Genomic DNA, 57,671 nt, shown 5'->3' with positions numbered 1-57,671 from the left:
CGCATGATGCTCGGCCTCGATCGCATCGAGCGCCCGCCAGTTCGGGTGGTTCGGCGGCAATGAACGGAAGGCGGCGGCCGAGCGCAGCTCGAACATGCCGCGGATCTCCGCCAGCTCGAGGGCGAATTGCCGCGTAAATCCCTTCAGCACCCAGCTTGAATTGCGCCGTTTCTCGATCAGGCCGAAACGGCTGAAGCGGATGAGAAACTCCCGCACGCTCGAGGTGCCGACGCCGAGTTCGCGGGCAAGCTCCAACTCGTTGATCACCCCGCCCGGCGTGCCCTCGGCAGAAAGCAGGCGCCGCATGAAGGCCCTCTCGATAATGGCGGAGACCGGATCGGTTTCTTCCTCGGGAAAATAGTCGTCCGCGGCCGGCCGGCGCAGGGCACGCTTGCTGCGCTTGTTCCATTCGATCAGCCCGTGCTCGTCCATGCGCGACAGGATGGAGCGCACCGTGGTCCGGCTGACGCCGAGGGACGCGCCGAGTTCCGGCTCCGACGGCAGCGCGCCGCCATCGGCGAGCAGCCCGAGACAGCGATTGTAGGCCTGCTTGTAGACATTGCGCGACTTGGCCATGGCAGGCAGATTCCACTGATTGACGCATTTATGTTTTTTGACGATAAAGGACAAAATCGAGGACGCAAGTCCTCACGCAAGCCGCACGCACGCCAACATGCCCGCACCTACCGGGCAGGAGCCAGCCCCAAGCCATGTCGCACTGCATTCTCCTTTCCGACGCCGACAACGTAGCCGTGGCCAACGGCCCGGTGGAGCCGGGAACGCCGCTGCCTGGCGGTGCGGTCGCCGCCGAGCGTGTCGATCAGGGACACAAGGTCGCCGTCAGGTCCATCGCGGAAGGCGCGTCGGTTGTAAAATACGGCCAGGCGATCGGGCGTGCCACGCAGGCCATCGGGCCGGGCGAATGGGTGCACGCGCACAATCTGGTGTTCGACGAGGGTCGGCTCGGGATCGACGCGCCGGCGCCGGCCGTCGCCGCCTCCGATGCCGACCTGACGCGCACATTCATGGGCTATCGCCGCGCCGACGGGCGCGCCGGCACGCGCAACTATATCGGTGTCGTCGCCAGCGTGAACTGCTCGACGACGGTCTGCCGCGCCATTGCAGACGCCGCCAACCGGACCCTTCTACCGCGCTATCCGGGCATCGACGGCTTCGTGCCCATCGTGCATGGCCAGGGTTGCGGCTTGAGCGCCACGGGCGAAGGCATGCGCGTCCTCCACCGCACGCTGGCCGGCTATGTGCGCCATCCGAATTTCGGCGGCGTCTTGATGGTCGGGCTCGGCTGCGAGGTCAATCAGCTTGCGCTCTACGGCCAGCGGGGAATCATCGCCGGAAAGCGCCATTTCAACATCCAGGAGGCGGGTGGATCGCGCAAGTCGGTCGAACGGGCGCTCGGCGTGCTGGAGGAAATCGCCGAGGAGATCGGCGGCCTGGCGCGGGAGCCGATTCCGGTCAGCGAGATCGTGGTCGCCCTGCAATGCGGCGGGTCCGACGGCATGTCGGGCATCACCGCCAATCCGGCCCTGGGGGCGGCTGTCGACATTCTCGCTGCCGCCGGCGGCACCGGCATCCTGGCCGAGACCTCCGAGATCTACGGCGCCGAGCATCTGCTTGCCGCGCGCGCCGAGACGCCGGAGATCGCCGACAAGCTCAACGGCTTCGTCGACTGGTGGAAGGATTATGTCGCCAAACACGGCGCTTCCCTCGACAACAATCCCTCGCCTGGCAACAAGCGCGGCGGCCTGACCACCATTTTGGAGAAATCGCTGGGGGCGGTCGCCAAGGGCGGGCGCACGCCGTTGCGCGGCGTCTATGGTTACGCCGAGCCGGTCACGGGCCGCGGCTTCGTCTTCATGGACACGCCCGGCTACGATCCCGTCTCGGCCACCGGCCAGGTGGCCGGAGGGGCCAATGTCGTCGCCTTCACGACCGGTCGCGGCTCATGTTTCGGCTGCAGGCCGGCGCCCTCGATCAAGCTCGCCAGCAATTCCGCCCTCTACCGGACGATGGAGGAGGACATGGACATCGATTGCGGGCGGATCGCCACGGGCGAGGCGACCATCGAAGAGATGGGCCACCAGATCTTCGACCTGATCGTCGAGACGGCGTCGGGACGCCAGACGAAGAGCGAGGAATTCGGCTACGGCGACAACGAGTTCGTGCCCTGGCATCTCGGCGCCACACTCTGAGGCCATCAAATCCCGGAACGTGCGCGATGCACTGGCAGGGCGAAGGGTTCCGGCGCGGCCCGCGGCGCAAAAAATGGCGGCCGGGCGCCTGCATTAACAGCTGATAAACGAATGATTGCCAAGGTGCGCCTAGCTGGGCTTGGCACGACTTCGCGCCAAAGGCATGACGCCGCGCCCGGTGTCCGGAACATGCCGGATGCACTTCCACCCATTGCCATTGTTACTCGACGTCAGCCCTTGGTGCCGGCAGCGGTCTGCCTGTGCCGTTGCGGATCAGCGTTTCGTGCCGTTCCGCGCGTTTGACAGGGCCGACGAGACGGTCCGGTCGCGACGATGGATGCGTCGGGCCTGATGGCAGGGGAATGGCGAGACATTGCGGATGAACGCTGCCGTAACGGCGCGTTCGGCGGCCGGCTGCGCGGGCGGGGGGCAAGCGCGCCGGCCGTCCCTCCGGGCGCAAGAAGGGGATATTGAGGAGCAAAGGAATGACGTCTGAATTGTCCTGCCCCGTGACCTTGCCGCCCGTCCTCGACATCACGCAGACCACGCCCCTGGCCGCGCAGCTCAACGCTTGCCGCGGAAAGGACGTTGTCGTGGACGCCTCGAATGTCGAGCGCGTGGGCGCACAATGCATCCAGGTTCTTCTGTCGGCGGCAGCGACATGGGCCCAAGACGGTGCCGAACTGATCGTTTCCGAGCCTTCGGCCGCGTTTGCCGAAGGCCTGCAATCCATGGGCCTGGAGATTGCCGACATGACCGTGAGGAGCGCCTGAGATGACCAAGCTGGTCCTGACCGTCGACGATTCGCGCACCATCCGCGAAATGCTGCGCGCCACGCTCGTCGAAGCGGGAATGGAAGTCCTGCAGGCCGAGGATGGCGTGCAGGGGCTCGAAGTGCTCGAAGGTGCGGTGCCCGACGTGATCGTCACCGACATCAACATGCCGCGCATGGACGGGTTCGGCTTTATCGAGGCGGTGCGCGACAGCGCCAGGCATCGCGCAATCCCGATCCTGGTGCTGACCACGGAAAGCGTCGGCGACAAGAAGGACCGCGCACGCCGCCTCGGCGCGACAGGCTGGATTGTCAAACCCTTCGATCCGGCCAAGCTGGTCAACGCCATTCACCGCGTCGCAGCCTGAAGACGGAGTATTGACCGTGGATAGCATGGCCGCAATCAGGCAGACTTTTTTCCAGGAATGCGAAGAACAGCTTGCGGAGCTGGAGACGGGCCTGCTTTCCATCGAAAGCGGAGACAGCGACCACGATACGGTCAATGCCGTCTTCCGCGCCGTGCACTCGATCAAGGGCGGTGCCGGCGCCTTCGGGCTCGACGAACTGGTGCGTTTCGCCCATACGTTCGAGACCGCACTCGACCTCGTGCGAAGCGGCCGGATCGAAGCGGATGCCGCGCTTGTCAGGCTGATGCTGCGATCCTCCGACACGCTGGCCGATCTCGTGCGCGTCTCGCGCGACGGCGGCGCGATGGACGATCAGCGCGTGGCGCACCTGCATGATGAATTGACCAGGATTGCCGATCCGGATGCCGCGACGGCGGCGCCCGCCGTCTCTGCGCCGGAAGCGTCTGTCGATCAGACCGCAAATGCCGGGGAAGCGGGCGATGACGACGGCTTCGTGCCGTTGCAGGTTTCCTTCGACGGGCTGCTGGGCGGCGATGCCGATGCCGAGCCAGTGGCGGCCGACAGCATTTTTCGCATCTGGTTCCGGCCCAAGCCCGAACTCTATGCCAAGGCGAACGACGCGGCCAAGATCCTGCGCGAGATCTGCTCGCTCGGCGAGGCCGATATCGCCTGCGACGTTTCCGCGGTGCCTGTGCTTGCGGAACTGGACCCGGAGGGCGCCTATCTCTCCTGGACGATCCGGCTCGTCACCGGCCTCGGCGAGGACGCCGTGCGTGAGGTGTTCGAATTCGTCGAATTCGACTGCGAATTCACGGTGGAGCAGGAAATGCCGGCCGACCCGGTTTTCGACTTCGAGCCCGAGCCCGTCGCGGCCGTGCTGGATCAGGCGGCGAGCCTGGCCGAAGGCGAGGCGGAGGCTCCGGCCATCCCGCAAAAGGTCATGGACAGGATCGCCGAGGTCGCAGTCAAGGATGCTGCCCCTGCCAAGCCTGCCGCCGGCGGCCAGTCCGCCCAGGCGCAAGCAAGCCAGACCATACGCGTCGACCTCGACCGGGTCGATCGTCTGATCGACCTCGTGGGCGAATTGGTGATCAACCAGTCGATGCTCACCCAGCGCGTCACCGAAGCGGGCATCGCGCGACTGTCGGAGGTTGCTGTCGGTCTCGACGATCTCGAGCAATTGACCCGCGAGATCCAGGACTCGGTCATGGCCATCCGGGCCCAGCCTGTGCGGCCGATCTTCCAGCGTATGTCGCGCGTCGTGCGCGAGGTCGCCGAGATGACCGGCAAGTCGGTGCGCCTTGTCACCGAGGGCGAGGCCTGCGAGGTGGACAAGACGGTGATCGAGCGCCTGGCCGATCCGCTGACGCACATGATCCGCAACGCCATCGACCATGGGCTCGAAACCCCAGAGGAGCGGGTCGAGACCGGCAAGCCGGAACAGGGCTCGGTGCGGCTGACGGCGGCGCATCGCTCGGGCCGCGTCGTTATCGAGGTGGCCGACGACGGCGCCGGCATCAACCGGCAACGCGTGCTCGAAAAGGCGGTCGCCAACGGGCTGGTCGATCCGAATGCCCAGCTCTCCGACGGCGAGATCGACGATCTGATCTTTCACCCTGGTTTTTCCACCGCAGGTTCGGTCTCGGACGTTTCGGGGCGCGGGGTCGGCATGGATGTGGTGAAAAGCTCCATCCAGGCGTTGGGCGGACGCATCTCGATCGCCTCGCAGCCGGGCGCCGGGTCGACATTCACGATGAGCCTGCCGCTGACGCTGGCGGTGCTCGACGGAATGGTGGTCAACGTGGCCGGGCAGACGCTGGTCGTGCCATTGACGGCGATCGTGGAGACCTTGCAGCCCAAGGAGGCGGATGTCCACGGTCTCGGTGAGACGTCGCGCGTGGTCTCCATGCGCGGTGCCTTCCTGCCGCTGATCGACGTCGGCCACGAGCTCGGCTATCGCGAGGCCGAGACCGACCCGCTCGACGGCGTCGCCATCATGGTCGAGACGGAAAATCGCGCCCAGAGCGTCTTGCTGGTCGACAGCATCGTCGGCCAGCAGCAGGTCGTCATCAAGAGTCTCGAGGCCAATTACGGCCATGTCTTCGGCGTCGCCGCGGCAACCATTCTCGGCGACGGCCAGGTCGCCGTCATCGTCGATGTCGATGCGGTCGTCGCCGGCCGGCGTGCCGAACCCGATCTCGCCAATCGCAAGAGGACTGCAGCATGACGCATGTCAACGAACACGATACCGCCTCCAGCAACGAGCTGATCGCCTTCAGGCTCGGCGGACAGGAGTTCTGCGTCGACATCATGTCCGTGCGCGACATTCGCGGCTGGACGCCGACAACGCCGCTGCCGCATTCGCCGGACTATGTGAAGGGGGTGATCAATCTGCGCGGCTCGGTGCTGCCGGTGATCGATCTGGCCGCCCGTCTGGGCTTTAGCTCCACCGAGCCCACGGCGCGCCACGTGATCATCGTCACCCAGGTCGGTACGCAAAGCGTCGGCCTTCTGGTCGATGCCGTCTCCGACATCCTGACTATCACCGACGACAAGATCCAGCCGACGCCGGACGTCGCCTCCGCGCTTGCGCGCTGCTTCATGAAAGGCGTGCTGGCCGTCGAGGGCCGCATGATCAGCCTGATCGGCCTCGACAGCGTGCTGCACACCCATCCCAATCCGGGATCGGTCAATTGATGAGCCAGGCCGCGCATGGGAGGGAAGGAATCGTCGCCGGCGAGTATCTGCTCACGGCCGATGATTTCACGCGCATCGCGGCGCTTCTCCACGACCATGCGGGCATTCATCTCGCCGAGACCAAGGCGGCGCTCGTCTATGCTCGGTTGGCCAAGCGCATTCGTGCCCTGGGTCTGGAAAACTTCCGCGACTATTGCAGCTATGTCGCACGCTCCGACAGTGCCGACGAGCGCCAGCAGATGGTTGCGGCCCTGACCACCAATGTGACGCGTTTTTTTCGCGAAGGGCATCATTTCGAGCATCTGAAGACCAGGGTGCTGCCGCGGCTGCTCGACCATGCGCGCGCCGGCGGCGAGGTGCGCATCTGGTCGGCGGGCTGCTCCAATGGCCAGGAGCCCTACACGATCGCGCTCGTCATCCTGTCCCTGATGCCGGACGTGGCGCGCCACGACGTCAAGATCCTGGCGACCGACATCGATCCCAACATGATCGAGGAGGCGAGAGCCGGCCAATATGGCGAAAGCGCCCTGACGGACCTGCCGAAGGACATGCGCAATCGCTGGTTCCGCAAGATCCCCGGCGCCGGCGCGCCGAACTGGCGGATCGCCGACGAGGCGCGCGAGATCGTCGCCTTTCGCGAGCTGAACCTCTTTGCCCGCTGGCCGATGCGCCGCAGGTTCGACATCGTCTTCTGCCGCAACGTCGTCATCTATTTCGAAAAGGCCAGGCAGGCGGAGCTCTGGCAGCGCTTTTCCGACATCTTGAAACCGCAAGGCCATCTCTATATCGGCCATTCCGAGCGGGTGTCCGGCCAGGCCGCGCAGCATTTCGCGGCCGACGGCATCACAACGTGGCGCCACACCGGGCGGGCCGGCCAATGAAGCCGGTCAGAGTTCTCATCATCGACGACAGTCCGACGATGCGCAAGATCATCGGCTTTGCGCTCAACTGCCATCCCGACATCGAGGTCGTCGGCGAGGCGCCCGACCCGACGGCGGCCTTCCGCATGGTCGACACGCTGGACCCGGACGTCATCACGCTCGACATCGAAATGCCGAGGATGAACGGGCTCGACTTTCTCAAACGGGTGATGAAGCATCGTCCGCGGCCGGTGATCATGGTCTCCAGCCTCACGATCGCCGGTGCGGCAGCGACAATCGATGCGCTGGCAAACGGGGCTTTCGAGTGCATCGGCAAGCCGTCGCTGAAAGACGACAGGTCCTTTGAGGAACTGACCGAGCTGGTGCGTGCCGCCGGAGCGGCCCGCGCCAGCGAGCGGGGTCGTACGCCCGGCCGCAACGAGGCCGCGCTTCACCAGCAGATGACGCGGGCCAGCGAACGCATCATCGCGATCGGCGCATCGACCGGTGGGGTGGAAGCCCTGATCGCGGTGCTGGGCGACTTTCCCGCCGACTGCCCGCCGACGGTGATCGTCCAGCATATGCCGGCCAACTTCACCCGTTCCTTCGCCGAGCGGCTCGACCGGATATGCAAGCCGAAGGTTCAGGAGGCCGTCGACCGCGAACCTGCCCGGCCAGGCACGATCTATATCGCGCCGGGTGGCGACGCCCATCTCGAGGTCGTGCGCCAGGGCGAGGGGCTCGCCTGCCGGCTGCGTGCCCGCGCGCCCGTATCCGGCCATCGCCCGTCGGTCGATGTTCTCATGTCCTCGGTGGCTGCAGCGGCGGGTTGCGACGCCGTCGGCGTGATCCTGACAGGGATGGGCCGCGATGGGGCCGAGGGGATGGCGCAGCTCGCCCGGGCAGGCGCCCGCACCATCGGCCAGGACGAGAACACGTCGCTGATCTACGGCATGCCCCGCGTGGCGTTCGAGATGGGGGGCGTGGCCAGGCAGGTCCCGTTGAACTGGATAGCGCGGGAGATTTTTTCCGTTGGTGTGATAACCAGAGAAGGGGCAATTCCATGTCACTCCTAGCGCAACTCAAGATACTGGTGGTCGACGACACGACCACGAGCCGGCTGTTGTTGCGCGACGCGCTGGAGACGATCGGTTTTCGCAACATCTCGGTGGCGGCCAATGGCGAGGAGGCGATGAAAATGATGACGACCTCGCCGTGTCATTTCATCATCTCCGACATGAACATGCCGAAGATGGACGGGTTGCAACTATTGAAGGCCGTGCGGACCCACAAGGTGTTTGCCCGCACGCCCTTCATGATTTTGACCGGCAATGCCGACCGCAACGTGCTCGAAGAGGGCCGCAAGCTCGGCCTCAACAATTATCTCAACAAGCCGTTCACGCCGGAGGATCTGAAGAAGGCGCTGGAAGCGGTGGTCGGGAGGCTTCAGTGATCCTCAAGGGTCGCCCCGACCGCATACACGTCATTCAGGGCGATTGCATCGTGACCGACGATGCATCCGTCACGCTGACGACCGTGCTCGGATCCTGCGTCGCGGCCTGCATGCGCGATCCCGTGCTCGGCATCGGCGGGATGAACCATTTCCTGCTGCCGGGCGATGGCGAAAATTCCGAGCGAAACGAGGCCGAGCGCTTCGGCGTCTATCTGATGGAACTGCTGGTCAACGGCCTCCTGAAGCGCGGCGCGCGGCGTGACAAGCTCGAAGCCAAGCTGTTCGGCGGCGCGCGCACCATGCAGGGCGTGACCGATGTCGGGGCCAAGAACATCGAGTTTGCGCGCCGCTTTCTCGATACGGAAGCGATTGCTTGTCTCGGCGGCAGCGTCGGCGGCGATCAGGGACGGCGCCTGGAATATCAGCCTTCGACCGGCCGGGCGCGCCAGTTCCTTTTGCCGAGCACCGCCGTTGCGCAAGTCTCCACGCCGCGGCCGGTCCCGGCCCGCGCCGAGAGCGGCACGCTCGAACTGTTTTGACGGACCATCCAATGACGAAGATCGCCGCCGCCATGAAACACCACGACACACAGCGCGAGCCGGCGCGCGACGTCCTGGCGCGCATCGAAGCCGAGCTCTGCGACATTGCGCGGGCGATCGACCGCAACCAGGCTGTGATCGCATCGGCTGCCGCAGGCTTGCCGAACGTGGCGCCGTCGGTCTTGTGCGCGGTCCAGGAGGCCGACCTGCTGTCGCAGAAGGTTGCCGGCATCGCCGATTTCATTGCCGCTTGCCGCGATGGTCTGCCGCGCGATCTCGACATCGATGCCGGCGCCGCACTCGCCGGCGTGAAGCTGGCTGGCCTCCGCCGCCGGCTTGCTTCCACAGACGGTTCGGCCCTGGCCGACGCGGATACCGACTTCGGAGATTGCGATCTCTTTTGAGGCAGGGCGCAGAGTCGGCCGGGACTATCGCTTTGCCGCAAGACGGGCTATTCGGGACGCGTCCAACCGTCCGTAGGTAGATCGTGGTTAGATCGGTGTTTGCCAATCGTCTTGTGGCGCTGCTCGGCGTGGCCGCCGTCACAATCGCGGCGGCGATCACGGCCTGGCTCATCGCTGTCGAAGCAGGCAAGCGGCGCCTCGAAGCCTCGCTCGAGCAGGAACTGGGCGTGCTGGAGCGCTCTGTCGAAAGCGAGATCGAGCGCTTCCGCTACCTGCCCGCCGTCATCGGGCGCGACGGCCGGATCGTCGCGGCCTTGAAGGCGGGAGACCCGGCGGCCATCGCCACGGCCAATCGCTATCTCACCGAGATCCGCGCCCTGTCTCAGGCCGACGAACTCTATGTCATGACGCGCGAGGGGCTGACCGTTGCAGCGAGCAATCACGGTGAGCCTGGCAGCTTCGTCGGCCAGAACTACCGCTTCCGCCCCTATTTCAGCGATGCGCTGGCCCAAGGCGAGGGCCGTTACTATGCGGTGGGCGTGACGACCGGCATTCCCGGCTATTTCCTCTCCTCCGTCATTCGCGATGGCAACCGCGTCATCGGCGTTGCCGTGGCCAAGGTCGATATGGCTGAGCTCGAGGCGGCCTGGCATCAGCCCGATGCGCCGACGGCGCTTGCCGACGAGGACGGCGTGGTCTTCCTCTCCGGCTACCGGCCATGGAAGTACCGACCGCTGACCGGCCTCGGCGAGGAGGTGCTGGCAGAGATCGAACGCACGCGCAAATATGACGGCATTGACCTGGCGGCGGTGCGGCCGATCTTCGCCGGTATCGAAATCATGCCGGCGCAGGCGGTGCTGGAGGACCGGGACGAGGAATTTCTGCTGCGAAGCGCCAGGCTGGGACCCGATGAATGGCGCCTGATCAGGGCGGCAAGCCTCGGGCCGATCTATGGCGGCGCTCATCTTGTCGCGCTCACCGCCTTGCTCGCCGGCCTCCTCGTCTACGGCACCGGCGTCTATGTCAGTCAGCGCCGGCAACTCATCCGCGCCAAGCTCGACGCGCATGACCGGCTGGAAAAGCGGGTGGAGGAACGCACCTCCGAGCTCAATCGCGAAATCGAGGAGCGCCGGCGTGCCGAGGCGGAGCTGCGCGAGGCGCAGGAAACGCTGATCCAGACGGCCAAGCTCGCCGCGCTCGGGCGCATGTCGACGGCGATCGTGCACGAGGTGAGCCAACCGCTTTCGGCCCTGGAGAACACGCTTGCGACCGCCGGTGTGCTGGCCGAGCGGGGCGACGCGGGCGCGGTCGGCGGCAAGATGAAATCGGCGCGCGAACTGGTGCGCCGCATCCAGCGTACGGTCAGGCATCTGAGGTCCTTTGCCCGCAAGGACAAGGGAGCGACCGAGGTGGTCTCCGTCGCGCAGAGCATCGCTGCCGCTGTCGAGATCGTGCAGCACCGGGCCGACCAGCTTGGCGCGGCGATTGCCATCGACGTGCCGTCCTCGATGAAGGTCGCCGCAGGCGCGGTGCGGCTGGAGCAGGTCATCCTCAATCTGCTGGTCAATGCGCTGGATGCCGTTTCGGACGTGGATGCGCCGGCGATCGAAATTGCCGCGGCGGCGCGCGACGACATGATCGAGATCGCCGTTCGTGACAACGGACGCGGCATTCCCGCCGATCTGGCCGGACGCGTGTCGGAACCGTTCTTCACGACAAAGCAAACAGGAGAGGGCCTGGGGCTCGGCCTGTCGATCTCGCGCGCCATCGTCGGCGAATTCGGCGGCGCACTGAGCTTCCGCTCGAGTGAGGGCGAGGGGACGACCTTCCTTGTCGCACTGCCGGCGGCACAATCGGCGAGGGAGGCGGCGGAATGAAAGTTCATCCCGCCGCCCTTGGGTCGTCAGGCAGCTGCGTCGAGAACAGATACGACAACGCGCTTGCCAAGAACGGCAAGCGCCGCCTCGAGGGCACTTGCCTTCGTATGATGGTCGGGATCGAGGATGCGTCGCGCCTCGGTCTCGGCCTTGCCCAGACGTCGGGCCAGCTCGGCTTTCGGCATGCCCGAGGCCGTGAAGGCCTCGATAACGGCGAGCTTCAGTGCATCGGTCACATCAACCGATATTTCGGAGCGGTCCTCGCCGGGTTCCGCTACCGGGCGCGGAAGCGCAAGCCCCTTTGCCAGGTAACCGCGAAGCGCCATGCCAAGCGCATCGGCCGCATTGTCCTTGGCTTCAGTAAGGTCGTTACCGCTGGTCAGCGCCTCCGGAACGTCCGGGAAGCTGACCAGATACCCGCCATCAGGATCGGGTTCGACAACGGCCAGGAAAGTATAATCCATTCACGTGTTGCTCCTTTCCAGTGTTGCGATGTCTGTGAGGCCCGCAGAAGGGGGGCATTCGACTCCCAACTGCTTCTTAATGCGCCTCACAATGGACGGGCTAAGTTCGCCAGATTGGACCGTTGTCCACTTCTCTCCGAACTCAACCCGATAGTGAGACCCTTTCCCCCTTCCGGAGATCACCTGGAACTTCACATCCGCCTTTCTGGCTGTCTTGCGCAGTTCCCGGATCAGGTCTTCTCGGTTCATCGAGCTGCCTCCGAAGCCAAAAGAGTCGCACAAAATTGTTCGAGATACAATACAAAAATGTGCGGAAATAAGCATAAAATTGTGCGCCGTGCGGGGCATTTACCGGAGGCGGCGGAATGAATGCCTATCCTGCGGCCAGTCCAAGGGACTTGGCAAGCTTCCGAGGCTCCCGGATCAGGGCTTCCCGCTTCATTTCCTATATCCGAAGCGCGGAACAGAAACCGCACATGATTGTGCGGTATGCAAACGCAATCGCATATATATGTACGAGAAATTGAGGGTCGAATGAGCCGTGGAGCGATCCTGTTCGTCGACGACGAACCCGAACTGCGCGAATCCGCCGGCGAATGGCTCACCGTCTCGGATTTCGACGTGTGCCTGGCCGCGGATGCAGGCGAAGCGCTTGGCCTGCTTTCGGCGGAACGCTTCGATGCGCTGGTCACCGATGTGCGCATGCCCGGCATGGACGGGCTCGCCCTGCTCGATGCCATAAGGCGCACCGACATTCGCCTGCCGGTTATCCTATTGACGGGGCATGGCGATGTGCCGCTGGCTGTCGACGCCATGCGGCGCGGCGCGCATGATTTTCTCGAAAAGCCCTATGATGCCGACCATCTGGTGGCGGTCCTGGACCGGGCCGTTGCCGAGCGGCGCCTGCATGGCGAGTTGGAACGTTTGCGCAAGACATCGGATACGACGTCCGATCTCGAGACACGGCTCGTCGGCTCCGCCGCCTCCATCGCGCTCATCCGCGAGCGCATTCGCCAACTGGCCGACGTCAATGTCGACGTCCTGATCATGGGCGAAACCGGCACCGGCAAGGAGGTCGTCGCACGCGCCCTGCACGACACCGGCCGTCGCCGCGCCCGCCCGTTCGTGGCGCTCAACTGCGCCGCCATTCCCGAATCCGTGTTCGAGGCGGAACTGTTCGGCCATGAACGCGGCGCGTTCACCGGCGCGGTCCAGGCACGCACCGGCCGCATCGCCCATGCCGATGGCGGCACGGTGTTTCTCGACGAGATCGAATCCATGCCGCCGGCATTGCAGGCCAAGCTTCTGCGCGTCATCCAGGAACGCATCGTCGAGCCGATCGGCTCCAACCGGCAGATGCCGGTCGATGTGCGCTTCATTGCCGCCACCAAGGTTGACCTGAAGGCCGAAAGCGAGGCCGGCGGCTTCCGCTCCGATCTCTATTTCCGCTTGTCTACGGTGACGCTGGCCATTCCGCCGCTGCGCGAACGGCGCGAGGACATCGCGCTCCTCTTCGTTCATCTGTGCAACGAGGCCGCAAAGCGGCATTCGCTTGAGCCGCCGGCCGTTCCGGCCAACCTTCTGGCGGCCCTGGGCACTGCGGCGTGGACCGGCAATGTCCGCGAGCTGAAAGCCGCCGCCGAACGCTGCGTTCTCGGCCTGCCGCTCGATATCGGCCCGCAGGACGGTACCGGTGCGGCCGAGTTAAACGGTCAGGCATCGCTGCCGCAGCAGGTCGCGGCGTTCGAAGCCGCCGTCATCCGGCAGGCGCTCGACGCCCATGCCGACAATGTCCAGGCGGCCAGCGCGGCGCTGGGCATCCCGCGACGCACATTGAGCGAGAAGATCGCGCGCCTGGGCCTGCGCAACGGCGATCGTGACGGCACGCCGTGACATGCACATTTCGGCGGAATTTTGCCCTGCTTGCGTGCCTATTTGGCAGGATATTGCCACGACATCGCGTGACGCAGGACCCAAAAAGGCGCAACAAACCGCCGATTGGCCTGTTTCTGCCCCGTGCCGGCACTTGGCACGCGATCTGCATTGACGCACATTGACTGCACGTCCGCTCAGGGCGGCAGGAGGAACCAAGGGAGGATTCTGCATGAAACTGGTATCCACGAAACTCGTCGTCGCCGGCATGGTCGCCGCGTCGCTCGGCCTCGGCACGATGGCCGCCAAGGCGGACGAATTCATCAATGTGCTGACCGGCGGCACCTCGGGCGTCTATTATCCGCTCGGCGCCGCGCTGGCGAAGATCTACGGCGAGAAGATCGACGGTGCGCGCACCCAGGTGCAGTCGACGAAAGCTTCGGTCGAAAACCTCAACTTGTTGCAGCAGGGCAAGGGCGAGATCGCCTTCGCGCTCGGCGACTCGGTCAAGTCGGCCTGGGAAGGCGACGAGGAAGCCGGCTTCTCGAAGAAGCTGGACAAGCTGCGCGGCATCGCCGCCATCTATCCCAATTACATCCAGATCGTCGCCTCGAAGGAATCCGGCATCACTGATTTCGCCGGCCTGAAGGGCAAGAGCCTGTCCGTTGGCGCGCCGAAATCGGGCACCGAGCTCAACGCGCGGCGCATCTTCGAGGCGCTCGGCATGAGCTATGACGACCTCGCCAAGACCGAATACCTGCCCTTCGGCGAATCCGTCGAACTGATCAAGAACCGCCAGCTCGACGCCACGCTGCAGTCGGCCGGACTGGGCGTTTCCTCGATCAAGGATCTGGCCACCTCGCTGCCGATCCAGGTCGTGTCCGTACCGGCCGAAGTGGCCGAGACGCTCGGCGCGCCCTTCCAGTCGGCGACGATCCCGGCTGGCACCTATGACGGCCAGGATGCCGACGTGCCCACGCTTGCGATCACCAACATCCTTGTCACCCATTCGGACGTTTCCGAAGAGACCGCTTACGAGATGACCAAGCAGCTCTTCGAGAACCTGCCCGACATGGTCGCCGCGCATGCCGCCGCCAAGGCGATCAGCGCCGACAAGGGCGCCAAGGGCGTGCCGATCCCGCTGCATCCGGGCGCGGAACGCTACTACAAGGAACAGGGCCTCCTGTAGGACGCGCTGCTTCGTCGGCGTCATCCCAGCCGTCCGGACGTGGCGAGGGAGAGCCGGGACCCTTTCTGGAACGTCATGTTCACGAAATGGATCCCGGCCTGCTTTCACGTCATGGCGGCTTGTGGGATGGCGCGGCGAACGCGAGCCGCCTCTCCCACGGGAGGGCGTGAACCGGGCGAGCCGCAGCGATGGGCCTGCCGTGCAGGACCGAGAATGATCCGATGACAACGACAAGCACACAAGAAACCTCAGACGCATTCCACGATCCGACCGGCGGACGCTTTCCGCTCGGCCTGGAAGGCCGGATCCTGTTCTGGATCGCCGTCGCCTTCTCGCTGTTCCAGATCGCGACAGCCGCCCATGTGCTCAACCTGCCGAGCCAGGTTGTGCGCGCCATCCATGTCGGCTTTCTGCTGTTGCTCGGCTTTCCACTTGTTGCCGCCGCCGCAAATCGCGCCGCCGTCTGGAAGGCCGTGGCCTGGGGGCTCGCCGTCGCCGGCACGGGCGTGGCGCTCTATCAGTGGGTCGAGTACCAGCCGCTCATCCTGCGCGCCGGCGATCCGCTGCCACGCGACATCGTCGTTGGCGTCGTCGCCCTGGCGACCGTCTTCATCGGCGCCTGGCTGATCATGGGACCGGCCCTGCCGATCATCTCCGGCGCCTTCCTGGCCTACTGCCTGTTCGGCGAATATCTGCCGTCGCCGCTCAACCACCGCGGCTATGATCTCGGCCAGGTCATCGATCATATGGCCTACGGGACGGAAGGCATCTACGGCATTCCGACCTATGTGTCGTCCACCTATATCTTCCTGTTCATTCTCTTCGGCTCCTTTCTCGAGCGCGCCGGCATGATCAAGCTGTTCACCGATGTCTCTCTCGGCCTTGTCGGCCATGCGCGCGGCGGGGCGGCGAAGGTGTCGGTGATCTCGTCCGGTCTGATGGGCACCATCTCGGGGTCGGGCGTGGCCAATGTGGTGACCACCGGGCAGTTCACCATCCCGCTGATGAAGCGCTTCGGCTACCGCGCGGCCTTTGCCGGCGGGGTCGAATCGACATCCTCCATGGGCGGCCAGATCATGCCGCCGGTCATGGGTGCAGTCGCCTTCATCATGGCCGAGACGCTGGGCATCGAATATTACGAGGTTGTCAAGGCGGCGATCGTGCCGGCCATCCTCTATTTTGCCTCCGCCTTCTGGATGGTGCATCTGGAGGCCGGAAAATTTGGCCTGCACGGCCTGCCGAAGTCCGACCTTCCCTCCCCCATCGGCGCGTTGAAGAAGAGCTGGTATCTTATCCTGCCGCTCGCCGCGCTGGTCTATCTCCTGTTTTCCGGCTACACGCCGCTGTTTGCCGGCACGGTCGGCCTGTCGATGACGGTGCTGCTGATCCTCGGCGCGAGCGTTGCGATCGGCCTGCCGAACCAGGTATTGCGCTATGTGTTCTGGATCGGCCTCGGCCTGATCGCGGCCAGTTTCTTCCGTTTCGGCATCAATGTCGTGCTGGCGGCCGCCGCGATCCTCATCCTGGTCAACATCTTCGTCAGCGGCGGGCGCGAGACGCTCGCCAACTGCCGTGACTCGCTGGCCGACGGCGCCAGGACCGCGCTGCCGGTCGGCATCGCCTGCGCCATCGTCGGCATTATCATCGGCACGATGACGCTGACCGGTGTGGCCAACACCTTCGGCCAGTACATCGTCTCGGTGGGGCAGAACTCGCTGTTCTTGTCGCTGGTCCTCACCATGCTGACCTGCATCGTGCTCGGCATGGGCATTCCGACCATCCCCAATTACATCATCACCTCGACGATCGCCGGACCGGCGCTGCTGGAACTCGGCGTGCCGCTCCTGGTCAGCCACATGTTCGTGTTCTATTTCGGCATCCTGGCCGACCTGACCCCGCCGGTGGCGCTGGCCTGCTTCGCCGCCGCGCCGATTGCGCGCGAAGGCGGGCTGAAGATCTCGTTCGAAGCGGTGAAGGTGGCGGCGGCAGGCTTCGTCATTCCCTATATGGCGGTGTACACGCCGGCCCTGATGCTGCAGGACGGCGGGCCGCTGGCCGACATGATCGGTTACTGGCCGGCGGTGGCCTATATCATCTTCAAGGCGTCTCTCGCCATTGCGCTCTGGGGTGCCGCCGTCATCGGCTTCCTGCGCGTGCGGCTCGCCGCCTGGGAGCGCGTTCTGGCCGCCGCGGCCGCCTTCACACTGATTGCGGCGCTGCCCGTCACCGACGAGATAGGCTTTGCCCTGGCGGTCCTGTTCCTGGGTCTCAACTGGTACCGGGCGCGCCGGACGTCCGATGCGGCCTCGGCCTCGAACGGCGCGGCATGAGCCTGTGCGTGATCGCCGGCGGCAAGACGGCTGTCCTTGCCGCCGCCGCCTTCACGCTTTCGTGGACGCATTCGGTCGAAAAGACGCGCTGGGAGGAATCGTGGCGCTGGACGCCGGCGGGCTTCGAAATCGTCGAGGCGCGGGTTCAGGGCTCCGGCGCCGGCATGGATCCGGGCGAGGGCGCGGTGCTGAAGGACGGCTGGTGGGTTTGGCGCCCTCGCGTGCCGGCGCAGAGCGAGATCGTGCTCGCCGCCTCCGGCGCGACCGTCGGCGGCTGGCGGATATGTGCCGACGGAGCGTGCAGGACGCTCGGCACCGAGCCGGGAGCGACGGTGGTGATCAGGCAATGCGAGGCCGGCGAGCGCTGAGCCGATCAGCCGTTTGCGGCGGCTTCCAGCGCGACCACGTCGATCTTGACCATTTTCATCATGGCCTCCGTGACCCGCTTCGCCGCCTCGCGATCCGGCCCGAACATCAAGCGCGGCAGGGCCTCGGGCACGATCTGCCAGGAGAAGCCGTACCTGTCCTTCACCCAGCCGCATTGAACCTCGCGGCCGCCATCGGCCGATAGTTTCGACCAGTATTCGTCGACTTCGGCCTGGTCCTTGCACAGGACCTGAAAGGAGACGCTGTCGTTCGGCGTGGCATCGGGGTGCGGGCCGCCGTTGAGGCACATGAATGTCTGGCCCTCGATCTCGACCTCTGCAGTCAGGGCCTGACCTTCCTTCGTGTATGGCTCGCCGCCCGCGGGCGCGCGGACGACCTCTCCCATCTGGGCGTTGCGAAACACCGATGCGTAATAATTCGCCGCTTCCTCGGCCTGGTTGTCGAACCACAGCCATGTCGTGATCTTTTTCACTGCCATCACCTCCAGACGTGAATATCTTGATGCGCGGCCGGTCTGTCAGTGCCACGACCGATGCGTCGCGGCATGCCGAACCGGGCTCGCGCCTGCCGGCGCAAGCAACTTCAAGACGACCAGGACGCACCGTTTCCGACATGGATGATCCGATTTCTGTCCGAAATCTCGCTGCGCCAGCCGCCGACCCGCTCTTGGCCACGGAACCGAACTGCATTATCTGGCCGTAAGACACTCCAAAAAAGAGTTGCAGCGATGTCCGTCACCAAACAAGCCGTTCTGAAAGCCCTTGGCACCGTCAAGGGGCCGGATTTCGAGGGGGATCTCGTCTCGCTTGGCCTCGTATCGGAAATCTTCATTGCCGACGGCAAGGTGTTCTTTTCGATCACCGTTCCCGCCGACAGGGCGCGCGAGCTTGAGCCGCTGCGGGCGGCGGCCGAACGCTGCGTGAAATCGCTGCCCGGCGTGAATAGCGCTGTTGTCGCATTGACGGCTGAAAAGAAGGGCGGTGGCATGGAACGCGCGCCGCAGCCCCGTCCCGCCGCCGCGCCAAGGCCGGCTCCCGCCGCACGTCCGCAACAGGCGCCCGCGCCGGCCGGGCGCCAGACCGGCAAGCGCGCCGTGCCGGGGGTGAAATCCATCATCGCTGTCGCTTCCGGCAAGGGTGGGGTGGGCAAATCCACCACCGCGGTCAATCTGGCCCTGGCGCTCAAGGCGACCGGGCTCAAGGTCGGCCTGCTCGACGCCGACATATACGGGCCGTCCATGCCGCGCCTGCTCGGCATATCCGGCAGGCCGGAAACGGTCGAAGGCAAGATTCTCAAACCTATGGACGGCTACGGGCTGAAGGTCATGTCGATCGGCTTCCTCGTCGAGGAGGAGACGCCGATGATCTGGCGCGGGCCGATGGTGATGTCGGCGCTCACCCAGATGCTGCGCGAAGTCGAATGGGGCGAGCTCGACATCCTCGTCGTCGACATGCCGCCCGGCACCGGCGATGCACAGCTCACCATGGCCCAGCAGGTGCCGCTCGCCGGCGCGGTGATCGTCTCCACGCCGCAGGACCTTGCCCTCATCGACGCGCGCAAGGGCCTCAACATGTTCCGCAAGGTCGAGGTGCCGGTGCTCGGCATCGTCGAGAATATGAGTTATTTCGTCGCCCCCGACACCGGCAAGCGCTATGATATCTTCGGCCATGGCGGCGCGCGTCGGGAGGCCGAGCGGCTGGGCATCGCCTTTCTGGGCGAGGTTCCGCTGGAAATGGCGATCCGCGAATCCTCCGATGCCGGAAATCCGGTCGCCGTCGCCGAGCCCGAGGGGCCGCACGCCGCCGCCTATGGGACGATTGCCGCCAATGTGCTTGCCAGCCTCGAAAATGCCGGGGGCGAAGCCGCCGCGCGCGCGCCGGCGATCGTCTTCGAATAGTCTCTGCCATGCGCGGCCGGGAGAAAGCTTGTTTGGCTGGCGATTGCCGGCTGGATTTGCTAATCCAGAGGTCGTGTCGTCGCGTGGGGTATATTTGTCGGCGGCAGTTGGAGCATGCCTGCGGTATCGCGTTGCCGAACAAGACGCGGCTGCGGGACGTTGGGGTGGAGGCGGCTGTGGGCTGCCTGTGGAACATGGTTGAAGAGTGATGGCCAGCCGTCAATACACGCGGCAGGTGGCCACGATCGTCTCGATCGACGCGGTCGGATTTTCACGCTTGATGGGGATGGACGATGAAGCGGCCGTCTCCACCTTCGAGACCTATTGCGACATCATTCGCGCCACCTGTGGCCGGCATGGTGGTCGGCCGTTCGGCGCTGCCGGAGACAGCATGATGGCGGAGTTCGGGCTGCCGTCAGGCGCTTTGCTGGCGGCGCTTGAATTTCAGGACGCCATCGCGGCGGAAAACCATGCACTGCACCCGACCAAGCGGCTGGAGTTTCGTACGGGCATAAACACCGGCCACGTCATCGTGCGCGACGAAAGCCGCTACGGCGACGACGTCAATATCGCCGCCAGGCTGCAGGAAATGGCTCCCAAGGGCGGTATCGTGATCTCCGAGACGACATGGCACCACGTGCGGGGAACGTCCTCGGCGCAATTCGTCGATCTCGGCGAGCAGGATTTCCACAACATCATCCTGCCCGTTCACGCCTATGGGGTCGACCGCGCCGCGAAGGATGCCGCACCACGGCAGGCCGAGGACTGGCCGAACGGTACCGCCGCGACGGAAGGCAATGGCAGTGACGGTCCGCCGGCGATCGCCGTTTTGGTCTTTCGCAACAACAGCGGCGACGGCGACACGCAGTACCTGTCGGAGGCGATTGCCGAAGACATCATCATGGGCCTTTCCCACACGCGCTGGCTGCCCGTGATCGCGATGAATTCGAGCTTCCAGTTTCGCGACGATGCGATGTCGGCGCAGGCCACCGGCCGCGCGCTGGGCGCGCGATATATCGTCAGCGGTTCCCTGGCCCGTCAGGGCGACAGCCTGCGCATCCGGGTATCGCTCGACGATTCCTCCACCGACCGGAACGTGTGGGCGCGCCGCTTCGACCGAGCCTTCTCCGAAATTCTCCAGGTGCAAAACGAAATCGGCAACGAGATCGTGGCGATGCTGGAAAAGGAGGTCGATCGGGTCGAGCAGATGCGGACCTTTCGCATGCCCTGGGAAAACCAGGAAAGCTGGCAATTGGTGCGCCGCGGCCGCTGGCACATGCAGCGTCGGACGCGCGAAGACGCCGAAATAGCACTCGATCTGTTCCAGCGCGCCTATGAGCGCGATCCCAATTCGAGCGCCGTGCTCAACGAGCTAAGCTGGTGGTATTTCTGGCGCGCCTGGCTGAATTTCGGCCAGTCAAACGACAATCGCGCGGACCTGGAGAAGGTGGCCGACTATGCCCGCCGTTCGCTATTCGTGGACAGCCAGGACGCCAGGCCCCACGCCCATCTTGGCATAACGGACATCATGCTGGGCCGGCCGGCCGCGGCGCTGGAGCATCTCGGCGAGGCGTTGCGCATCAATCCCAGCTTTGCCTTTGCGCGCTCGGCCATGGGCAGCGCCTATCTGCTGCTGGGCGATCATGAACGGGCGATACCGATGTTTCGCGAGGCCGATCGGCTCAGCCCCTTCGACCATTACCGTTTCCACAATCTGGGCGAGCTGGCGAGCGCCTTGTTTTTCGCCGGCCAGTGGGACGACGCCTGCGCCATGGCCGACCGTTCTCTCGAACTGGCGCCGTCCTACTGGTACGCGCGGTTTGTCAAGATCGCCGCGCTCGGCCGGCTGGGGCGGATGGAGGAGGCGCAGGCCGAGCGCCGTATTCTCCTCGCCCGCTATCCCGAATTCACCGCCGAGCAGGCGACGTGGATACCATTCGCCGACAAATGCCTGAACGGCTATCTGATCGACGCTTTCCGGCTTTCGGAGGAAGCCTGAGCGGCAGGCAGTGCCTGCTGCTAGAACATGTCCCGCTCAAACGGAATCGTTTGAGCGAAAGGTACATGTTCCAACATGTTGATCTGGCGCGCATATCTTTGCTTCAAACGTTTCCGTTTGAAGCGAACACGCGCCATTGTGAACAAGCTCACTTACACCGACCGCCGACGGCCCTACTGCCTGAAGAGTACGGACGCGTCACTGGCCTTCTTCGATCCGGGCGGATGCGGCAACGTCACATGCGATGGCAGGGGCTCGCCACAGGTGATCAGGACAAAATATTTTCAACGCGTCAGGCAGGCACAGCAGCACGATCAGCCGCTCGAAAGCCTGCCGCCGTTCGATCTGCAGCGGCTGCGCGGTGGACGCTTCGGGACTATTGTGAAATCGCTGCTTCCCGACAATCCGCGGCGGGTGTTGTCCGTATTGCGGCGCTGGCTGCCTGTGCTGAAACTGGGCGGCCTCACCTTGTTGTCGCGCAACGACGACGTTCGCGAAGTGCTCGAGAGGCAGGATGCGTTCGAGACGCCATTCGGCCTGGAAATGGCTGAAATGGCCGGCGGATCGAATTTCATTCTCGGCATGCAGGACGGACCCGGCTACCGCGCCATGAAATCAGCCGTGCTGACGGCATTTCCGCCCGCCGAAGTCGTGGCGCGCGTCCGGCCCATCGCGGCGCGCCAATCCCGCGAGATCATGCGCGGCGCGATGCCGGGCGCCAACGCCGTCGAACAACTCCTGAAGATCGTTCCCGTCCAGATTTGCCGTGACTATTATGGCCTGACGATCGACGATGAAAACGAATTCGCCGATTGGGCGATCGCGCTGTCGGCGCTGTTCTTCGGCGATCCTTTCGGCAGCCGCACGAAACGCGAACTGGCGTTGGTCGCAGCCCACCGCATGCGCGAGGCGATCGACCGGTCGATCGAGACTGTCGCCGCCGAGGCAAAGCCGGCCGATACGCCGCTCGCTCGGCTCGTGGCGATGCACAAGAGCGATCCGGACAGGGTGACCACTGCCCACGTCCGCTCGATCATGATGGGCATGGTGACGGGTTTCATCCCGACCAATCTTCTTGCGGCGGGCAAGGCGCTCGACGCCGCGCTGTCGATCCCCGAGGCGAAAGCGGCGGTCGAAGAGGCGTTGGCGGCAGGCGACGATGAAGCGCTCGATGCCGCCATTCTCGAATCGATGCGCTTCAATCCGGCGCTGCCGGCGCAGTTCCGCTATGTGCCGCGCGATACAGTCATCGCGGCGGGCACGCGACGCGAGCGCAGGCTGCCCGCCGGCTCCACCGTCGCCTGCCTGATGCAGTCGGCCATGTTCGATCCCGACGCGGTCGACGAGCCGGATGCATTCCGGCCCGGCCGGCCGGCCAAGGATTACCTGGTCTTCGGGCACGGGATCCATTGGTGCATCGGATCTGCCATTGCCAAGGTGCAGATCGGCGAATGTTTCCGCGCCCTGTTTGCCAAGCCCGGTCTGCGGCGCACTGCGGGGAGGGCGGGGCGTCTGCGATTTCTCGGCCCGTTTCCCGAGAGCCTGTGCGTGGATTTCGACCTGCCGGCCGAAAGCCGCGTGGTCGACCATGCCTTCGTCACGGTCGCCGCACCGGTGCGCGAAGGCGTCGATATCGCGGCCTTGCGCGGTGCGGTGGCGCAACTCGGCAACCCGCCTCAGGCCGATATACGCGCTGCCTTCGATGCAACGGGCATTGTTCATTTCGCCAGCCTGTCGGTGATCGGTCGGGCCGATCCCGCCGAAGAGCAGCCTGATGATCGCTATCATCTCGTCTTCGAGTTCACGGCAGATGGCCCGAAGGCCGAAGCGATTGCGGCCGTTGCCCGCCACGCCCGTCCCATATTGTGGCCGATCTTCCGTGACGGCTGCGGCCTCGACAACGAGGAGGAACTGCAACCCTTCCTGTTGCGCCACGCGATCGACGTCGCACCGGGCTTTCACAAACCCGCCGGGCTGTGCTTTGCCGGCGTGCCCGGCCATTCGGTCGCCCGCATTCGCGCCGAGGCCGCACTGGGCGGCTCGGTCATGCGCCAGCTCGAAGAAGCGGTACCGGGCGGCCCCTTGACGGTTGCCGAAAAGCTGGAACGGGTCACGCAGCGGCTTGCCGCAGACGGGTCGCGCGAATGGGTTTTCCAGCCGGCTCCCGATCGCCTGAGCGGGCCGCAGCATAGCGCCTGGGCCGCACTCTGGGGGCTTTTTCGCGATCGCGCGTTCGTCGCCGGTCTGGTGATCGCCGTACTGGCATTCTCGCTGCCCTATTATGCCGGCCTTTTTGCCGGCTTGGCGACGGGCGTGGTGTCGGCTTTCCTGCTGTTTCTGGCCGCTATCCCTCTCGGGGCGACGACATTGGCGCTCCTCGCCTTCGCGGTCTTCTGGCTCGGCCGCAGAGCCTTGAACGCCAAGGAGAAATCGGACCCCGTCCATAATGGCCTGATCCCGCCGGAGCGGTTTGCGCCGATCGCCGAGCGGGAAAACTTCTGGGCCCACAACCACCTGGCCGCCATATCCGAAATGAAGGGCGGCTGGCTGCGCGGTGTCACCCTCAGGACCGCCTTCTTCGCCATTGCCCAGTTTGCCCGCAACGTCTTTTCACCCGGTCACCTGGCCGATATCGGGTCGATCCACTTCGCCCGCTGGGTTCTGCTGCCGGGAACCGGCAAGCTGCTGTTCTTCTCCAACTACGGCGGAAGCTGGGAAAGCTATCTGGAAGACTTCGTCGTCAAGGCCCATGCCGGCCTGACGGCGGTGTGGAGCAACGCGGTCGGCTTTCCGCGTGCGCGCGACCTGTTCTGGGAGGGCGCGAGCGACGGTCCGCGTTTCAAGCGCTGGGCGCGCGCGCAACAGGTCCCGACGCTCTTCTGGTACTCGGCCTATCCGGATCTGACGACCGGCCATATCCGGGCCAATGCGCGGCTGCGCCGGGCGATCGCGCTCAATGATGCGGCCGAATGGCGTGCGTGCCTCGGCGCCGAACCCGACGCGGCAACGCCGATCGAGACTGCCGAGGTGCAGTCGATCTTCTTCCGCGGCATGGGCGACCTGGAAGCGGCCGAGATGCTGGCGGTCGCCATTCCCGATTGTGTACCCATGGCCAACCGCCGCAAATGGCTCGGCTATGTCGTCTCGAAGCTCGCCTTCGGCGACGCGCCGCCGGATGAGCGGGCGATGATCGCGGCCTTTTCGGCGCAGGGGCTTGCCCGCCTGGGTCTGGACAATGACGCCGCTCTTGCCACATTGCCGCTTTCGTTCCGGCGCGGCATGAGTCGCTCGGATCAAAGCCGTGTCCTCGGCGATGTCGGGCGAAACGATCCTGGCAACTGGGAATGGGGGCATGGCGAAGCAGGCGCCGATGTTGTTCTGGTCTGCTATGCGAAGGATGGGAACCGGCTGAAGGCCGACGTCGCGTCACTGATGCGCCGGACGCGCAGCGCCGGCCTCGCCATATGCCATCGCCTGCCGCTGACCATCGAGCGTGACGCCCGGAACAAGGCGATCGAGCATTTCGGCTACCGTGACAACATCTCGCAGCCGATGATCGCCGGCACGCCGCGTGCGCGTCGGCCCGCCGATCCGCAGCACCGGGTGGCGGCGGGCGAATTCCTGCTCGGCTATGCCGACGAGACCGGCCGGCTGCCGCCGAGCATCGCGGTGCGCGAAGCCGCCGCCGAACGTCAGCTGCGCGATATGCCGGACAATCCCGGCTGGGCCGATTTCGGCCGCAACGGTTCGTTCCTGGTCGTGCGCCAGATGGCGCAGCATGTGGACGCATTCGAGGACTATTGCCGGCGCGAGGCGCAACGCCTGGCGGCGATGCGGGGCCATGACGGCTGTGACAAGGACTGGATCGGCGCCAAGATGATGGGCCGATGGAAGGACGGCGGATCGATCGTGCGCCACGGCCTGTCCGAACCCGGCCGCGAACCCGACAATCACTTCTCCTACACCGCCGAGGATCCGGACGGCCGGCAATGCCCTTATGGCGCCCATGTCAGGCGGGCCAATCCGCGCGATTCCCTCGGGCCGGACCGGGAGACGCAGATCGCTCTCTCCAAGCGCCATCGCATCCTGCGCATCGGTCGCACCTACTTGCGCCCGGGCGGACGGGGGCGCCCGGCGGAAAAGGGGATGCTGTTCATGTGCCTGAATGCCGAGATCGAGCGCCAGTTCGAGTTCGTCCAGCAAAGCTGGGTAATGCGCCGGTCGTTTCAGTCGCTCACCGACGAGGGCGATCCGTTCGTCGGCAATCCGCAGGGCAATGGCACCTTCACCATCCCCGACCGGCACGGGCCGCTGGTTCTCAAGGGGCTCGATTCCTTCGTCACCGTTCGCGGCGGCGGCTACTTCTTCATGCCCGGCCGGGCCGCGCTTGCCCATCTGCTGGCGCGGCTGTCGGACCAGAGGTCAGGGGTCGCTTCCTGATCTGACGAACATCACACAAGAACAGCGTCGCCGTCAGTCGTCGGGCGCCGCTCCGATCTCCTCCAGCAGACGCCGATTGCGCATGCGGATGCCGCCGCGGCGAATGTCGATCAGCCCGTGCTTGCGCCAGTCGGTCAGCGTCTTGTTGACCGATTCGCGGGTTGCACCGAGAAATTCGGCAAGTTCGGATTGGGAGATGGTGATCCAGCCTTCCTCATCGGCGATGAGCCGGTTAAGGAAGTCCAGGCGCCGGGCCAGCCGCGCCTCGATCTTGAGCAGGGCCTGGTCGCCCAGTTCGGCACTGACGAACCGCAGCCTGGCGCACAGGAGTTCGATCAATGCGCTGGCCAGCCTGGGCTGGCGCTCGATGCGGTCGAACATCTGGCGCCGCGAGATCGAAACGAGCGTGCAATCGGTCATGCAGGTGGCGGTCGCCGTGCGCAGACCGCCGTCGAGGGCGGCGATCTCGCCGATAACGGCCTTCCTGGTTTCCATATTGGCGACGAGCTTGCGCCCGCCGGGTGAGAAGATTGCGATTTCTAGCGTGCCGGCAAGAATGCCGTAGACGCGGTCGGCCGGATCGTCCTGCATGAACAGGCACTGGCCGGCATGATAGGTCTCGCTGGGGCAGCCTTCAAACAAGACGTCGAAAAGCTCCGGCGAAAGCCGCGAGCCGATCGTTCTGTCTTGCCCCTTGTCGGGCAGTCCGTGGCTTGTCATCGTCTCGTCCGTTCACAATCCGCCCGCCCGCCGAGCCCGGTTGCGCCACACCTGAATTCCCTCGCGGGGCCGAACTCTTCGGCCGATTGAAATTGAACAACGGCCGCCGGCAGGTAAACTGCCGGTCGATGGGCCGGCCGCGCCGGCAAAAAAAGGAAACCCAGCATGAGCCCTGTCGCAACAATATTGCATGAAAAGCGAAATGGATACAGCGTCATAACGCTAAGCCGGCCGGATCGCCTCAATGCCTTCAACGAGGCCCAGCACAAGGAGCTGCGGGCGGCGCTGGATGAGTGCGAGGCTGACATGGCCTGCGGCGCCGTCGTGCTGACGGGCGCGGGCAGGGGATTTTGCGCCGGGCAGGACCTGTCGGACCGTGCTCCGGGGAACTCGAACGAGCGGCCTGACCTCGGCCATACGCTGGAGACGTGGTACAATCCGCTGGTACGCCAGATCCGTCGCATGCCCAAGCCGGTCATTTGCGCGGTCAACGGCGTGGCTGCGGGCGCCGGCGCCAATATCGCACTCGCCTGCGATATCGTGATCGCGGTGAAGTCGGCGAAATTCATCCAGGCCTTTTCCAGGATCGCCCTCATCCCCGACGCCGGCGGCACCTATTGGCTGACCCGGCTCGTCGGTGAAGCGCGGGCCAAGGCGCTGGCGCTCACGGCCCATCCCCTGCCGGCCACGGATGCGGCCGATTGGGGGCTGATCTGGAAGGCGGTCGATGACGATGCGCTGATGACGGAGGTTGCTGCGCTCGCCGAGCAGTTTGCCGCCGGGCCAACACATGCCTATGCACTCACCAAGCAGGCGATCCATCAGGCGTCGACGAATTCGCTCGACGCGCAACTCGACCTCGAACGCGAATTGCAGCGCGAGGCCGGCATGTCGGACGATTACAAGGAAGGCGTGGCGGCCTTTCTCGAAAAGCGCCCGGCCGATTATCGCAAGGCGAAGACGAAGTAGGCGCCCTGCCGAAGCAACGGCGATCACATTCCGGCGCAAGCTTACATCGCGCCCGCGCCCGCGCCCAGCAGCCAGGCCCCGGCCGCGATCAGTGCTGTTCCGGCAATGCGCGACAGAATACGATTGGGCGGCAGGACTTTTTCGGCCAGAACGAAGATCGCGATGGCCGCAATCCACAGCATGTTCATGACGCCGCCGACGAACAGGAGCGCCATCAGGGCCCAGCAGCATCCCACGCAGTAAAGGCCGTGCTTGAATCCGATCTGCAATGAACCGAGCGCGTCGCGGCGGAACCCGCCATGGCGCTGGATGAAGTAGAGCGGCGTCTGGCAATTGGCCAGACAGGCATCCTTTTGCGGCGTCCATTGATAGAGGCCGGCTGCGACAAGGATGATGCCGCTCAGCGTGTTGCTCGCGCTCGTCATCGCCGGCGTGAGAAGGAGCGCCTGCTCCAGCCCCCACTGGCCGATGGTGGCGAACAGCGAGAACAGGCTCCAGGCCATGAGATATCCGCCGGCGAAGAACCCGGTCGCCGCCAGCGGCTGGCCCTTCAAGGCCGCCTGTCGCCCGACCCGGGCGTAGAGCAGGATCATCGGCGCGGCCGACGGCGTCATCATGCCGATCATCATCACCACCCACATCACGACCATGAAAATGAACTCGGTCGTGCTCCAGGCGTGCACGTCCGGCGCCATGACGGAGCCGGGTATCATGCCCGGCATCGCCATTCCGGCCATGCCCTCCATGTCCATCGATCCGGCCAGCCAGAAGAGATAGGCCCAGGAAACGATGACGAGTGTCGCAAGCGCGCCAGCGACGATGAGCCGGTCGCGCCGCAACATTGTCTCGAGGACGGTGTCGGTCATCGCATCAGTGGACGACGCCGGTTTCCGTCAGATGCAGGCGACCGAAATGCGCGTGCGAATCCTCGAGTTTCATGGCAATCGGCCCCTTCGTCTCGGCCCAGCCGCGGCCGACCTCGCACGTGTCGTATTCGAAGCCGGAAGGCAGGTTGATGCGGGCGCGATGCGGATCACCGGTAACCGGATTGCGCACCGGCTCGCCGGAGGCCTCGACCCAGCCCGGCACGTTCACCCGCGCCATGCGGTTGTCGGGATCGACCTCGAACTCGATCTTTTCGAATACGGGTTCATGGACCTTGTCGAAGGTGGCCGAGAAGACCTGGAAGAAGGTCGCGCCCGGCTCGGTATCCTCGCCGCTCATGATGCGCAGCAGGGCCTCCCTCTGCTTGTCCGAGGCGCGCTCGTCAACGATCGGGACGACCTGCCCGCCGCCTTCGTGAATGGCGCCGGGCCACGTCACGATAATGCCGATCTTAAGGCCGTCTAGCGTCGTGTCGCCATGATGACCCTCCTCGATATCGACGAAGCCGATGGCATGGCAATTGCCATGAGTCGGGCGGGCGTTGAACTGGCACGGACAACCATAGGCGCAATTGCAGTGGATGAATTCGCGTCCTTTGAGCGTCCATTGTGTATCGGGCATCATCACCTCCTGTGTTCCGTCGTGAAACGGCCGAAGAAAATCGGATGATCCCCCCTCAATGTGCCCTGGAATTCTACGCCACGCGGCCCGGCCCGCCAATTAGATAGAAAGAGTTAGCGGGTAGTGCGTGCAACGGCGATCGACGCCTCTACGCCAGCTTGTGCCCGGGGCCAATAAATCGCGCTGCGAAATGCCCGGCCGGCCGTGGGCCGAGCCGGCAGGTCGCGTCATCTGCGCGTCGCGGAGCTTATCCCGCGGTGATCTTTTGGTTCAGATTGGAGAAGAACTGGCCGGCGAGCTTTTTCGAGGTCGACAGGATCAGCCGGTTGCCAAGCTGCGCCATCTTGCCGCCGACATCGGCGTTCACCGTGTAGGTCAGCACCGTTTCGCCGGGGCCGTCTTCCTTCAGCTCGACATCGGCCCCGCCCTTGGCGAAGCCCGCGACGCCGCCCTTTCCCTCGCCCTCGATGCGATAGGAATGCGGCGGGTTCAGGTTCTTCAATTCGACATTGCCATTGAACCGTGCCTTGATCGGCCCGATCTTCATCGCCACGGTCGCGGCCATCTCGGTATCGGAATTCTTCTCCAGGCTCTCGCAGCCGGGGATGGTCGCTCGCAGCACTTCCGGGTCGTTGAGTGCCTGCCACACCGTGTCGATCGGCGCTGCGATGCGTTCTTCCCCCTCCATCTTTACGGCCATGGCCTCTCCTCCATACCTTGCTGGACGATTGGGAGTAGCGCAGAGCGGCGTTATTGTCCATTAACGCAATGAGACGGAAAATCACGATGCATGGAGGATGGCATGACCGGATATGACGGAAATCGGGGGTCGGGCACGAAGCTGCGATCGCAGCAATGGTTCGACAACCCTGCCGATCCGGGCATGACGGCACTCTATCTGGAGCGCTATCTCAATTTCGGATTGACGCGTGAGGAACTGCAGGCGGGCAAGCCGATCATCGGCATCGCCCAGACCGGCTCGGACCTGTCGCCCTGCAACCGCCACCATGTCGAGCTTGCCAAACGGGTGCGCGCCGGCATCGAGGCTGCCGGCGGCATTCCCTTCGAGTTCCCCTGCCATCCGATCCAGGAGACCGGCAAGCGCCCGACTGCCTCGCTCGACCGCAATCTGGCCTATCTGTCGCTGGTCGAGGTGTTGTACGGCTATCCGATCGACGGTGTGGTCTTGACGATCGGCTGCGACAAGACCACGCCGGCGCTCTTGATGGCGGCGGCGAGCGTCAACATTCCGGCCATCGCGCTGTCGGTCGGTCCGATGCTCAATGGCTGGCACAAGGGCCGGCGCACCGGCTCCGGCACGATCGTATGGGAATCGCGCGAGCGGCTGGCCGCCGGCGAGATCGACTATGACGAATTCATGGATATCGTCGCCTCTTCCGCGCCTTCGGTCGGCTACTGCAACACGATGGGCACGGCGACGACGATGAATTCGCTGGCCGAGGCGCTCGGCATGCAGCTTCCCGGTTCCGCGGCGATCCCCGCGCCCTATCGCGAGCGTGGCCAGATGGCCTATCACACGGGGCGGCGCATCGTCGAAATGGTGCATGACGACCTGAAGCCCTCCGACATCATGACGCGCCAGGCGTTCGAGAACGCGATCGTCGTCAATTCGGCAATCGGCGGCTCGACCAACGCGCCCATCCACCTGAACGCGATCGCCCGCCATCTGGGCGTCCCGCTCGACAATGACGACTGGCAGAAGCTCGGCCATCATGTGCCGCTGCTGGTCAATCTGCAGCCGGCGGGCGAGTATCTGGGCGAGGACTACCACCATGCCGGCGGCGTGCCGGCGGTGGTGGCCGAATTGATGAAGGCCGGCCTCTTGCCGCATCCCGACGCGGTCACGGTCAACGGCCGGCCGATCGGCCAGAACTGCGCGGAAGCCGAAAATCTGGATCACAAGGTGATCCGGCCGGTCGACGACCCGATGAAGCCGAATGCCGGCTTCATCAATCTCAAGGGCAATCTGTTCGATTCGGCGATCATGAAGACGAGCGTGATCTCGCTGGAATTCCGCGAGCGCTATCTGTCCAATCCGGACGATCCCGAAGCCTTCGAGGGCAAGGCGGCGATCTTCGACGGACCGGAGGACTACCACGCCCGCATCGAGGACCCGGCACTCGGCATCGACGAGCACACGATCCTGTTCATGCGCGGCGCCGGCCCGGTCGGCTATCCGGGCGGCGCGGAGGTGGTCAACATGCAGCCGCCGGCTGCCCTTTTGAAGAAGGGTATCCATGCGCTGCCCTGCATCGGCGACGGGCGCCAGTCGGGCACGTCGGGCTCGCCGTCGATCCTCAACGCCGCGCCGGAAGCCGCCGTCGGCGGCGGGCTGGCGCTTTTGAAGTCGGGCGACCGTGTGCGCATCGATCTGAGGAAGGGCACCGCGGACATCCTGATCAGTGAAGTGGAACTTCAGGAGCGCCGCGCCGCGCTGGTCGAAGAGGGCGGGTATCGCTTTCCCGCGCACCAGACGCCGTGGCAGGAGATCCAGCGCGGCATTGTCGACCAGTTCGATCAGGGCATGGTGCTGAAGCCGGCGGTCAAATATCAGAAGATCGCCCAGAAATCCGGTGTTCCGCGCGACAATCATTGAGCGGTTCCAGATCGGTTCACCGCTTCGCGGGATCGATGCGCCGATCCCGTCAGGCGGCAGCGGAGCGGCGTCCGGCGACGGCCGCGAGTTCGCGGATGCCCGGCTCGATGTGCTGCAGCGCGATGGAGGAAATGCCCAGCCGCATGAAGCGCTTCGGCGCCCGTGCGGAATCGAAGAACCGCGCCCCCGGCTCGATCAGCACGCTGCGCTTGGCGGCGGCTTCCGCCAATTGGCCGGAATCCATGCCCTGCGGACCTTCCAGCCACACCGACGTACCGCCGGCCGAGTCCGTCAGCCGCCATTCGGGCAGGTAGGAGCCGAGCGCTTCGACGAGGCGTTCCCTGCGTTCGGCAAACGCCGTCGACAGCCTGCGCACCAGCGCGTCGTGATGGCCGAGCGACAGGAACAGCGCCACGGCCCGTTGGTTGTTGGCCGGCGGATGGCGCAGCATGAAGCGGCGCAGCGCCCGCAATTCGGCCACCAGGTCGGCCGAGGCGACGATGTAGCCGAGCCGCAGCCCCGGGGCGAGCGTCTTCGACATCGACCCGACATGAATGACCCGGCCCGAACGATCGATGCTCTTGAGCGCCTGCTGTGGTGCATCGTCGATAAGCTGGCTGTCATAGCCGTCCTCGATGATGATCTGGTCGTTGCGCGCCGCAGCCTCAAGCAGTGCCGCCCGCCTTGATTCGCTGAGCGGTACCATGGTCGGGGAGTGGTGGCTCGGTGTGACGAAGATATAGTCGCAATCAGCCGGGATCTCGTCGACCACGATGCCCTCGTCGTCGACCCGTATCGGCACCACCTCGGCCCCGGCGAGGCGGAAGATCGAGCGTGCATCCGGATAGCCCGGATCCTCCATGGCCACGCGCGTGCCGCGCGACATCAGGAGCTTGGACAGCATGTAGAGCGCGTGCTGGGCGCCCAGCGTCACGATGATCTCGTCCGGATTGGCGAAGATGCCGCGCCGCGGCAGGAGCCGCGCCTGGATCTGCTCGATCAGCAGCGGGTCGTCGCGATCGACCATGTCGGCCGCCCAGTCGCGGATCTCCAGAACGGCCAGCGCCATCCTGTTGCATTCGCGCCATTCCGCCGTGGGGAACAAGGTCGGGTCGAACTGACCATAGATGAAGGGATAGGAGGACTTGATCCAGTTCTCCATCTTCATCGGCGGTGGCATCTCGCTGGCGGCGATCTTCCGGCGCGCCTTCCAGTCGACCCCGTTGCCGAATCGGTCGCTGCGCGGTGCGGGCTTCGTCGGCGCCGTCAGCACCTCCGGATTGACGAAATGGCCACGTCTCTCCTTGGCGATCAGAAAGCCCTGGTCGACGAGCTGCTGAAAGGCGAGCACCACCGTGCCGCGCGCCACGCCAAGCTTTTCCGCCAGGATGCGGCAAGACGGCAGCGGCATCGAAGCGGCGATCTGCCGGTCGAGAATCGCTGCTACAATGGCCTGGCGGATCTGCGCCTGCAGGGTCTGGCCGGAATCGGGCGATATGGTGAACAGACCAGACCAGATTGCATTGTCGTTTCGTGTCGCCATGGTTCGCTCCTGCGCGGCGGAACGTAAACATGTGAACTGCTTTACGCAAGCCTGGTCCAATCGCTTGCGCCAACGATGTTGCCCGCCTGCTGACATGGCCGAGGCAGGGGCGAAGCCTTCATCATGACATTGCCGCATCGCTTCTGTTAGAGCATTTTGCAGTCGGGTGGAAACCTGACGTCGCATGAGTGCGGCTGAAGGGATCTGGCGCGCGTTCGCTTCAAACGGAAACGTTTGAGCGGGACATGTTCTAATGAGCGCCTTGACGAAATCGAACATGCGGAGTGCCGTCGTGGACCGAAAAGCATTCGATACAGTTCTTGAGACCTTGCGGGAACATGGGCGTTCGGCCGCGGCGCGCGACCTGCGCGCGGCCTTTGCCGCCGACCCTGAGCGCCACGGCAAGTTCTCGCTCATCCTGGACGACCTGTTGATCGACTGGTCCAAATGCGCCGTAGACGAGACGTCGATGCGGCTTCTGGCCGAACTGGCCCTGGCGGCCGGGCTGGAGATGCGCCGCGACGCCATGTTCGACGGCAAGCGCATCAACACCACCGAGGATCGTGCCGTGCTTCACGTGGCGCTGCGCACGCCGCCGGGCAGAGCGGTCATGCTCGATGGCGCAGACGTCATGCCCGACGTTCTTGCCGTGCTCGACGCCATGACGACATTTGCCGACGCCGTGCGTTCCGGCAGCATGACAGGCGCGACGGGCGAACGGATCACCGATGTCGTCAATATCGGCATCGGCGGCTCCGATCTCGGGCCGGTCATGGCGACGGCGGCGCTGGCACCCTACCATGACGGCCCGCGCACCCATTTCGTCTCCAATGTCGACGGCGCGCATATTCACGACGTGCTGGCGGGGCTCGATCCAAAGACGACGATGTTCATCGTCGCCTCCAAGACCTTCACGACCATCGAGACGATGACCAATGCCGGCACGGCGCGGAGCTGGATCGAGGCGGCACTCGGGGCCGAGGCGATCCCGAGCCATTTTGCCGCTGTCTCGACCGCGCTCGACAAGGTGGCCGAATTCGGCATCGACGAGAACCGCGTCTTCGGCTTCTGGGACTGGGTCGGCGGGCGCTATTCGCTGTGGTCGGCCATCGGCCTGCCGATCATGCTGGCCATCGGGCCGCGAAACTTCCGCGACATGCTCGCCGGCGCCCACGCCATGGACGAGCATTTCCGCACGGCGCCGCTTCTGGAAAACCTGCCGGTGATCCTCGGCCTTGTGGGCTTCTGGCACCGGGCCGTGTGCGGCTTTCCGGCCCGCGCCGTCATCCCCTACGACCAGCGCCTCGCCCGCCTGCCGGCCTATCTGCAGCAGCTCGACATGGAATCGAACGGCAAGAGCGTGTGCGTCGACGGCTCGCCGGCGACGACGCCGACGGGGCCTCTGGTCTGGGGCGAGCCGGGCACCAATGGACAGCACGCCTTCTTCCAGCTCCTGCACCAGGGAACCGACATCATCCCGGTCGAGTTCATCGTCGCGGCGCAGGGCCATGAGCCGGAACTGCGCCATCAGCACGAGCTTTTGATGGCCAATTGCCTGGCGCAGTCGGAAGCGCTGATGAAGGGGCGCACGCTGGAGGAGGCGAAAAGCCAGCTTCTGTCCAAGGGCATGGACGAAGCGGAGGCCGAAGCGCTTGCCCCGCACCGCGAGTTCGCCGGCAACCGTCCCTCGCTGACCATCGCCTATCGCCGCCTCGATCCCTTCGCTCTTGGCCGGCTGATCGCGCTTTACGAGCACCGCGTCTTCGTCGAGGCGCAGCTTTTCGGCATCAACGCCTTCGATCAATGGGGTGTGGAACTCGGCAAGGAGCTTGCCACCCAGCTCCTGCCGGTGGTGCAGGGCAAGGCGGATGCCTCGGCCAACGACGCTTCGACCGCCGGCCTCGTGCGCCACCTGCGCGGCCTGGCGGAAGGGGTCTGACGTGACCATCAAGGGGATCGTCTTCGACAAGGACGGCACGCTGGTCGATTTCCATGCCACATGGTTCGCCATCGGCGACCGTCTGGCACTGGAGGCGGCCGGTGGTGATCGCACGCGCGCGGACGAGCTGGTGAGCGAGGCCGGGTACGATTTCGCGTCAGCGCGTTTCAGGGCCGATTCCGTCTTTGCCGCCGGCACCAATGCCGACATCGTAGCCCTCTGGTATGCCGGGCAGCCGGCCGAAACGAAGCGTGCGATGATCCGCCATTTCGACGAGGTCACGGCCAGGGAAGGTGCACTGCAGGCGACGCCGGTCGTCGGAACGCGCGAGGCGCTCGCCGAACTCCACGCGCATGGTTACAAGCTGGCGGTGGCGACGAACGATTCGACCGCAGGCGCTGAACAGACGCTGGTTGCGCTCGGTGTGGCGCAGATGTTCGTTGCCGCTTACGGATATGACGCCGTCGCCAATCCCAAGCCGGCACCCGACGTCATCCACGCGTTTTGCGACCTCACGGGATTGCGGCCGGGCGAGGTCGCCATGGTCGGAGACAACCGGCACGATCTGGAAACGGCGCGCGCGGCAGGAGCCCTTGCCGTCGGGGTTCTTTCGGGAACCGGTACGCGTGAAACACTCGCCTCGCGCGCCGACCATATCCTCGATTCGGTCGCCGACCTTCCGGGGTTATTGGCGAGGCGTGATTGCTAGACTAGAACCGCGTTCGCACCCAGTGCGACGCCCGCATGGGCAAGGCGTTGATCGAGTGTGCAAAGAGTGGCGCCGCGACCGGACGCAGCCGCCAGATGCAAGGCGTCCCCGGCTCTTAAACTCAAGTCGTGGCGATCTGCGAAGCGAGCTGCTGTGCGGAAATCGATGGGAGTGACCGGAACCGTGACGAATGAATCGGCTACAATTTGCGTAAAGGCCGCGAGGATCTGAGCGCGGTCGTTCTCCCCAATGTGGCGCGTGCGCATCTTGATCGACAGTGCTGATGAGAATTCGGTCACGACCCAGTCACTAATCGCCAGCTGTTCGCTCGCCTGTTCGGCGAACCAACGCTGCACGCGGGCCGTTGCTATTTCATTGGTGAACGATGCAACGAGGACGGAAGTGTCCACGTAAAGCATCAATAGCGGTCCTCGTCCCGCATCTTGCGAACAAACTCTCCGGCCGACAGCGGCTGCATAGGCAGCGTTGCAGTGAGGGCGCGCAGCGCTTCTACATCTATTGGGCGCTTCTCGCGCTCTGCCCCAATCAACTGAGCCACCGGCTTTCCACGGCGTAGAATGCGCACGGTTTCTCCTGCAGCGGCCTTGTTGACAAGTTCGCTGAGATGCGCCTTCGCTTCGGCGAGATTGACGTCATTCATGGCATATTCCTGACCAATTAGTTGGTCAGATATAGCAATTTCGCGGCAACTCTGCAATATGTCAACCCCGCAACTCCCGCCTCAGGATCTTGCCGACATTCGTCTTCGGCAGTTCGGTGCGGAACTCGATATGTTTGGGCCGCTTGTAGCCCGTCAGCTTGTCCTTGCAGAAGGCAAGCAGGTCCTCGGAGGTCAGCTTGGGATCCTTCCTGACCACGAAGAGCTTCGGCACCTCGCCGGAGTGCTCGTCCGGCACGCCGACCGCCGCCACTTCCAGCACGCCGGGATGGGTGGCAACGACGTCCTCGATCTCGTTGGGATAGACGTTGAAGCCGGACACCAGGATCATGTCCTTCTTGCGATCGACGATCTTGATGTAGCCCTTGTCGTCCATGAAGCCGAGATCGCCGGAACGGAAGAAACCGTCCTTCGTCATCACCTTCGCGGTCTCGTCGGGCCGGTTCCAGTAGCCGGCCATGACCTGCGGCCCGCGAATGCAGATCTCGCCCACTTCGCCCAGCGCCACGTCCTTGCCGTTCTCGTCGCGGATGGCGACCTCGGTAGAGGGGATCGGCAGGCCGATCGTGCCGGTGAATTCGTCGGCGTCGAAACGGTTGGCCGTCACCACCGGCGAAGTTTCCGAAAGCCCGTAGCCTTCCGAAATGATGATGCCGGTGAGCTCTTGCCAGCGTTCGGCGACGGGCCGCTGCACCGCCATACCGCCGCCGAAGGTCAGGCGCAGCGGCGAGAAATCGAGCTTGTGAAAATCCTCGTTGTTCAACAACGCGTTGAACAGCGTGTTGAGCCCGGGGAAGACGTTGATCTGGTGCCTGGCCAGTTCCTTGACGAAACCGGGAATGTCGCGCGGATTGGGGATCAGCACGTTCTCCGCGCCCTGCTGCATGCCCATCAGCGCGTTCACTGTCAGCGCGTAGATGTGATAGAGCGGCAGCGCGCAGACATAGACCGGGCGCTCGGGCCGCGACTTCTTCACATAGGCGCTCTCGACCCACAACGCGTTCTGCTCGACATTGGCCAGAACGTTGCGGTGGAGCAGCGTCGCGCCCTTGGAAACACCCGTCGTGCCTCCGGTATATTGCAGGAAGGCGACGTCGTCGGGACCGGTTTCGACCGGGCTCAGCTCCGTGCGTTTTCCCGCGGCAATGGCGTCGTTGAACCTGACATGGCCGGGCAGCGACCAGTCGGGCACCATCTTCTTGACGCGGCGCACGACCAGGTTGACGATCATGCCCTTGAGCGCACCCAGCATGTCGCCCATCGACGCCACGATGACATGCTTGACCGACGTGCTGCCGACGACCGCCTGCAATGTGGTGGCGAAGTTCTCGAGGATGACGATCGCCTCGGCGCCCGAATCGTTGAGCTGATGCTGCAACTCGCGGGGCGTGTAGAGTGGATTGACGTTGACCACTGTGTAGCCGGCGCGCAGGACGCCCATCATGGCGACGGGATATTGCAGCACGTTGGGCATCATGATCGCCACACGCGCGCCTTTTCCCAGCCCTTTCGACTGCAGGTAGGCGCCGAAGGCGGCCGAAAGCGCGTCGAGTTCGGCAAAGCTCAGCGAGCGGCCCATGCAGGTAAAGGCCGGCCGCTCGGCGAACGTGCTGCATGCCCCGACCATGAGCGCGCCGATCGAATCGGCCTGCAGGGCGGGGATCTCGGCCGGCACCACGTCGGGATAGCTTTTCAGCCAGGGGCGGGCGGTGGCCGCCCCATTCGCCTTGGCGGCCTTGCCTGCACCGGCCTTCTTCGCCGCAGCGGTCCTGGTGGATGTGGCGCGCGATTTGGCGGCCTGCGTCTTCCTGGCGGGCGTCTTCTTTGTGGCCGTCGATTTCGCGGCACTCTTCGCCGGAGCCGACTTCGTCCCGGCCGCAGCTTTCGCGGTCTTCCCGCCGGAAGCCGGCTTGGCTGCCGGATCCTTCGCCGCCTTGTCGTCAGTCTTCCTTGTCGACGCCAATTTTCACCTCCCTCGGCCTGGCCCATCGAGCCCGAACGGGCTGCGGCCATGCGCTCATCTCCTCACGCGGAGGCAGATCGTGCCGCCCCCGTCCTCGGCCTATCTACGACCAAGGATCGCGGCGGTGCAAGCATTACGCTTACGTAAAAGTTATAACTGTCGCGCGTCACGCCCGGCCGTGGCCGGGTCTCATTTCTGGCCGAAACCGTCGTGATCTTCGAGGAACTCCAATTCCTCGGGCGTGCTCGTGCGACCCAACGCGCGATTGCGGTGCGGGAAACGGCCGAAGCGGGCGATGATGTCGCGATGCTCGACGGCATAACGGATCGCCTCTTCACCGCCGAGGTCGCTGTATTTCTTCACCGACAATTCCTGGTCGGCCAGGATTTCGGAGTGCTGCAGCGGCATATAGAGGAACTGCCGCTCGTCCGGCGTCAGCTGCTCGTCATACCTGCGCTCCAGTGCGATGTGGCAGATCGCGATCGCCGACTGGTCGCCCGAGAAGGCCTCGGCCGTTCCGCGATAGACGTTGCGCGTGAACTGGTCGAGGACGAGGATAGCCGCCAGCGCCGAACGGGGACTGTCGATGTGATCATCCGGATTGCCCGCGAGAACCTCCAGACATACCGGGAGGAAGCGCGCCTTGATCGCTTCGTCAAGCTTCGCGCTGCCGGAAAACCAGTCCTCAGGTTTCAGTTCCTTGAACCAGTAGGCGATGATGTCGTCGGCGTTGAAGCGGCGCCTGGCCATGTGCATGTCCCTCCGATGCTCAAGATAGGCCGGACAGCGCCGATTGCAATCGCCCCCGACATTCCCTTTCGGCAACTCTCGGAGGTATTTCCTTGCTCTGCTTTAGGTGCTTATATGCGCCTTTTCGGGGCCGGTTCACGGAGCCCGAGCAAAAAAAACTGGGAGTGTACAAAATGAAGAGATTCAGCTTCGCGGCAGCGCTGCTTGCCGCGACGGTCCTGTCCGGCGCGGCGAGCGCAAAGACGCTTGTCTACTGCTCGGAAGGCAGCCCCGAGGGATTCGATCCGGCACTTTACACGGCAGGCACCACCTTCGATGCCTCGTCCAAGCCTGTCTACAACCGTCTCGTGCAGTTCGAGCCGGGCACGACCAACACCGTTCCCGGTCTCGCCGAAAGCTGGGAGATCTCCGACGACGGACTCGAGATCACCTTCCATTTGCGTGAAGGCGTCAAGTTTCACAGCACGGACTTTTTCACGCCGAGCCGCGACTTCAACGCAGACGACGTGATCTTCTCCTTCGAGCGCCAGCTCAAGGAAGACCATCCCTACCACGCCTATGTCGAAGGCGCGTCCTGGGAATATTTCAACGCCATGTCGATGCCGGACCTGTTGACGTCGATCGAGAAGATCGACGATCACACGGTCAAGTTCGTGCTGAGCCGGCCGGAAGCGCCGATGATCGCCAACCTGGCGATGGATTTCGCCTCCATCTTCTCCAAGGAGTATGCCGATCAGCTTGCCGAAAGCGGCTCGATGTCGGACCTGAACCAGAAGCCCATCGGCACCGGCCCCTTCCAGTTCGTGGCCTACCAGCCGGACGCTGTGATCCGCTACCAGGCCAATCCCGACTATTGGAACGGCAAGCAGCCGATCGACGATCTGGTTTTCGCCATCACGACGGAAAACTCCGTGCGCCAGCAGAAGCTGCTCGCCGGCGAGTGCCACATCATGCCCTATCCGAATCCGGCCGACATCGAGAGCCTGAAGGCCAATGATGCGCTGAAGGTCGATGAACAGGAAGGCCTGAATGTGGGCTATCTGGCCTACAACACCCAGCAGGAGCCGTTCGACAATCCGAAGGTGCGCAAGGCGCTCAACATGGCGATCAACAAGGACGCCATTCTCGACGCCGTGTTCCAGGGCGCCGGCCAGGCGGCCAAGAACCCGATTCCACCGACCATGTGGTCCTACGACGAAGAGATCGAGGACGATCCGTACGATCCGGACGCCGCCAAGGCGATGCTCGAGGAAGAGGGCGTGACGGACCTTTCGATGAAGGTCTGGGCGATGCCGGTGCAGCGGCCCTACAACCCCAATGCGCGGCGCATGGCCGAGCTGATCCAGGAGGACTTCTCCAAGGTCGGCGTCGATGTCGAGATCGTCTCCTATGAATGGGGCGAGTACCTTGAGCGCTCCAAGGCGGTCGACCGCGACGGCGCGGTGCTGCTTGGCTGGACCGGCGACAATGGCGATCCGGACAACTTCCTCGCCGTGCTGCTGGGCTGCGACGCCGTCGCCGGCTCGAACCGTGCCCAGTGGTGCAACGAGGAGTTCGACGCACTCGTGCAGAAGGCCAAGACCCTGCCGACGCAGGAGGAACGCGCCGAACTTTACAAGGAAGCGCAAGTGGTCTTTAAGCGCGAGGCGCCGTGGGCGACCATCGCACACTCGGTCGTTCACATGCCGATGCGCAAGGAAGTGACCGGCTACAAGATGGACCCGCTCGGCGGACACCATTTCGAGGGCGTGGACCTCGCCGAATAGGCTCGTTCAACCAGGATAGGGACCGGCGGCGGCTTCTGGCCGCCGCCGGTCATGACATTTCATGTTGCGTTTCGTTTTCTACCGGCTGGCGCTGTTGATCCCCACATTCATCGGGGTTTCCATCGTCTCCTTTGCCTTCATCCGCCTGCTGCCCGGCGATCCGATCATGCTGCTTGCCGGCGAGCGCGGCATCAGCCAGGATCGCTACGCCGAACTGCAGGCGCTTTACGGCTTCGACCAGCCGCTGGTCGTTCAGTATTTCAATTATCTGCTCGGTCTGCTGCAGGGCGATCTCGGCACCTCGATCGTCACCAAGCGGCCGGTGCTTCAGGAATTCCTCACCCTGTTCCCGGCGACGCTGGAACTGTCGTTCTGCGCGATCCTGCTGGCCATCGTCATCGGCATTCCCGTCGGCGTCCTTGCGGCGGTCAAGCGCGGAACGTGGCTCGACCAGACGGTGATGGGCACGGCCCTGGTCGGCTATTCCATGCCGATCTTCTGGTGGGGCCTGCTGCTCATCATCCTGTTTTCCGGCATCCTCGGCTGGACGCCGGTGTCCGGGCGTATCTCATTGATGTACTTCTTCCCGCCGGTCACCGGCTTCATGCTGATCGACAGCCTCCTGTCCGGCCAGGCCGGCGCCTTCCGCTCGGCCGTCAGCCATCTCATCCTGCCGAGCATCGTTCTGGCGACCATCCCGCTGGCAGTGATCGCGCGCCAGACGCGCTCGGCCATGCTCGAAGTGCTGGGCGAGGATTATGTGCGCACGGCGCGCTCGAAAGGCCTGTCGCCGGCGCGCGTCATCGGCCTGCATGCGCTGCGCAACGCCCTCATTCCCGTCATCACGACCATCGGCCTGCAGGTCGGCGTGCTCATGGCCGGGGCGATCCTGACCGAGACGATCTTTTCCTGGCCGGGCATCGGCAAATGGATGGTCGACAGCGTCTTCAAGCGGGATTACGCGGTCGTGCAGGGTGGCCTCTTGCTGATCGCCGGCATCATCATGATCGTCAATCTGATCGTCGACGTGCTCTACGGTCTGATCAATCCCAGAATCAGGCACTGATCATGGCTCAATCGAACACAATCATCACAAAAGGCGCCGAGGCGGGAACCCGCCGCGCCATGCTTGCCGAGTTCTGGTACTATTTCAGCCAGAACCGCGGCGCCGTTATGGGACTCTACGTCTTCCTCGCCATCGTCGCGATCGCCCTCCTGGCGCCGGTCATCGCCCCGCACGAGCCGAGCCTGCAGAACCGCGGCGCCTTCCTGGTGCCGCCGGTATGGGAGGCGGGCGGAAGCTGGGATTACATTCTCGGTACCGACGCGGTCGGCCGCGACATCCTTTCGCGGCTGATCTACGGCGCGCGCTTCTCGCTGTTCATCGGCGTCGTGGTGGTTTCCCTGGCCGTCTCGGTCGGGATCATCGTCGGTCTCGTCGCAGGCTATTTCCGCGGCTGGATCGACACCGCCATCACCCGCGTCATGGACGTCATCCTGGCCTTTCCGTCGCTGCTTCTGGCGCTGGTTCTGGTGGCCATCCTCGGCCCGGGCCTGGTCAACGCGATGATCGCCATCGCGCTGGTGCAGCAGCCGCATTATGTCCGGCTGACGCGCGCCGCGGTAATGGGCGAGAAGGGCCGCGACTATGTCACGGCGGCCCGCGTGGCAGGCGCTGGCCATCTCAGGCTCATGTTCAGGACGATCCTGCCGAATTGCACGGCGCCGCTCATCGTGCAGGCCGCACTTTCCTTCTCCACGGCCATCCTCGATGCCGCCGCCCTCGGCTTTCTCGGCATGGGGGCGCAGCCGCCGGCGCCGGAATGGGGCACCATGCTGGCCGAAGCGCGCGAGTTCATCATGCGCGCATGGTGGGTGGTCACCTTCCCGGGACTGGCCATCCTCATCACCGTGCTCGCCATCAACCTGATGGGTGACGGGCTGCGCGACGCGCTCGATCCGAAACTGAAGAGGTCGTGACCGATGGCTCTGCTTGAGATCAAGAACCTCACCGTCGAGTTCGAGACGGCCACCGGCAAGCTGCGCGCCGTCGATCGCGTTTCGCTTGCCGTGGACGAGCGCGAGGTGTTGGCGATCGTCGGCGAATCGGGCTCGGGCAAGTCCGTCTCGATGCTGGCGGTGATGGGGCTGCTGCCCTGGACCGCCACCGTGACCGCCGACGCCATGACTTTTCAGGGGCGCGATATTCTCAATCTTAGCCCCAAGCAGCGCCGGCAGATCATCGGCAGGGACATTGCGATGATCTTCCAGGAGCCGGTTGCCAGCCTCAATCCGTGCTTCACGGCCGGGTTCCAGGTCGAGGAGGCGCTGAAGATCCATACCGATCTCGACCGGGCGGCCCGGCGCAAGCGCGCCATCGAGCTGTTCGAGGCGGTCGGCATTCCCGATCCCGAGGAGCGGCTCGGCCATTTCCCGCATCAGATGTCGGGCGGCCAGAGCCAGCGCGTCATGATCGCCATGGCGATCGCCTGCAATCCCAAGCTCCTGATTGCCGACGAGCCGACCACGGCGCTGGACGTGACCATCCAGAAGCAGATCCTCGACCTCTTGATGAAGCTGCAGGCCGAACAGGGCATGGGCATGATCATGATCACCCACGACATGGGCGTCGTGGCCGAGACCGCCGACCGCGTTATCGTGCAGTATATGGGGCGCAAGATGGAGGAGGCCGACGTGCTGTCGCTCTTCGAAAAGCCGAAGAACGCCTACACCAAGGCCCTTCTGTCGGCGCTGCCCGAAAACGCCACCGGCGACCGCCTGCCGACCGTCTCCGACTTCGCGTTCGACGAGGCGCCTTACACGGGAGCCGCCCAATGAGCGAAATCGTCCTGGAGACCCGCGGCATCAAGCGCGACTACCACGTCGGCGGCGGCCTGTTCCGCCCGGCACGCACCGTGCACGCCGTCAAGGGCATCGATCTGAAGCTCGAAAAGGGCAAGACCCTGGCCATCGTCGGCGAATCGGGATGCGGCAAGTCCACCCTGGCGCGTATGATCACCATGATCGATCCGCCGACCGACGGCGAGCTGTTCATCGACGGCAAGAAGGTGGACATGGCCGCCGGCGACCTGACGCCGGAGATGCGCCGCAAGGTGCAGATCGTCTTCCAGAATCCCTATGGCTCGCTCAACCCGCGCCAGAAGATCGGCGACGTGCTGATGGAGCCGGTCGTCATCAACTCCAACGTTCCGGCCGCCGAACGGCGCGACCGCGCCATGGCCATGCTCACCAAGGTTGGCTTGCAGCCTGAGCACTTCAACCGCTATCCGCACATGTTCTCGGGCGGCCAGCGCCAGCGCATCGCGATTGCCCGCGCGCTGATGCTCAACCCGCGCCTTCTGGTGCTGGACGAACCGGTTTCGGCGCTCGACCTGTCGGTGCAGGCACAGGTGCTCAACCTGCTCGCCGACCTGCAGGACGAGTTCGAGCTCACCTATGTCTTCATCAGCCATGACCTGTCGGTTGTGCGCTACATCGCCGACGAGGTGATGGTGATGTATTTCGGCGAAGCGGTGGAATACGGCACGCGTGACGCGGTCTTTTCCGATCCCAAGCACGACTACACCAAGACGCTGTTTGCCGCCACGCCGCGCGCCGATGTCGAGAGCATCCGCACCCGGCTGGCCAAGCGGGCCGCCTGAACGCCGGCGGCATGGCCACCGCATGATGCGGCTTGTGAATGGACGGCCGACTGAACGGCACATAGAGTTGGAACCGGGGTCGCGTGCCACGCCACAGGAAAGGACCTGTCATGACCAGCTACAAGGTGGGCTATTTTGTCGGCAGCCTGGCCAAGCAGTCGATCAACCGCAAGCTTTCCAAGGCCCTGATCGGGCTTGCACCGGAGCAATTGACCTTCGAGGAGATCGGCTTCGGTGATCTTCCGCTCTACAGCTATGATTATGACGCGGATTTTCCGCCGGTCGCGCGCGCCTTCAAGGACGCCATCGTCTCATGCGACGCGTTGCTCTTCGTGACGCCGGAATACAACCGGTCGATTCCCGGAGGCTTGAAGAACGCCATCGACTGGGCCAGCCGTCCCTATGGAACGAACGCCTTTACACGCAAACCCTCGGCCGTCATCGGAACCTCGCCGGGCGCCATCGGCACGGCCATCGCCCAGCAGCAGTTGCGCAGCGTCCTCGGCTTTTGCAACGCGCCCCAGATGAACGCACCGGAGGCCTATATCCAGTTCAAGGAGGGGATGATCAACGACGAGGGTGAGGTCACCGTCGAGTCGACCCGGGAATTCCTGCGCGGCTACATGGCCGAGTTCCATTCCTTCATTGCCAGGGTCCTGTCGGTGCTGCCACGCGAGGCGTAAGCAGCACGCAGCTTTCCACTGCAACCTCAGGCAGCTACTGCGCCGCCGAGGCGCTGTCCTCGATGCTTTCGAACAGCGACACCACGGCTTCCTGAGCCACTTCGATATGGTAGCGCAGGGCTGCGAGCAATCCATCCCGATCGCGGCCCTTCAGCGCTTCGACGATCGGCTCATGCGTCTGCGCAAGGCGATGGGGATCGTCATAGAGCTTGCCGATCAGCGTGATGCCGGCCCGCATCTCGACGGCCAATTCGTCATAGACCTTGAGCAGCCGGGCATTGCCGGCCGCCGCGCAAAGCATGCGATGAAAGGTGAAGTCTTCGAAGATCTGCTCTTCGGCCGAGCCCTGGTCGGCGAGCCGATAGAGCTTCCCGATCTGCCGCTCCAGGGCCTCGACATCCTTTGTCCTGGCGCGTTCGATCGCCAGACCGGCGGCATGCAATTCGAGGCCGATCCTCAACTCGTAGATCTCGCGCAGATCCGTTGCCGTCAGCGTGCGCACGAAAAAGCCGCGGCGCGGGCTGAAATTGACCAGCCCCTGGCTTTCCAGGAGCCGCGCCGCCTCGCGCACGGGCGCTCGGCTGGTGCCGAACTCGCGCGACAATTGCAGTTCGGTCAGCCGTTCGCCGGGCTTCAGCCGGCCGGCGACAATGGCGCGCGTGATCTGCCGGGCGATCTGCGTCACCAGGTCGGTGGTGGAGACTTCCGAGAACAGCTTGGCCATTGCGATCGTTCTTCCGCGAGTCCTGTTGTGATCGCGATCATAGCAACAATGACGATTGTCGACAATTGACACTTCGCAATGGCTGTGCTTGCCTATCGGCATAAACGGATTCCGGCCTGGCTGCAGGTCGGCGACAGCCAAGGACGAACGTCCGCACAACGGCCAGGGCGGGCGCGGCAAACGGAGCGACCATGAGCGTGCAATCCCAGTTCGATCCCGCCAACGCCAACAAGCAGGCCCGCGAACGCATCGAGCTTGCGGCCGCCTACCGGCTGATCGCGCATTACCAGCTCGACGACAGCATTTTCACGCATATTTCGAGCCGCGCGCCGGCGGAGGAGGGCGAGCACGCCTTTCTCATCAACCCGTTCGGCCTGCGCTTCGACGAGGTGACGGCCTCGAGCCTCGTCACCGTCGACATCAATGGCGATATCCTGCGCGACGAATACGGCGCGGGCATCAACAAGGCCGGCTTCACCATTCACAGCGCCGTGCATGCGGCGCGCCCGGACGTGCATTGCGTGCTGCACACGCACACGGTCGCCGGCGTGGCGATCTCGTCGATGGAAGAGGGCATCCTGCCGCTCAATCAATGGTCGCTGCAGTTCCATAACCGCACTGCCTTCCACGACTATGAGGGCATCGCGCTGGACTTGAGCGAACGCGAGCGGCTGGTGGCCGATCTCGGCGATCACAATATCATGGTGCTGCGCAATCACGGTCTCATGACCTGCGGACGCACCGTGGGCGAGGCATTCGCGCTCATGTTCAACCTGGAGCGGGCCTGCCGCGCGCAGCTTGCCATCATGTCGTCGGGCGGCACGCCGCTGAAGGTCGGCGAGGAACTGGCCGAGAAGACCGCCCGTCAGTACGAGGGCTGGGACAAGCACCACACGGGCAACAAGCCCGACCCGCAATGGGACGCCTTCGAGCGCCTGGCCATCAAGCACTATCCGGATCTCGTGACATGAGTCCGCAATAAGTAGCCAAAGTCCCGGCAGGCCAAGAGGAGAAAAGCCCGACTGCCAAAACCACCAAGGGGAACGACAAGCCATGCTGAAAAAACTGGTGCCATTCGCCGCCGCATTTCTGGTTTCCACCGCGCTTCATGCCGAGCCCGTCATGGGCGGGCGCGCCAACGTCGTCATCCAGCCCGAGCCGCCGAGCCTGATGATGGGCCTGGTGCAGAACGGCCCGACCCAGATGGTCGCCGGTCAGATCTACGAGGGTTTGCTGCGCTATGACGAGAAGCTCCAGCCCATGCCGCAGCTCGCCAAGTCCTGGGAGGTTTCCGACGACGGGCTGACCTACACCTTTCACTTGCACGACAATGTCAAATGGCATGACGGCGAGCCCTTCACCTCGGCCGACGTTGTATTCTCGGCGGATGTCTTCCTGCGCGAGACACATGCGCGCCTGCGCACCTCGCTCGAACATGTCGAATCGATCACCGCGCCCGACGACACCACTGTCGTCTTCAAGCTGAAGCAGCCCTTCGGTCCGTTCCTCGGCATTTTCGAGGCCGGCACCATGCCGATAATCCCCAAGCACATCTACGAGGGCACGGATTACAACAACAATCCGGCCAACAACACGCCGATCGGCACTGGCCCCTTCAAGTTCACCGAATGGGTCAAGGGATCGCATATCCTGTTGACCAGGAACGAGGACTATTACGAGGAGGGCAAGCCCTATCTCGACGAGATCTACTGGCACGTGATCCCCGATGCCGCCTCGCGCGCCGTCGCCTATGAGACGGGCGTGGTGGACATCCTTCCCGGCGGCTCCATCGAGAATTTCGATGTGCAGCGCGTCGCCGACATGGAAAACACCTGCATCACCGACAAGGGCTGGGAATATTTCGGCCCGCACTCCTGGATGTGGCTGAACAATCGCGAGGGGCCGACGGCCGACGCGCGCTTCCGCCAGGCGGTCATGTACGCCATGGACCGCGACTTTGCCCGCGATGCCCTGTGGAACGGGCTCGGCAAGGTGGCGACCGGCCCGGTCTCTTCCTCGACGCGCTTCTACAGCGATGAGGTGACGCAATACGACTACGATCCCGAGAAGGCGAAGGCCCTGCTCGACGAGATGGGCTATGACGGCGAGACCGTGCGTCTCCTGCCGCTGCCTTATGGCGAGACCTGGCAGCGCTGGGCCGAGGCCGTGAAGCAGAACCTCGAGGAGGTGGGCGTCAATGTCGAGATCGTCTCCACCGATGTCGCCGGCTGGAACCAGAAGCTGGCCGAGTGGGACTACGACATGGCGTTTACCTATCTCTACCAGTATGGCGATCCGGCGCTGGGCGTGGCGCGCAGCTACATCTCGACCAACATCGCCAAGGGTTCTCAGTGGAACAATGTCGAGGGCTACGAGAATGCGGACGTGGACGCACTGTTCGACAAGGCCGCAGTGGCCGTGACGGACGAGGAGCGCCAGGAGCTCTACACGCAAGTGCAGCAGAAGCTCGTCGATGACGTGCCGGTGGCGTGGCTCCTGGAGCTCGGCTTTCCGACCATCTACCGCTGCAACGTGAAGGATCTCGTCACCACCGCCATCGGCGTCAATGACGGGTTCAAGGACGCCTATATCGAGGAGTGAGATAGGCGGATCTGTTTGAGTTTGCGCCTTTACACCCCCTCTGTCCTGCCGGACATCTCCCCCTCAAGGGGGAGATTAGCCTTCATGGCCGTTTGCGCTTGTCCTGCGACATTTGAAGACTGGCGAAGGCAGACACGACAGCCAATCTCCCCCCTTGAGGGGAGATGCCCGGCAGGGCAGAGGGGGTGTGACAAGCGCTGGTCGTCGAAGTTAGCCACCAGTGAGGCTTGAGCCGGATACCCATGCTACGTTTCATACTCATGCGCTTGGGCAAGGCGGCGATCATCCTGATCGCTATCCTGACGCTCAACTTCTTCCTCATCCACGCCGCGCCCGGCGACCCCGCGGCCGTCATGGCCGGCGAGGCGGGCGCGGCCGACGCCAAATTCATCGCGCAGCTGCGCGAGCAGTTCGGTCTCGACAAGCCGCTTCTCGTCCAGCTCGGGATCTATCTGAAGGGCGTGATCCAGCTTGATCTCGGCTATTCCTATCGCCAGCAGATGCCGGTGGCCGATCTCATCTTCCAGCGCCTGCCCGCGACGCTGCTTTTGACCGTCAGTGCCTTCATCATTTCGCTGTTTCTCGGCACGCTGGCCGGCGTGCTCGCCTCGGCGCGGGTCGGCAAGTGGTCGGACACGCTGATCTCTTCGCTGGCGCTGTTGTTCTATGCGACGCCTCTGTTCTGGGCGGCGCTCATGGCCGTGCTCCTGTTTTCAGTCTATCTCAACTGGCTGCCTGGCTTCGGTTATGAAACCGTTGGGGCGAACTACACCGGCTTTGCCCGCGCGCTCGACATCGGCAAGCACCTGATCCTGCCGGCCGCCACGCTCGGCCTGTTCTTCATGGCCGTCTACATGCGCATGACGCGCGCCTCCATGCTGGAGGTGAGCCAGCTCGATTTCGTCAAGACGGCGCGCGCCAAGGGTCTGAAGCCGTCGATCATTCAGCGCCGCCACATCTTCCGCAACGCCATGCTGCCGGTCGTCACGCTGGCCGGCCTGCAGGCGGGGCAGCTTGTCGGCGGCGCGGTGTTGACGGAGACCGTCTTTGCCTGGCCCGGCATCGGCCGGCTGATGTTCGAGGCGCTGGCCCAGCGCGACTACAACCTGCTGCTCGGCGTGTTCTTCGTCTCCGCCGCCATGGTGCTTCTGTTCAACCTGGTCACCGACATCTTATACCGTGTCGTCGATCCGCGCATAAGGGTGGCGTGATGGCGGATTTCTGGAAACGCTTTTCCCGCAATCGCGGCGCCGTCATCGGGGTGGCCATCCTCGTCGTCGTGCTTGTCGTGGCGATCCTGGCGCCGTTGCTCCTGCCGCAATCGCCCTGGCGCATGGTGCAGCGGCCCTTCCTGCCGCCTTTTTCCATGGATCAGTATCCGCTGGGCACCGACGCGCTCGGACGCGACGTGCTTTCAGGGCTGGCCTATGGCGCTCAGGTGTCGCTGCTGGTGGGCCTCGTCTCCACGCTCGCCGCTCTCCTGATCGGCATTCCGATGGGCGCGCTCGCTGGCTATTTCGGCGGCTGGGTGGACGACGCACTGATGCGCTTTACCGAGTTCTTCCAGACCGTGCCGAGCTTTGCGCTGGCGATCGTCCTGGTGGCGATCTTCCAGCCATCGATCTACTCCATCATCGCGGCCATCGCCATTGTGAGCTGGCCGCCGGTGGCGCGCCTGGTGCGCGGCGAGGTCCTGTCGCTGCGCTCGCGCGAATATGTCGAGGCGGCGATCCTGTCCGGCCAGTCGAATCTGACGATCATCCTGCGCCAGGTGTTGCCGAACACGATTTCGCCGATCATCGTGCTGGCTTCCCTGATGGTGGCGACGGCTATCCTGCTGGAGTCCGCGCTCTCCTTCATGGGGCTGGGCGATCCCAACATGATGTCCTGGGGCTACATGATCGGCGCCGCACGCACGGTGATCCGCCAGGCCTGGTGGCTGTCCTTCTTTCCCGGTGTCGCCATTCTCCTGACGGTCCTGGCGCTCAACCTCATCGGCGAGGGCCTCAACGATGCCCTCAATCCGCGCCTGGCGCGGCGCGGCAAATAGGAGGGCGCGATGACGGATCAGGTACTGCGCGTCGAAAATCTGAAGATCGCCCTGCCCGAGGGTGCCGACCGCGATTTCGCCGTCAACGATGTGAGCTTCGATCTCCATGCCGGCGAGATCCTGTGCATCGTCGGCGAGAGCGGGTCTGGCAAATCCATGTCGGCCAATGCCGCGATGGGCCTTTTGCCGGAGCTGGTCCGGCCCGTCGGCGGCCGCATCCTGTTCGACGGCAATGACCTTCTGACGCTGTCCGAAGATGAGATGATGGATCTGCGCGGGCGCAAGATCGCCATGATCTTTCAGGAGCCCATGTCGGCGCTCAATCCCCTGATGCGGGTGGAGGACCAGATCGCCGAGGTGTTCGAGGCGCATGGTCTCCTGACGCGGAAGGAACGCAAGGAACGCGCCGTCACGCTCTTGACGGAGGTCGGCATCCCCGATCCCGAAAAGGCGATGCGCGCCTATCCGTTCCAGCTTTCCGGCGGCCAGCGCCAGCGCGTCATGATCGCCATGGCACTGGCGCTCGAGCCGCAGATCCTGATTGCCGACGAGCCGACCACTGCGCTCGACGTCACGACCCAGGCGCAGATCCTCCAGCTCATCCGCAACCTGCAGGAACAACGCGGCATGGCGGTGATGTTCATCACCCATGACTTCGGCGTAGTGGCCGAGATCGCCGACCGCGTGGCGGTGATGCAATATGGCAAGATCGTCGAGGCGGGCACGGCCGACGAGGTGCTCGACAATCCGCAGCACGCCTATACGCAAAAGCTCATTGCCGCGATCCCCAAGCTCGCCGCCGAGGCGAGCGAGGTCGCCGAACCCGGGACGCCGATCCTCGACGTGGCGGGCCTCAACAAGACCTATCGCACCGGCGGCGGCATGTTCGGCGCCCAGGCGCGTGTCGTGCACGCCGTCAACAATGTCAGCCTGACGCTGGCCGAGGGCGAGACGCTGGGCATTGTCGGCGAGTCCGGCTCCGGCAAGTCGAGCGTGGGGCGCTGCCTGGTGCGCCTGATGCAGCCCGATTCCGGCACGGTGAAGCTCGCCGGCCAGGATATGGCGCATCTGTCGGGCGGTGCGCTGCGCGAGGCGCGCAAGTCGATCCAGATGATCTTTCAGGATCCCTACGCTTCGCTCAATCCGCGCGCCAAGGTCGGACGCATCATCGCCGAAGGGCCGATGGCGCATGGCGTGTCGAAGCGGGAGGCCTATGCGCGCGCGGTCGAACTGCTCGAACTGGTCGATCTCGACGCGCTTTCCATCGACCGCTATCCGCATGAATTCTCCGGCGGCCAGCGCCAGCGCATCGGCATCGCGCGCGCCCTGGCGCTGGAGCCGCGCGTCATCATCGCCGACGAGGCGGTGTCGGCACTCGACGTGTCGATCCAGGCGCAGGTTCTCGATCTCCTGGCCGACCTGAAGAAACGGCTCAACCTGGCCCTTGTCTTCATCACCCATGACCTGCGCGTGGCGGCCCAGATCTGCGACCGCATCGCGGTGATGCAGAAGGGCGAGATCGTTGAGACGGGGCCGGCGCACGCCATCTTTGACAATCCGCAAAACGCCTATACCCGCACCCTGATCGAGGCCATACCGGGCCGCGAAAAGGAACTGGCGGCGGCGGGGTAGTGGCGAAAGCTATCTTGCCCATCAGAACAGGAAACCACAGTCTTGGACGAACAACTCGCTCAAAAGATCCTCGCCGCCGTCGAGGATGGCTTTGAAGAACAGATTGCCTTTACCGAAGACCTGATCCGCTTCCCGTCCCTGCGCGGGGCGGAAAAGCCGGCCCAGGAGTTCGTCCACAAGGCGCTCGAGAAGCGCGGCTACGCGGTCGAGACCTTCCGGATCGACGAGGACAAGATCAAGGATCATCCCGGCTTCTCGCCCGTCGCCATCGACTATTCCGACGTGGTAAATGTTGTTGCCACCCACGAGCCGCGAAAACCTGCCGGCCGCTCGCTTATCCTCAACGGCCATATGGACGTGGTGCCCGAAGGCCCGCCCGATATGTGGGAAGTCTCGCCGCCCTATGAGCCCAAGCGCGTCGGCGACTGGCTCTATGGCCGCGGCGGCGGCGACATGAAGGCGGGCATCGCCGCCAACATCTTCGCCCTCGACGCGCTGCGCCGCCTTGGCCTGCAGCCGGCGGCGAAGGTGCATGTCCAGAGCGTGGTCGAGGAGGAATGCACCGGCAACGGCGCGCTCGCCTGCCTGGTCGAGGGCTATACGGCCGATGCCGCCATCATCCCCGAGCCGGAGGACGAAAAGCTGGTGCGCGCCAATTGCGGCGTGTTGTGGTTCGAGGTCTATGTGGCCGGCCACCCGGTGCATGTGCGCGAGGCCGGTTCCGGCGCCAACGCTATCGAGGCGAGCTTCCGCGTCATCGAAAGCCTGAAGCGCATGACTGCGGACTGGAATGCGGAGAAGGCGAACTATCCCTATTTCTCCGATGTCGAGCACCCCATCAATTTCAATGTCGGCAAGATCGAAGGCGGCGACTGGGCCTCAACGGTCGCCGCCTGGTGCCGGCTCTCCTGCCGCATCGCCATCTATCCGGGCGACGATCCCAAGGAGCGCGCCGGCCAGATCGAGGCGCATCTGGCGCACGAACTCGCCGACGATCCCTTTCTGGGCAACCGTCTGCCAAAAATCACCTGGAACGGGTTCTTCGCCCGTGGCTATGTGCTGGAGGAGGGGAGCGACGCGGAAAACGCGCTCGCCGAAGCCCACCGCACGGCAACCGCGAGTAAGCTCGAAAGCTTCGTTACGCCCGGCTACCTCGATGCGCGCGTCTTCGTCATCTATGCCGGCATGCCGTGCCTGGTCTATGGCCCGATCACGGAGAACATCCACGGCTTCGACGAGCGCGTCAGCCTGTCCTCGATCAAGCGCGTGACCGGCGCGATCGCGCTCTTCATCGCCGACTGGTGCGGACTCGAACCGGTCGAAGCGGGATAAGGCGATGACAGGAAACGGTGTGATCGAAGGTGTCTATCTCAGCACCGTCTTCGATCTCGAAGACATGTTCGCCCGCTATTTCGAGCCCTATGCGGGCGAGGTTCGGCTGCGCCGTCCCGAGGCCGTGGACGACCCGGCCAGCGTCCGCTTCGCGCTCGCCTGGCATCCGGCGACCGACGCGTTCGCGGCCTATCCCAGCCTGTGCCTTGCGCATTCCATCGCCGCCGGCGTCGACAGCATCGTCCAATGTCCGAGCCTGCCGGACCAGGCCCATGTGGCGCGTGTGCGCGACGACAGCCAAGGCGACCTGATGGCCGGCTTCGCCGCCTGGCACGTGATCTGGCACCACCGCAACATGCGCCATCACATCATTCACCAGGCGCGCCACGAATGGGCGCGTCAGGACGTCGCCGGGTTCCCGTCCCCGCGCGATTGCCCCGTCGGCATTCTCGGATTCGGCCTGATGGGAAGGGCGATCGCCCGCGCCGTCACGGCCATGGGCTTTCCGGTCGTCGCGGCGGTGCGCGGCGCGCCGGCCTCCCTTCCGCCGGCAGGTGTCGAGTTCGAATGCGGCGAAGGGGCCATCGAGCGTGTCGCCTCCCGTGCAAGCATGCTCATCAATGTGCTGCCCCTGACCGCGCAGACGCGTGGCATATTGAACGCGAAGCTCTTTTCCGCGATGCCAAAAGGTGCCGTGCTCATCCAACTCGGGCGTGGCGAGCACATGGTGGAAGCGGATTTCTTGGCGGCACTCGACGAGGGACAGATTTCAGCCGCCTCGCTCGACGTGTTCGCGAGCGAGCCTCTGCCGCCGGGCCATCCCTTCTGGGACGACGAGCGCATTCTGGTTACGCCGCATCAGGCAAGCGACAGCTCGCCACGCCTGATGGCCAGGCAGGTGGTCGAGGCGGTGCGTGAAATCGCGGCCGGCCGCCGCCCGGTAACGGCAGTTGACAGGTTGAACGGATATTGAGGCTGGCAGACGCAATGAAAGCTATTTTTGACGAACGGCAATTGCTGCACACGCCCGAGCGCTATTTCCGCCGCGGCGCCTATATGCCCCATCCCGAACAGGCCGAACGCGCCGTCCTCATCCGCGATATGCTCAAGCGCAACGACTTTGCCATCGAGCCGCCGCGCGATTTCGGCGAGGAGCCGATCAAGGCGATCCACGATCCCGATTATGTCGATTTCTGGAAGGACGCGTACCAGCGCTGGCGCGCCGAGGCAGGCGATGCCGAGCCCATTCCCAATTGCCACCCCGGCCCCCGGCGAGGCCGGCCGTCGTCTTCCATCTACGGCCAGCTCGGCTGGTGGGCGACCGACACGTCGGTGCCGCTCACCGAAGGCCTGTGGCAGGCGATCTACTGGTCGGCCCAGACGGCGCTTGAAGCGGCCGAGCGCGTCAAGCAGGGCGATCGCATGGTCTATGGCCTGTGCCGCCCGCCCGGCCACCATGCGCTGTCCAATGCGTCGAACGGCTTTTGCGCCTTCAACAATGCGGCGATTGCCGCTCAAAGCCTGCGTGCGCGTTTTTCCAAGGTGGCGATCCTTGATATCGACACCCACACCGGCAATGGCACGCTCGACATCTTCTACGAGCGCGGCGACGTCTTCGTGTGTTCGCTGCATGTCGACCCGGCCACATATCCGACCTACTATCTCGGCTATGAGGATGAACGCGGCGAGGGCGCGGGCGAAGGCGCGACCGTGAACCTGACGCTCAAGCCCGGCGACGGCGTGGAGCAGATTTTGGCGCGTTTTCATGAGGGCCTGAAGGCGATCGGCGATTTTGGCGCCGAGGCCCTCGTGGTCTCGCTCGGTTTCGACATGGCCGCCGACGATCCTCTGTCGGAAGTGAAGATGACCGCGGATGGCTTTGACACAATGGCGCGCGAGATCGTCCGCCTGGGCCTGCCCACCGCGCTCATCCAGGAAGGCGGCTATCTGGGGCCGTCGCTTTCCGACAATGCCGAAACCTACCTGACGGCCAGCCGGGACGAGCTGGCAAAACTGACCCTGGTGTCCTGAAGCAATTCAGAAATCCGAAAGTCGAGGCGTGACATGAATGACAAACCCAACTCCATCGAAGCCCGGGATGTCGCCTATCAATTGCATTCCTACACCGATGCGCGCCGCCACGAGGAAAACGGGCCGCTCGTCATCGACAAGGGCGAAGGCATCTATGTCCACGACAATAACGGCAAGCGTTACATCGAGGGTATGGCAGGGCTGTGGAGCGTGGCGCTCGGCTTCGGCGAGAAACGCCTGGCGGAGGCAGCACGCGTCCAGATGGAGAAGCTGCCCTACTACCATACCTTCTCGCACAAGTCGCACGGCCCCTCGATCGAGCTTGCCGAAAGGCTCGTCGCCATGGCGCCGGTGCCGATGTCGAAGGCCTATTTCACCAATTCAGGCTCGGAGGCCAACGACACGGCCATCAAGCTCATCTGGTATCGTTCCAACGCCCTGGGCCAGCCTGAGCGCAAGAAGATCATCTCGCGCGTGAAGGGCTATCACGGCGTCACGGTGGCGGCCGCCAGCCTTACCGGCCTGCCCAACAATCACCGTTCGTTCGACCTGCCGATCGAGGGCGTGCTGCACACGACCTGCCCGCATTACCGCACGATGAAGCAGGACGGCGAGAGCGAGCGCGATTTCGCCAAGCGCTGCGCGGCCGATCTGGAAGAACTGATCCTGAAGGAAGGGCCGGAGACCATCGCCGCTTTCTTCGCCGAGCCGGTGATGGGGGCGGGCGGCGTGATCGTCCCGCCGGAAGGCTATTGGGAGGCCGTCCAGCCGGTTCTGAAGAAATACGACATCCTGTTCGTGGCCGACGAGGTGATCTGCGGCTTCGGGCGCACCGGCGAGATGTTCGGCACCACCACATATCGGCTCGACCCCGACATCATGACGTTGTCGAAGCAACTTTCCTCGTCCTACCTGCCGATCTCGGCGCTCCTGGTCAACGAGAAGGTCTATGGGCCCGTGGCCGACGAATCGCACAAGATCGGCACCTTCGGCCACGGCTACACGGCGAGCGGCCATCCGGTGGCCGCGGCGGTGGCTCTGGAGAACCTCAAGATCATGGAGGAGCGCAATCTGCTGTCCCATGTCCAGGACATCAGCCCGCGCTTCCTGGAGCGGCTCAAGGCGCTGGGCGCGCACCCGCTGGCCGTCGAGGCGCGCGGGATCGGCCTGATCGGCGCAGTCGAGGCAGCCCATCCGGGCCTTGCCGAGACGCCGGGCGCCGTCGGCGCGCGACTGAATCAGGAAATGCAGGCGCGCGGACTGATCTCGCGCAACATGGGCGATGCGCTTGCCTTCTGTCCGCCGCTCATCATATCGCAAAAGCAGGTCGACGAGATGTTCGACATTGCCCAGGCATCGTTCGACGCCGTGGCGGCGGAATTGGATTCCAAAGCCGCGTAGCCGGTGCTCCATTGGGCCCCGAGGAATAGAGCATGTCCCGCTCAAACGGTGACGTTTGAGCGCAAGGCACATGCTCCAGCATATTGATCTGGCGCGCATATCTTTGCTTCAAACGTTTCCGTTTGAAGCAAAGGCGCTCATACGTTTTTCGGGCCGTCCGTTGGGTGCGCCAAATCCCGTACGCCGATGGCGATGATCGGATTCAGGTCAAGAGTGCCTGGCCGTGGAAATCGTCTTCGGCCTTTCTTGCTTGCGTCTTGATGAAATCCGTCAGCATCCGGATGCGCGGCGTGTATGCGACGTCCTGGTGCACGATGCACCAGTAATGGCGGTCCAGATGAATTTCCTTCGGCAGCACCGGCACCAGATCGGGATAATGCCTGGCCATGAAATGCGGCATCACGCACAGGCCGAGCCCCTTGCGTGTCGCGGCTAGCTGGGCGTGGATGCTGGAGCTCTGATAGAAGGCGCGCGAGCCCGGCAGGATCTCGCGGTGATAGTCGAGACCCGGCGTGAAGATCATGTCCTCGATGTAGCCGATGAAGCGATGGGCCGCGAGATCGGATCTGCGCCGCACGGGCGGGTGGTTTTCGAGATAGTCGCGGGTTGCGTACAGGAAGAGCCGGTAGAGCGTGA

At 64.4% G+C, this 57,671-nt stretch carries 51 protein-coding genes (2 of these 51 running past the window's edge); 37 read left to right on the top strand and 14 right to left on the bottom strand.

Going from position 1 to position 57,671, the window contains the following annotated elements; all coding sequences use genetic code 11:
- Positions 1-576: the 5' portion of a GntR family transcriptional regulator gene (locus tag GM909_RS17030; RefSeq protein ID WP_157017984.1), read on the bottom strand. Its footprint begins 306 nt before the window's first position; 576 of the gene's 882 nt are visible here — the first part of the coding sequence; the start codon lies at positions 574-576; its stop codon lies off the left edge, out of view.
- 134 nt (positions 577-710) lie between these two features.
- Here GM909_RS17030 and GM909_RS17025 point away from each other — a divergent pair, with 134 nt between their 5' ends.
- The 11 genes from GM909_RS17025 (at position 711) to GM909_RS16975 (ending at position 11,180) form a co-directional block, all read left to right on the top strand.
- A complete protein-coding gene (locus GM909_RS17025; RefSeq protein ID WP_157017982.1) occupies positions 711-2,210 on the top strand; it encodes a UxaA family hydrolase in 1,500 nt (499 codons plus the stop codon).
- A gap of 485 nt (positions 2,211-2,695) precedes the next feature.
- Positions 2,696-2,983 carry an STAS domain-containing protein gene (locus tag GM909_RS17020; RefSeq protein WP_157017980.1) on the top strand — a complete coding sequence of 96 codons (288 nt, stop codon included), beginning with the start codon at positions 2,696-2,698 and terminating at the stop codon, positions 2,981-2,983.
- A 1-nt stretch (position 2,984) separates the two neighbouring features.
- Complete coding sequence (locus tag GM909_RS17015) at positions 2,985-3,350, top strand: response regulator (RefSeq protein ID WP_157017978.1); 366 nt, start codon at positions 2,985-2,987, stop codon at positions 3,348-3,350.
- Positions 3,351-3,375: 25 nt separating this feature from the next.
- Complete coding sequence (locus GM909_RS17010) at positions 3,376-5,577, top strand: chemotaxis protein CheA (protein WP_157018035.1); 2,202 nt, start codon at positions 3,376-3,378, stop codon at positions 5,575-5,577.
- The gene (locus tag GM909_RS17005) at positions 5,574-6,047 is read left to right on the top strand and encodes a chemotaxis protein CheW (protein ID WP_157017976.1); all 474 of its coding nucleotides are present in this window, start codon (positions 5,574-5,576) and stop codon (positions 6,045-6,047) included. The genes GM909_RS17010 and GM909_RS17005 overlap by 4 nt, the downstream gene beginning before the upstream one ends.
- Positions 6,047-6,928, top strand: coding sequence for a CheR family methyltransferase (locus GM909_RS17000; protein WP_157017974.1), 882 nt, complete (start codon positions 6,047-6,049; stop codon positions 6,926-6,928). Before GM909_RS17005 ends, GM909_RS17000 begins: the two co-directional genes overlap by 1 nt.
- The gene (locus GM909_RS16995; protein WP_157017972.1) at positions 6,925-7,983 is read left to right on the top strand and encodes a protein-glutamate methylesterase/protein-glutamine glutaminase; all 1,059 of its coding nucleotides are present in this window, start codon (positions 6,925-6,927) and stop codon (positions 7,981-7,983) included. Before GM909_RS17000 ends, GM909_RS16995 begins: the two co-directional genes overlap by 4 nt.
- A complete protein-coding gene (locus tag GM909_RS16990; protein ID WP_157017970.1) occupies positions 7,971-8,360 on the top strand; it encodes a response regulator in 390 nt (129 codons plus the stop codon). Before GM909_RS16995 ends, GM909_RS16990 begins: the two co-directional genes overlap by 13 nt.
- Complete coding sequence (locus GM909_RS16985) at positions 8,357-8,899, top strand: chemotaxis protein CheD (protein WP_235911947.1); 543 nt, start codon at positions 8,357-8,359, stop codon at positions 8,897-8,899. The genes GM909_RS16990 and GM909_RS16985 overlap by 4 nt, the downstream gene beginning before the upstream one ends.
- Before the next feature lie 11 nt (positions 8,900-8,910).
- Positions 8,911-9,303 carry a hypothetical protein gene (locus GM909_RS16980; protein ID WP_157017968.1) on the top strand — a complete coding sequence of 131 codons (393 nt, stop codon included), beginning with the start codon at positions 8,911-8,913 and terminating at the stop codon, positions 9,301-9,303.
- A gap of 95 nt (positions 9,304-9,398) precedes the next feature.
- Entirely contained in the window at positions 9,399-11,180 is a 1,782-nt protein-coding gene (locus tag GM909_RS16975) for a sensor histidine kinase (RefSeq protein ID WP_157017966.1), read from the top strand.
- A 26-nt stretch (positions 11,181-11,206) separates the two neighbouring features.
- Here the strand turns inward: GM909_RS16975 and GM909_RS16970 are convergent, their stop codons facing one another.
- Complete coding sequence (locus GM909_RS16970; protein WP_157017964.1) at positions 11,207-11,644, bottom strand: type II toxin-antitoxin system HicB family antitoxin; 438 nt, start codon at positions 11,642-11,644, stop codon at positions 11,207-11,209.
- 534 nt (positions 11,645-12,178) lie between these two features.
- On the opposite strand from GM909_RS16970, the gene GM909_RS16965 reads away from it, so the two are divergent.
- The 4 genes from GM909_RS16965 (at position 12,179) to GM909_RS16950 (ending at position 17,403) form a co-directional block, all read left to right on the top strand.
- Positions 12,179-13,537 carry a sigma-54-dependent transcriptional regulator gene (locus GM909_RS16965; RefSeq protein WP_157017962.1) on the top strand — a complete coding sequence of 453 codons (1,359 nt, stop codon included), beginning with the start codon at positions 12,179-12,181 and terminating at the stop codon, positions 13,535-13,537.
- 211 nt (positions 13,538-13,748) lie between these two features.
- Positions 13,749-14,705, top strand: coding sequence for a TAXI family TRAP transporter solute-binding subunit (locus tag GM909_RS16960; RefSeq protein ID WP_157017960.1), 957 nt, complete (start codon positions 13,749-13,751; stop codon positions 14,703-14,705).
- 221 nt (positions 14,706-14,926) lie between these two features.
- The gene (locus tag GM909_RS16955) at positions 14,927-17,035 is read left to right on the top strand and encodes a TRAP transporter permease (protein WP_157017958.1); all 2,109 of its coding nucleotides are present in this window, start codon (positions 14,927-14,929) and stop codon (positions 17,033-17,035) included.
- Complete coding sequence (locus GM909_RS16950; protein WP_157017956.1) at positions 17,032-17,403, top strand: DUF1850 domain-containing protein; 372 nt, start codon at positions 17,032-17,034, stop codon at positions 17,401-17,403. The genes GM909_RS16955 and GM909_RS16950 overlap by 4 nt, the downstream gene beginning before the upstream one ends.
- A 5-nt stretch (positions 17,404-17,408) precedes the next feature.
- Here GM909_RS16950 and GM909_RS16945 read toward each other — a convergent pair whose 3' ends face one another.
- A complete protein-coding gene (locus tag GM909_RS16945; RefSeq protein WP_328600466.1) occupies positions 17,409-17,900 on the bottom strand; it encodes a VOC family protein in 492 nt (163 codons plus the stop codon).
- A gap of 249 nt (positions 17,901-18,149) precedes the next feature.
- On the opposite strand from GM909_RS16945, the gene GM909_RS16940 reads away from it, so the two are divergent.
- From GM909_RS16940 to GM909_RS16930, 3 genes are all read left to right on the top strand, one after another.
- Positions 18,150-19,319: an Mrp/NBP35 family ATP-binding protein gene (locus GM909_RS16940; protein ID WP_157017952.1), complete on the top strand. Its 1,170-nt coding sequence runs from the start codon at positions 18,150-18,152 to the stop codon at positions 19,317-19,319.
- 208 nt (positions 19,320-19,527) lie between these two features.
- Positions 19,528-21,318: an adenylate/guanylate cyclase domain-containing protein gene (locus GM909_RS16935; protein WP_157017950.1), complete on the top strand. Its 1,791-nt coding sequence runs from the start codon at positions 19,528-19,530 to the stop codon at positions 21,316-21,318.
- Positions 21,319-21,456: 138 nt separating this feature from the next.
- Positions 21,457-25,758, top strand: a complete 4,302-nt coding sequence (locus tag GM909_RS16930) for a cytochrome P450 (RefSeq protein WP_235911945.1) — start codon at positions 21,457-21,459, stop codon at positions 25,756-25,758.
- Between the two features lie 33 nt (positions 25,759-25,791).
- On the opposite strand, the gene GM909_RS16925 is transcribed toward GM909_RS16930, so the two are convergent.
- Positions 25,792-26,478 carry a Crp/Fnr family transcriptional regulator gene (locus GM909_RS16925; protein WP_157017948.1) on the bottom strand — a complete coding sequence of 229 codons (687 nt, stop codon included), beginning with the start codon at positions 26,476-26,478 and terminating at the stop codon, positions 25,792-25,794.
- A 165-nt stretch (positions 26,479-26,643) separates the two neighbouring features.
- On the opposite strand from GM909_RS16925, the gene paaG reads away from it, so the two are divergent.
- Positions 26,644-27,447, top strand: coding sequence for a 2-(1,2-epoxy-1,2-dihydrophenyl)acetyl-CoA isomerase PaaG (gene paaG / locus GM909_RS16920; protein ID WP_157017946.1), 804 nt, complete (start codon positions 26,644-26,646; stop codon positions 27,445-27,447).
- Positions 27,448-27,488: 41 nt separating this feature from the next.
- Here paaG and GM909_RS16915 read toward each other — a convergent pair whose 3' ends face one another.
- The 3 genes from GM909_RS16915 to GM909_RS16905 form a co-directional block, all read right to left on the bottom strand.
- The gene (locus tag GM909_RS16915) at positions 27,489-28,313 is read right to left on the bottom strand and encodes a DUF2182 domain-containing protein (RefSeq protein ID WP_157017944.1); all 825 of its coding nucleotides are present in this window, start codon (positions 28,311-28,313) and stop codon (positions 27,489-27,491) included.
- Positions 28,314-28,317: 4 nt separating this feature from the next.
- Complete coding sequence (locus tag GM909_RS16910) at positions 28,318-28,953, bottom strand: DUF1326 domain-containing protein (protein WP_157017942.1); 636 nt, start codon at positions 28,951-28,953, stop codon at positions 28,318-28,320.
- Positions 28,954-29,200: 247 nt separating this feature from the next.
- Positions 29,201-29,653 carry an SRPBCC family protein gene (locus GM909_RS16905; RefSeq protein WP_157017940.1) on the bottom strand — a complete coding sequence of 151 codons (453 nt, stop codon included), beginning with the start codon at positions 29,651-29,653 and terminating at the stop codon, positions 29,201-29,203.
- A gap of 102 nt (positions 29,654-29,755) precedes the next feature.
- Between GM909_RS16905 and GM909_RS16900 the strand changes: the two genes are divergently transcribed.
- Complete coding sequence (locus tag GM909_RS16900) at positions 29,756-31,570, top strand: IlvD/Edd family dehydratase (RefSeq protein WP_157017938.1); 1,815 nt, start codon at positions 29,756-29,758, stop codon at positions 31,568-31,570.
- Positions 31,571-31,619: 49 nt separating this feature from the next.
- Here GM909_RS16900 and pdxR read toward each other — a convergent pair whose 3' ends face one another.
- A complete protein-coding gene (gene pdxR, locus GM909_RS16895) occupies positions 31,620-33,113 on the bottom strand; it encodes a MocR-like pyridoxine biosynthesis transcription factor PdxR (protein ID WP_157017936.1) in 1,494 nt (497 codons plus the stop codon).
- Positions 33,114-33,390: 277 nt separating this feature from the next.
- Here pdxR and pgi point away from each other — a divergent pair, with 277 nt between their 5' ends.
- On the top strand, positions 33,391-35,052 hold the full coding sequence (pgi, locus tag GM909_RS16890) for a glucose-6-phosphate isomerase (protein ID WP_407941310.1): 1,662 nt from the start codon (positions 33,391-33,393) through the stop codon (positions 35,050-35,052).
- 1 nt (position 35,053) lies between these two features.
- The gene (locus tag GM909_RS16885) at positions 35,054-35,761 is read left to right on the top strand and encodes an HAD family hydrolase (protein ID WP_235911944.1); all 708 of its coding nucleotides are present in this window, start codon (positions 35,054-35,056) and stop codon (positions 35,759-35,761) included.
- Here the strand turns inward: GM909_RS16885 and GM909_RS16880 are convergent.
- The 4 genes from GM909_RS16880 to GM909_RS16865 all read right to left on the bottom strand — a co-directional run bounded on the left by GM909_RS16880 (position 35,758) and on the right by GM909_RS16865 (position 39,153).
- Complete coding sequence (locus GM909_RS16880; protein WP_198174289.1) at positions 35,758-36,180, bottom strand: type II toxin-antitoxin system VapC family toxin; 423 nt, start codon at positions 36,178-36,180, stop codon at positions 35,758-35,760. The two genes, GM909_RS16885 and GM909_RS16880, sit on opposite strands and share 4 nt — an antisense overlap.
- Positions 36,180-36,422: a type II toxin-antitoxin system Phd/YefM family antitoxin gene (locus tag GM909_RS16875; RefSeq protein ID WP_157017928.1), complete on the bottom strand. Its 243-nt coding sequence runs from the start codon at positions 36,420-36,422 to the stop codon at positions 36,180-36,182. Before GM909_RS16875 ends, GM909_RS16880 begins: the two co-directional genes overlap by 1 nt.
- Positions 36,423-36,483: 61 nt before the next feature.
- On the bottom strand, positions 36,484-38,403 hold the full coding sequence (locus tag GM909_RS16870; protein WP_157017926.1) for a long-chain fatty acid--CoA ligase: 1,920 nt from the start codon (positions 38,401-38,403) through the stop codon (positions 36,484-36,486).
- A gap of 189 nt (positions 38,404-38,592) precedes the next feature.
- Complete coding sequence (locus tag GM909_RS16865; RefSeq protein ID WP_157017924.1) at positions 38,593-39,153, bottom strand: DUF924 family protein; 561 nt, start codon at positions 39,151-39,153, stop codon at positions 38,593-38,595.
- A 173-nt stretch (positions 39,154-39,326) separates the two neighbouring features.
- On the opposite strand from GM909_RS16865, the gene GM909_RS16860 reads away from it, so the two are divergent.
- The 6 genes from GM909_RS16860 to GM909_RS16835 all read left to right on the top strand — a co-directional run bounded on the left by GM909_RS16860 (position 39,327) and on the right by GM909_RS16835 (position 45,264).
- Positions 39,327-40,919, top strand: coding sequence for an ABC transporter substrate-binding protein (locus tag GM909_RS16860; protein WP_157017922.1), 1,593 nt, complete (start codon positions 39,327-39,329; stop codon positions 40,917-40,919).
- 61 nt (positions 40,920-40,980) lie between these two features.
- A complete protein-coding gene (locus tag GM909_RS16855; RefSeq protein WP_157017920.1) occupies positions 40,981-41,985 on the top strand; it encodes an ABC transporter permease subunit in 1,005 nt (334 codons plus the stop codon).
- A gap of 2 nt (positions 41,986-41,987) precedes the next feature.
- Positions 41,988-42,899: an ABC transporter permease subunit gene (locus GM909_RS16850; protein ID WP_157017919.1), complete on the top strand. Its 912-nt coding sequence runs from the start codon at positions 41,988-41,990 to the stop codon at positions 42,897-42,899.
- A gap of 3 nt (positions 42,900-42,902) precedes the next feature.
- Positions 42,903-43,757, top strand: a complete 855-nt coding sequence (locus GM909_RS16845) for an ABC transporter ATP-binding protein (protein ID WP_157017918.1) — start codon at positions 42,903-42,905, stop codon at positions 43,755-43,757.
- Complete coding sequence (locus GM909_RS16840) at positions 43,754-44,581, top strand: dipeptide ABC transporter ATP-binding protein (RefSeq protein WP_157017917.1); 828 nt, start codon at positions 43,754-43,756, stop codon at positions 44,579-44,581. Before GM909_RS16845 ends, GM909_RS16840 begins: the two co-directional genes overlap by 4 nt.
- A 110-nt stretch (positions 44,582-44,691) precedes the next feature.
- Positions 44,692-45,264: an NADPH-dependent FMN reductase gene (locus GM909_RS16835; RefSeq protein WP_157017916.1), complete on the top strand. Its 573-nt coding sequence runs from the start codon at positions 44,692-44,694 to the stop codon at positions 45,262-45,264.
- 34 nt (positions 45,265-45,298) lie between these two features.
- On the opposite strand, the gene GM909_RS16830 is transcribed toward GM909_RS16835, so the two are convergent.
- On the bottom strand, positions 45,299-45,988 hold the full coding sequence (locus GM909_RS16830; protein ID WP_157017915.1) for a GntR family transcriptional regulator: 690 nt from the start codon (positions 45,986-45,988) through the stop codon (positions 45,299-45,301).
- 191 nt (positions 45,989-46,179) lie between these two features.
- Between GM909_RS16830 and GM909_RS16825 the strand changes: the two genes are divergently transcribed.
- The 9 genes from GM909_RS16825 (at position 46,180) to GM909_RS16785 (ending at position 57,035) form a co-directional block, all read left to right on the top strand.
- Positions 46,180-46,959 (top strand): class II aldolase/adducin family protein, encoded by a 780-nt coding sequence (locus tag GM909_RS16825; RefSeq protein WP_157017913.1) that lies wholly within the window; start codon positions 46,180-46,182, stop codon positions 46,957-46,959.
- Between the two features lie 82 nt (positions 46,960-47,041).
- Positions 47,042-48,589: an ABC transporter substrate-binding protein gene (locus GM909_RS16820; RefSeq protein WP_157017911.1), complete on the top strand. Its 1,548-nt coding sequence runs from the start codon at positions 47,042-47,044 to the stop codon at positions 48,587-48,589.
- A gap of 242 nt (positions 48,590-48,831) precedes the next feature.
- Positions 48,832-49,800, top strand: coding sequence for an ABC transporter permease (locus tag GM909_RS16815; RefSeq protein ID WP_157017909.1), 969 nt, complete (start codon positions 48,832-48,834; stop codon positions 49,798-49,800).
- Positions 49,800-50,639 carry an ABC transporter permease gene (locus tag GM909_RS16810; RefSeq protein ID WP_157017907.1) on the top strand — a complete coding sequence of 280 codons (840 nt, stop codon included), beginning with the start codon at positions 49,800-49,802 and terminating at the stop codon, positions 50,637-50,639. The genes GM909_RS16815 and GM909_RS16810 overlap by 1 nt, the downstream gene beginning before the upstream one ends.
- Before the next feature lie 9 nt (positions 50,640-50,648).
- Positions 50,649-52,271 (top strand): ABC transporter ATP-binding protein, encoded by a 1,623-nt coding sequence (locus GM909_RS16805; protein ID WP_157017905.1) that lies wholly within the window; start codon positions 50,649-50,651, stop codon positions 52,269-52,271.
- Between the two features lie 42 nt (positions 52,272-52,313).
- The gene (locus tag GM909_RS16800; protein WP_157017903.1) at positions 52,314-53,603 is read left to right on the top strand and encodes an ArgE/DapE family deacylase; all 1,290 of its coding nucleotides are present in this window, start codon (positions 52,314-52,316) and stop codon (positions 53,601-53,603) included.
- A gap of 4 nt (positions 53,604-53,607) precedes the next feature.
- Positions 53,608-54,576, top strand: a complete 969-nt coding sequence (locus GM909_RS16795; protein WP_157017901.1) for an NAD(P)-dependent oxidoreductase — start codon at positions 53,608-53,610, stop codon at positions 54,574-54,576.
- A gap of 14 nt (positions 54,577-54,590) precedes the next feature.
- A complete protein-coding gene (locus tag GM909_RS16790) occupies positions 54,591-55,634 on the top strand; it encodes a histone deacetylase family protein (RefSeq protein ID WP_157017899.1) in 1,044 nt (347 codons plus the stop codon).
- A 33-nt stretch (positions 55,635-55,667) separates the two neighbouring features.
- Positions 55,668-57,035: an aspartate aminotransferase family protein gene (locus GM909_RS16785; RefSeq protein WP_157017897.1), complete on the top strand. Its 1,368-nt coding sequence runs from the start codon at positions 55,668-55,670 to the stop codon at positions 57,033-57,035.
- Between the two features lie 202 nt (positions 57,036-57,237).
- Here GM909_RS16785 and GM909_RS16780 read toward each other — a convergent pair whose 3' ends face one another.
- On the bottom strand, positions 57,238-57,671 hold the 3' end of the coding sequence (locus tag GM909_RS16780; RefSeq protein ID WP_157017895.1) for a LysR family transcriptional regulator. It continues 478 nt past the right edge of the window; the window shows 434 of its 912 coding nt (coding positions 479-912); its start codon lies beyond the right edge, outside the window — the gene reads right to left on this strand; it ends in the stop codon at positions 57,238-57,240.

It is taken from the genome of Mesorhizobium xinjiangense (assembly GCF_009749525.1).
Lineage (GTDB): Bacteria > Pseudomonadota > Alphaproteobacteria > Rhizobiales > Rhizobiaceae > Mangrovimarina > Mangrovimarina xinjiangensis.
Note: the sequence above shows the minus strand (reverse complement) of the source record. Positions and strands in the feature narration are given on the sequence as shown.

Bases quoted from the DNA above. Each gene is read 5' to 3' on its own strand.
- GM909_RS16910 (WP_157017942.1), bottom strand. From the start codon at position 28,953: ATGCCCGATACACAATGGACGCTCAAAGGACGCGAATTCATCCACTGC.
- GM909_RS17025 (WP_157017982.1), top strand. From the start codon at position 711: ATGTCGCACTGCATTCTCCTTTCCGACGCCGACAACGTAGCCGTGGCC.
- pdxR (WP_157017936.1), bottom strand. From the start codon at position 33,113: ATGGCGACACGAAACGACAATGCAATCTGGTCTGGTCTGTTCACCATA.
- GM909_RS16905 (WP_157017940.1), bottom strand. From the start codon at position 29,653: ATGGCCGTAAAGATGGAGGGGGAAGAACGCATCGCAGCGCCGATCGAC.
- GM909_RS16860 (WP_157017922.1), top strand. From the start codon at position 39,327: ATGAAGAGATTCAGCTTCGCGGCAGCGCTGCTTGCCGCGACGGTCCTG.
- GM909_RS16880 (WP_198174289.1), bottom strand. From the start codon at position 36,180: ATGCTTTACGTGGACACTTCCGTCCTCGTTGCATCGTTCACCAATGAA.
- GM909_RS16990 (WP_157017970.1), top strand. From the start codon at position 7,971: ATGTCACTCCTAGCGCAACTCAAGATACTGGTGGTCGACGACACGACC.
- GM909_RS16935 (WP_157017950.1), top strand. From the start codon at position 19,528: ATGGCCAGCCGTCAATACACGCGGCAGGTGGCCACGATCGTCTCGATC.
- GM909_RS16875 (WP_157017928.1), bottom strand. From the start codon at position 36,422: ATGAATGACGTCAATCTCGCCGAAGCGAAGGCGCATCTCAGCGAACTT.
- GM909_RS16960 (WP_157017960.1), top strand. From the start codon at position 13,749: ATGAAACTGGTATCCACGAAACTCGTCGTCGCCGGCATGGTCGCCGCG.
- GM909_RS16955 (WP_157017958.1), top strand. From the start codon at position 14,927: ATGACAACGACAAGCACACAAGAAACCTCAGACGCATTCCACGATCCG.
- GM909_RS16785 (WP_157017897.1), top strand. From the start codon at position 55,668: ATGAATGACAAACCCAACTCCATCGAAGCCCGGGATGTCGCCTATCAA.
- GM909_RS16995 (WP_157017972.1), top strand. From the start codon at position 6,925: ATGAAGCCGGTCAGAGTTCTCATCATCGACGACAGTCCGACGATGCGC.
- GM909_RS16810 (WP_157017907.1), top strand. From the start codon at position 49,800: ATGGCGGATTTCTGGAAACGCTTTTCCCGCAATCGCGGCGCCGTCATC.
- GM909_RS16850 (WP_157017919.1), top strand. From the start codon at position 41,988: ATGGCTCAATCGAACACAATCATCACAAAAGGCGCCGAGGCGGGAACC.
- GM909_RS16900 (WP_157017938.1), top strand. From the start codon at position 29,756: ATGACCGGATATGACGGAAATCGGGGGTCGGGCACGAAGCTGCGATCG.
- GM909_RS16865 (WP_157017924.1), bottom strand. From the start codon at position 39,153: ATGGCCAGGCGCCGCTTCAACGCCGACGACATCATCGCCTACTGGTTC.
- GM909_RS17010 (WP_157018035.1), top strand. From the start codon at position 3,376: ATGGCCGCAATCAGGCAGACTTTTTTCCAGGAATGCGAAGAACAGCTT.
- GM909_RS16840 (WP_157017917.1), top strand. From the start codon at position 43,754: ATGAGCGAAATCGTCCTGGAGACCCGCGGCATCAAGCGCGACTACCAC.
- GM909_RS16925 (WP_157017948.1), bottom strand. From the start codon at position 26,478: ATGACAAGCCACGGACTGCCCGACAAGGGGCAAGACAGAACGATCGGC.
- GM909_RS16980 (WP_157017968.1), top strand. From the start codon at position 8,911: ATGACGAAGATCGCCGCCGCCATGAAACACCACGACACACAGCGCGAG.
- GM909_RS17000 (WP_157017974.1), top strand. From the start codon at position 6,047: ATGAGCCAGGCCGCGCATGGGAGGGAAGGAATCGTCGCCGGCGAGTAT.
- GM909_RS17015 (WP_157017978.1), top strand. From the start codon at position 2,985: ATGACCAAGCTGGTCCTGACCGTCGACGATTCGCGCACCATCCGCGAA.
- GM909_RS16945 (WP_328600466.1), bottom strand. From the start codon at position 17,900: ATGGCAGTGAAAAAGATCACGACATGGCTGTGGTTCGACAACCAGGCC.
- GM909_RS16940 (WP_157017952.1), top strand. From the start codon at position 18,150: ATGTCCGTCACCAAACAAGCCGTTCTGAAAGCCCTTGGCACCGTCAAG.
- GM909_RS16815 (WP_157017909.1), top strand. From the start codon at position 48,832: ATGCTACGTTTCATACTCATGCGCTTGGGCAAGGCGGCGATCATCCTG.
- GM909_RS16970 (WP_157017964.1), bottom strand. From the start codon at position 11,644: ATGGATTATACTTTCCTGGCCGTTGTCGAACCCGATCCTGATGGCGGG.
- GM909_RS17005 (WP_157017976.1), top strand. From the start codon at position 5,574: ATGACGCATGTCAACGAACACGATACCGCCTCCAGCAACGAGCTGATC.
- GM909_RS16835 (WP_157017916.1), top strand. From the start codon at position 44,692: ATGACCAGCTACAAGGTGGGCTATTTTGTCGGCAGCCTGGCCAAGCAG.
- GM909_RS16820 (WP_157017911.1), top strand. From the start codon at position 47,042: ATGCTGAAAAAACTGGTGCCATTCGCCGCCGCATTTCTGGTTTCCACC.
- paaG (WP_157017946.1), top strand. From the start codon at position 26,644: ATGAGCCCTGTCGCAACAATATTGCATGAAAAGCGAAATGGATACAGC.
- GM909_RS16825 (WP_157017913.1), top strand. From the start codon at position 46,180: ATGAGCGTGCAATCCCAGTTCGATCCCGCCAACGCCAACAAGCAGGCC.
- GM909_RS16915 (WP_157017944.1), bottom strand. From the start codon at position 28,313: ATGACCGACACCGTCCTCGAGACAATGTTGCGGCGCGACCGGCTCATC.
- GM909_RS16795 (WP_157017901.1), top strand. From the start codon at position 53,608: ATGACAGGAAACGGTGTGATCGAAGGTGTCTATCTCAGCACCGTCTTC.
- pgi (WP_407941310.1), top strand. From the start codon at position 33,391: ATGCGGAGTGCCGTCGTGGACCGAAAAGCATTCGATACAGTTCTTGAG.
- GM909_RS16950 (WP_157017956.1), top strand. From the start codon at position 17,032: ATGAGCCTGTGCGTGATCGCCGGCGGCAAGACGGCTGTCCTTGCCGCC.
- GM909_RS16845 (WP_157017918.1), top strand. From the start codon at position 42,903: ATGGCTCTGCTTGAGATCAAGAACCTCACCGTCGAGTTCGAGACGGCC.
- GM909_RS16855 (WP_157017920.1), top strand. From the start codon at position 40,981: ATGTTGCGTTTCGTTTTCTACCGGCTGGCGCTGTTGATCCCCACATTC.
- GM909_RS16830 (WP_157017915.1), bottom strand. From the start codon at position 45,988: ATGGCCAAGCTGTTCTCGGAAGTCTCCACCACCGACCTGGTGACGCAG.
- GM909_RS16805 (WP_157017905.1), top strand. From the start codon at position 50,649: ATGACGGATCAGGTACTGCGCGTCGAAAATCTGAAGATCGCCCTGCCC.
- GM909_RS17020 (WP_157017980.1), top strand. From the start codon at position 2,696: ATGACGTCTGAATTGTCCTGCCCCGTGACCTTGCCGCCCGTCCTCGAC.
- GM909_RS16790 (WP_157017899.1), top strand. From the start codon at position 54,591: ATGAAAGCTATTTTTGACGAACGGCAATTGCTGCACACGCCCGAGCGC.
- GM909_RS16965 (WP_157017962.1), top strand. From the start codon at position 12,179: ATGAGCCGTGGAGCGATCCTGTTCGTCGACGACGAACCCGAACTGCGC.